Annotated in this window: 51 protein-coding genes and 2 tRNA genes (1 of these 53 running past the window's edge); 14 read left to right on the top strand and 39 right to left on the bottom strand. The window is 43.6% G+C overall.

Translation table 11 applies throughout. The features are described from left to right. Window position 1: 1 nt before the first annotated feature. The 14 genes from Q4561_RS08105 to aspS all read right to left on the bottom strand — a co-directional run bounded on the left by Q4561_RS08105 (window position 2) and on the right by aspS (window position 10,622). Window positions 2–77, bottom strand: a tRNA-Lys gene (locus tag Q4561_RS08105). A gap of 24 nt (window positions 78–101) precedes the next feature. Continuing rightward, window positions 102–177, bottom strand: a tRNA-Lys gene (locus Q4561_RS08110). 335 nt (window positions 178–512) lie between these two features. Then, a complete protein-coding gene (gene ybgF / locus Q4561_RS08115; protein WP_303459027.1) occupies window positions 513–1,301 on the bottom strand; it encodes a tol-pal system protein YbgF in 789 nt (262 codons plus the stop codon). Beyond that, a complete protein-coding gene (gene pal / locus Q4561_RS08120; protein WP_126871858.1) occupies window positions 1,301–1,867 on the bottom strand; it encodes a peptidoglycan-associated lipoprotein Pal in 567 nt (188 codons plus the stop codon). The genes ybgF and pal overlap by 1 nt, the downstream gene beginning before the upstream one ends. 40 nt (window positions 1,868–1,907) lie before the next feature. Further along, complete coding sequence (gene tolB / locus Q4561_RS08125) at window positions 1,908–3,227, bottom strand: Tol-Pal system beta propeller repeat protein TolB (protein WP_303459403.1); 1,320 nt, start codon at window positions 3,225–3,227, stop codon at window positions 1,908–1,910. A 40-nt stretch (window positions 3,228–3,267) separates the two neighbouring features. Further along, the gene (gene tolA / locus Q4561_RS08130; protein ID WP_303459029.1) at window positions 3,268–4,047 is read right to left on the bottom strand and encodes a cell envelope integrity protein TolA; all 780 of its coding nucleotides are present in this window, start codon (window positions 4,045–4,047) and stop codon (window positions 3,268–3,270) included. Window positions 4,048–4,055: 8 nt separating this feature from the next. Further along, window positions 4,056–4,481 carry a protein TolR gene (gene tolR / locus Q4561_RS08135; protein ID WP_303459031.1) on the bottom strand — a complete coding sequence of 142 codons (426 nt, stop codon included), beginning with the start codon at window positions 4,479–4,481 and terminating at the stop codon, window positions 4,056–4,058. A gap of 38 nt (window positions 4,482–4,519) precedes the next feature. Then, the gene (gene tolQ, locus Q4561_RS08140; protein ID WP_303459033.1) at window positions 4,520–5,212 is read right to left on the bottom strand and encodes a protein TolQ; all 693 of its coding nucleotides are present in this window, start codon (window positions 5,210–5,212) and stop codon (window positions 4,520–4,522) included. Next, entirely contained in the window at window positions 5,202–5,600 is a 399-nt protein-coding gene (ybgC, locus tag Q4561_RS08145) for a tol-pal system-associated acyl-CoA thioesterase (RefSeq protein WP_303459035.1), read from the bottom strand. The genes tolQ and ybgC overlap by 11 nt, the downstream gene beginning before the upstream one ends. 458 nt (window positions 5,601–6,058) lie before the next feature. After that, on the bottom strand, window positions 6,059–7,063 hold the full coding sequence (gene ruvB, locus Q4561_RS08150) for a Holliday junction branch migration DNA helicase RuvB (protein WP_303459036.1): 1,005 nt from the start codon (window positions 7,061–7,063) through the stop codon (window positions 6,059–6,061). Window positions 7,064–7,161: 98 nt separating this feature from the next. Further along, window positions 7,162–7,782, bottom strand: a complete 621-nt coding sequence (ruvA, locus tag Q4561_RS08155; protein WP_013784875.1) for a Holliday junction branch migration protein RuvA — start codon at window positions 7,780–7,782, stop codon at window positions 7,162–7,164. Window positions 7,783–7,899: 117 nt separating this feature from the next. Next, window positions 7,900–8,418, bottom strand: coding sequence for a crossover junction endodeoxyribonuclease RuvC (ruvC, locus tag Q4561_RS08160; protein ID WP_013784876.1), 519 nt, complete (start codon window positions 8,416–8,418; stop codon window positions 7,900–7,902). After that, window positions 8,418–8,858 carry a dihydroneopterin triphosphate diphosphatase gene (gene nudB / locus Q4561_RS08165; protein WP_303459041.1) on the bottom strand — a complete coding sequence of 147 codons (441 nt, stop codon included), beginning with the start codon at window positions 8,856–8,858 and terminating at the stop codon, window positions 8,418–8,420. The genes ruvC and nudB overlap by 1 nt, the downstream gene beginning before the upstream one ends. A gap of 3 nt (window positions 8,859–8,861) precedes the next feature. Further along, the gene (gene aspS, locus Q4561_RS08170; RefSeq protein ID WP_303459045.1) at window positions 8,862–10,622 is read right to left on the bottom strand and encodes an aspartate--tRNA ligase; all 1,761 of its coding nucleotides are present in this window, start codon (window positions 10,620–10,622) and stop codon (window positions 8,862–8,864) included. 162 nt (window positions 10,623–10,784) lie between these two features. On the opposite strand from aspS, the gene Q4561_RS08175 reads away from it, so the two are divergent. Both Q4561_RS08175 and Q4561_RS08180 read left to right on the top strand, forming a co-directional pair. Continuing rightward, window positions 10,785–11,708: a DUF72 domain-containing protein gene (locus Q4561_RS08175; protein ID WP_303459047.1), complete on the top strand. Its 924-nt coding sequence runs from the start codon at window positions 10,785–10,787 to the stop codon at window positions 11,706–11,708. A gap of 175 nt (window positions 11,709–11,883) precedes the next feature. Further along, on the top strand, window positions 11,884–12,372 hold the full coding sequence (locus Q4561_RS08180) for a GAF domain-containing protein (RefSeq protein ID WP_303459049.1): 489 nt from the start codon (window positions 11,884–11,886) through the stop codon (window positions 12,370–12,372). Window positions 12,373–12,586: 214 nt separating this feature from the next. Here the strand turns inward: Q4561_RS08180 and Q4561_RS08185 are convergent, their stop codons facing one another. From Q4561_RS08185 to Q4561_RS08220, 8 genes are all read right to left on the bottom strand, one after another. Further along, window positions 12,587–13,927, bottom strand: a complete 1,341-nt coding sequence (locus tag Q4561_RS08185; RefSeq protein ID WP_303459051.1) for a sigma 54-interacting transcriptional regulator — start codon at window positions 13,925–13,927, stop codon at window positions 12,587–12,589. Window positions 13,928–13,929: 2 nt separating this feature from the next. Next, window positions 13,930–14,514: a hypothetical protein gene (locus tag Q4561_RS08190; RefSeq protein WP_303459054.1), complete on the bottom strand. Its 585-nt coding sequence runs from the start codon at window positions 14,512–14,514 to the stop codon at window positions 13,930–13,932. Between the two features lie 2 nt (window positions 14,515–14,516). Further along, entirely contained in the window at window positions 14,517–15,896 is a 1,380-nt protein-coding gene (locus Q4561_RS08195; RefSeq protein ID WP_303459056.1) for a sensor histidine kinase KdpD, read from the bottom strand. Between the two features lie 232 nt (window positions 15,897–16,128). Further along, window positions 16,129–16,410, bottom strand: coding sequence for a calcium-binding protein (locus Q4561_RS08200; protein ID WP_303459059.1), 282 nt, complete (start codon window positions 16,408–16,410; stop codon window positions 16,129–16,131). 240 nt (window positions 16,411–16,650) lie between these two features. Then, window positions 16,651–18,747 (bottom strand): EAL domain-containing protein, encoded by a 2,097-nt coding sequence (locus Q4561_RS08205; RefSeq protein ID WP_303459060.1) that lies wholly within the window; start codon window positions 18,745–18,747, stop codon window positions 16,651–16,653. Between the two features lie 208 nt (window positions 18,748–18,955). Continuing rightward, window positions 18,956–19,396 (bottom strand): TerB family tellurite resistance protein, encoded by a 441-nt coding sequence (locus Q4561_RS08210; protein ID WP_303459063.1) that lies wholly within the window; start codon window positions 19,394–19,396, stop codon window positions 18,956–18,958. 100 nt (window positions 19,397–19,496) lie between these two features. Then, on the bottom strand, window positions 19,497–21,149 hold the full coding sequence (locus Q4561_RS08215) for a fused response regulator/phosphatase (RefSeq protein WP_303459065.1): 1,653 nt from the start codon (window positions 21,147–21,149) through the stop codon (window positions 19,497–19,499). A 36-nt stretch (window positions 21,150–21,185) separates the two neighbouring features. Continuing rightward, window positions 21,186–21,491 (bottom strand): STAS domain-containing protein, encoded by a 306-nt coding sequence (locus tag Q4561_RS08220; protein WP_303459068.1) that lies wholly within the window; start codon window positions 21,489–21,491, stop codon window positions 21,186–21,188. 187 nt (window positions 21,492–21,678) lie between these two features. Between Q4561_RS08220 and yciH the strand changes: the two genes are divergently transcribed. The 3 genes from yciH (at window position 21,679) to pheA (ending at window position 24,386) form a co-directional block, all read left to right on the top strand. Next, the gene (gene yciH / locus Q4561_RS08225) at window positions 21,679–22,011 is read left to right on the top strand and encodes a stress response translation initiation inhibitor YciH (RefSeq protein WP_303459071.1); all 333 of its coding nucleotides are present in this window, start codon (window positions 21,679–21,681) and stop codon (window positions 22,009–22,011) included. Between the two features lie 46 nt (window positions 22,012–22,057). Then, window positions 22,058–22,858 carry a response regulator gene (locus tag Q4561_RS08230; RefSeq protein ID WP_303459074.1) on the top strand — a complete coding sequence of 267 codons (801 nt, stop codon included), beginning with the start codon at window positions 22,058–22,060 and terminating at the stop codon, window positions 22,856–22,858. 346 nt (window positions 22,859–23,204) lie between these two features. Then, on the top strand, window positions 23,205–24,386 hold the full coding sequence (gene pheA / locus Q4561_RS08235; protein ID WP_303459076.1) for a prephenate dehydratase: 1,182 nt from the start codon (window positions 23,205–23,207) through the stop codon (window positions 24,384–24,386). A 168-nt stretch (window positions 24,387–24,554) separates the two neighbouring features. On the opposite strand, the gene Q4561_RS08240 is transcribed toward pheA, so the two are convergent. From Q4561_RS08240 to Q4561_RS08255, 4 genes are all read right to left on the bottom strand, one after another. Continuing rightward, entirely contained in the window at window positions 24,555–26,879 is a 2,325-nt protein-coding gene (locus tag Q4561_RS08240; protein WP_303459079.1) for a methyl-accepting chemotaxis protein, read from the bottom strand. A gap of 222 nt (window positions 26,880–27,101) precedes the next feature. Then, the gene (tyrA, locus tag Q4561_RS08245; protein ID WP_303459082.1) at window positions 27,102–28,247 is read right to left on the bottom strand and encodes a bifunctional chorismate mutase/prephenate dehydrogenase; all 1,146 of its coding nucleotides are present in this window, start codon (window positions 28,245–28,247) and stop codon (window positions 27,102–27,104) included. A 43-nt stretch (window positions 28,248–28,290) separates the two neighbouring features. Then, on the bottom strand, window positions 28,291–29,382 hold the full coding sequence (locus Q4561_RS08250) for a 3-deoxy-7-phosphoheptulonate synthase (RefSeq protein WP_303459085.1): 1,092 nt from the start codon (window positions 29,380–29,382) through the stop codon (window positions 28,291–28,293). A 242-nt stretch (window positions 29,383–29,624) separates the two neighbouring features. Beyond that, on the bottom strand, window positions 29,625–30,260 hold the full coding sequence (locus Q4561_RS08255) for a trimeric intracellular cation channel family protein (protein WP_303459088.1): 636 nt from the start codon (window positions 30,258–30,260) through the stop codon (window positions 29,625–29,627). A 118-nt stretch (window positions 30,261–30,378) separates the two neighbouring features. On the opposite strand from Q4561_RS08255, the gene Q4561_RS08260 reads away from it, so the two are divergent. Next, entirely contained in the window at window positions 30,379–31,059 is a 681-nt protein-coding gene (locus Q4561_RS08260) for an alpha/beta hydrolase (protein ID WP_303459090.1), read from the top strand. A gap of 22 nt (window positions 31,060–31,081) precedes the next feature. Here Q4561_RS08260 and Q4561_RS08265 read toward each other — a convergent pair whose 3' ends face one another. The 6 genes from Q4561_RS08265 to Q4561_RS08290 form a co-directional block, all read right to left on the bottom strand. Further along, entirely contained in the window at window positions 31,082–31,921 is an 840-nt protein-coding gene (locus Q4561_RS08265; protein WP_303459093.1) for an alpha/beta hydrolase, read from the bottom strand. A gap of 767 nt (window positions 31,922–32,688) precedes the next feature. Further along, the gene (rplS, locus tag Q4561_RS08270) at window positions 32,689–33,048 is read right to left on the bottom strand and encodes a 50S ribosomal protein L19 (protein ID WP_013784897.1); all 360 of its coding nucleotides are present in this window, start codon (window positions 33,046–33,048) and stop codon (window positions 32,689–32,691) included. Window positions 33,049–33,066: 18 nt separating this feature from the next. Next, a complete protein-coding gene (gene trmD, locus Q4561_RS08275) occupies window positions 33,067–33,828 on the bottom strand; it encodes a tRNA (guanosine(37)-N1)-methyltransferase TrmD (protein ID WP_303459095.1) in 762 nt (253 codons plus the stop codon). Then, the gene (rimM, locus tag Q4561_RS08280) at window positions 33,829–34,350 is read right to left on the bottom strand and encodes a ribosome maturation factor RimM (protein WP_303459097.1); all 522 of its coding nucleotides are present in this window, start codon (window positions 34,348–34,350) and stop codon (window positions 33,829–33,831) included. 24 nt (window positions 34,351–34,374) lie between these two features. Then, complete coding sequence (gene rpsP / locus Q4561_RS08285) at window positions 34,375–34,626, bottom strand: 30S ribosomal protein S16 (protein ID WP_013784900.1); 252 nt, start codon at window positions 34,624–34,626, stop codon at window positions 34,375–34,377. Window positions 34,627–34,827: 201 nt separating this feature from the next. Next, the gene (locus Q4561_RS08290; protein ID WP_368411527.1) at window positions 34,828–36,072 is read right to left on the bottom strand and encodes a M20/M25/M40 family metallo-hydrolase; all 1,245 of its coding nucleotides are present in this window, start codon (window positions 36,070–36,072) and stop codon (window positions 34,828–34,830) included. A 210-nt stretch (window positions 36,073–36,282) separates the two neighbouring features. On the opposite strand from Q4561_RS08290, the gene Q4561_RS08295 reads away from it, so the two are divergent. The 3 genes from Q4561_RS08295 (at window position 36,283) to Q4561_RS08305 (ending at window position 39,910) form a co-directional block, all read left to right on the top strand. Continuing rightward, window positions 36,283–37,158: an AraC family transcriptional regulator gene (locus tag Q4561_RS08295; protein WP_303459103.1), complete on the top strand. Its 876-nt coding sequence runs from the start codon at window positions 36,283–36,285 to the stop codon at window positions 37,156–37,158. 105 nt (window positions 37,159–37,263) lie between these two features. Then, complete coding sequence (locus Q4561_RS08300; protein ID WP_303459106.1) at window positions 37,264–38,382, top strand: hypothetical protein; 1,119 nt, start codon at window positions 37,264–37,266, stop codon at window positions 38,380–38,382. Window positions 38,383–38,584: 202 nt separating this feature from the next. Continuing rightward, entirely contained in the window at window positions 38,585–39,910 is a 1,326-nt protein-coding gene (locus tag Q4561_RS08305) for a S41 family peptidase (protein ID WP_303459108.1), read from the top strand. Window positions 39,911–39,998: 88 nt separating this feature from the next. Here Q4561_RS08305 and Q4561_RS08310 read toward each other — a convergent pair whose 3' ends face one another. Beyond that, window positions 39,999–40,658 (bottom strand): DsbA family protein, encoded by a 660-nt coding sequence (locus Q4561_RS08310; RefSeq protein WP_303459110.1) that lies wholly within the window; start codon window positions 40,656–40,658, stop codon window positions 39,999–40,001. A gap of 147 nt (window positions 40,659–40,805) precedes the next feature. Here Q4561_RS08310 and Q4561_RS08315 point away from each other — a divergent pair, with 147 nt between their 5' ends. From Q4561_RS08315 to nhaD, 5 genes are all read left to right on the top strand, one after another. Next, window positions 40,806–42,083, top strand: coding sequence for an O-acetylhomoserine aminocarboxypropyltransferase/cysteine synthase family protein (locus tag Q4561_RS08315; protein ID WP_303459112.1), 1,278 nt, complete (start codon window positions 40,806–40,808; stop codon window positions 42,081–42,083). Window positions 42,084–42,482: 399 nt separating this feature from the next. Next, the gene (locus Q4561_RS08320) at window positions 42,483–44,243 is read left to right on the top strand and encodes an ABC transporter transmembrane domain-containing protein (RefSeq protein WP_303459115.1); all 1,761 of its coding nucleotides are present in this window, start codon (window positions 42,483–42,485) and stop codon (window positions 44,241–44,243) included. Between the two features lie 121 nt (window positions 44,244–44,364). Further along, on the top strand, window positions 44,365–45,420 hold the full coding sequence (locus tag Q4561_RS08325) for an efflux RND transporter periplasmic adaptor subunit (protein ID WP_303459118.1): 1,056 nt from the start codon (window positions 44,365–44,367) through the stop codon (window positions 45,418–45,420). Then, entirely contained in the window at window positions 45,413–48,526 is a 3,114-nt protein-coding gene (locus Q4561_RS08330; protein ID WP_303459120.1) for an efflux RND transporter permease subunit, read from the top strand. Before Q4561_RS08325 ends, Q4561_RS08330 begins: the two co-directional genes overlap by 8 nt. A gap of 332 nt (window positions 48,527–48,858) precedes the next feature. After that, window positions 48,859–50,103, top strand: a complete 1,245-nt coding sequence (nhaD, locus tag Q4561_RS08335; protein ID WP_303459407.1) for a sodium:proton antiporter NhaD — start codon at window positions 48,859–48,861, stop codon at window positions 50,101–50,103. A gap of 28 nt (window positions 50,104–50,131) precedes the next feature. Here the strand turns inward: nhaD and Q4561_RS08340 are convergent, their stop codons facing one another. The 6 genes from Q4561_RS08340 to Q4561_RS08365 form a co-directional block, all read right to left on the bottom strand. Then, window positions 50,132–50,551, bottom strand: a complete 420-nt coding sequence (locus Q4561_RS08340; protein WP_303459122.1) for a TerB family tellurite resistance protein — start codon at window positions 50,549–50,551, stop codon at window positions 50,132–50,134. Between the two features lie 274 nt (window positions 50,552–50,825). Then, window positions 50,826–52,046, bottom strand: a complete 1,221-nt coding sequence (locus Q4561_RS08345; protein ID WP_303459124.1) for a phosphoenolpyruvate carboxylase — start codon at window positions 52,044–52,046, stop codon at window positions 50,826–50,828. Next, window positions 52,043–52,678: a hypothetical protein gene (locus Q4561_RS08350; protein WP_303459126.1), complete on the bottom strand. Its 636-nt coding sequence runs from the start codon at window positions 52,676–52,678 to the stop codon at window positions 52,043–52,045. The genes Q4561_RS08345 and Q4561_RS08350 overlap by 4 nt, the downstream gene beginning before the upstream one ends. Further along, entirely contained in the window at window positions 52,675–56,421 is a 3,747-nt protein-coding gene (locus Q4561_RS08355) for an ATP-binding protein (RefSeq protein WP_303459128.1), read from the bottom strand. The genes Q4561_RS08350 and Q4561_RS08355 overlap by 4 nt, the downstream gene beginning before the upstream one ends. 320 nt (window positions 56,422–56,741) lie before the next feature. Beyond that, entirely contained in the window at window positions 56,742–57,152 is a 411-nt protein-coding gene (locus Q4561_RS08360) for a hypothetical protein (protein WP_303459131.1), read from the bottom strand. A 285-nt stretch (window positions 57,153–57,437) separates the two neighbouring features. Further along, a protein-coding gene (locus Q4561_RS08365; protein WP_303459133.1) for a YncE family protein crosses the window boundary here: on the bottom strand, window positions 57,438–57,671 show its 3' end. The gene runs 1,827 nt beyond the window's last position; only the last 234 of its 2,061 coding nucleotides appear in the window; the start codon falls outside the window, past its right edge; it ends in the stop codon at window positions 57,438–57,440.

A 57,671-nucleotide genomic window follows, 5' to 3' on the forward strand; every position in this document is an offset into this window, starting at 1 on the left:
ATGGTGGGTCGTGCTGGATTCGAACCAGCGACCAATTGATTAAAAGTCAACTGCTCTACCAGCTGAGCTAACGACCCTTCATTTGGAGCCAGGAGAAGAATTGGTGGGTCGTGCTGGATTCGAACCAGCGACCAATTGATTAAAAGTCAACTGCTCTACCAGCTGAGCTAACGACCCAATCTTTCCTGTTGTTGCCTGTGTCTTGGCAACGGCGGCATATAATACTCAGATTTTTTTTTGACGCAACCCAAAAGGCGTTTTTATTTTGATTTTTGCAGTAAAAAGCGTTCAACCGCTCAAAATCAACACAAATCGAGCATTATTCCTACCACAAAACCTCTACAAAACTTTTTAAGTCCGACGATTTACTCGCAAATTGAGTCTAAAAAAAAGCGTAAATTTTGCGATTTCCATGAAAATATACTCATAAAAATAGCGTTTGGTTCAGCATAAAAAAAAGGAGTTATTTTTAACTGCGAAAAAAAAGCCTCTCGTTTAGAAAGGCCTTTTTGTTAAAGATTATTCAATCTGGATTCCGCTAACCGCTTTGCGGATGAACTCGGATACTCATTAATGACTTGCTGGAAGAAATTTCGAGCACCATTACTATCACCTGTACGTTCGGCAATAACACCTAATTTCAATAATGCATCTGGGCGCTTAACTGAATCAGGAAAACGGTTAGATACAATATCAAATTGCTCAATAGCTTCATCCCATTGCTGTTTATTAAACAACAATTGTCCTAGCCAATAATGTGCATTCGGGGCATATTCACTATTCGGAAATCTTTCGATAAACGATTGGAAAGCTGGAATAGCTTTATCGTATTCACGAGATTTTAGAATTAGGTTCACCGCACTATCATACGCTTCGTCCTCACCCTCTTGTGGGGATGATGAAGGTGTCGATGGGGTAACACCTACCGAAGTGCTTGGCGTGGGGCCAGCGCCACTAGCGTTAGCTAAACCGCCCTGTTTCAGTGATTCAACACGTTTGTCTATTTCAAGGTACAACTCACGCTGACGTTCCAGCACCTTTTCTAGCTCGTTAGTGTTAACTTCAACCGAACCACGCAATTGGTCAACTTCACTTTGCATGTTGTCCAATTGTGTTTGTAAGCGGTGTTGCATTTCAGTTCGGCTTTTCACAATACGTTCTAAAACAGCAATGCGCTGTTCTAAATTGCTGCCGCCATTGGCGTCGACCACAGGCGCTTGTGCAAAGGCCGAACCTGAAATAGCAAAGGCGGCACACAAGGTGACGCCTAGCTTAATAGAGTTAATTGCTGTAAAAGCCATTAGCGGTAAACAACCACTCCGCGACGATTCTGCGCGAATGCATATTCAGTTGAACCCATTACTGCAGACTTTTCTTCACCGTAAGACACAACCGTAATTTGGCTGCTGCTTACACCGGCATTCATAAGATAAGTTTCAACAGATTGCGCACGACGCTCACCAAGTGCAATGTTGTATTCTGGCGTACCGCGGCTATCAGTATGACCTTCAATAGTCACTTTAGTGCTAGGGTTTTTAACCAAGAACGCGGCATGTTTATCAAGTAAACGTTGGAATTCAGGTTTGATACTCGCGCGGTCAAAATCGAAATAAACGGTTTGTTCGTTTTTCAACGCTTCCATTTCTTGTTGAACCATTTCTTCTGAACGCTTCATACGTTGTGCAGCTTCTGCTTCAACGCGCTGTGCTTCAGCTTGACGAGCGTCTTGCTCTGCTTGTGCTTGTTCTTGTGCAAGACGGTTACGTTCAGCGGCTAGCTCTTCTTCGCTAGGGCCAGACGAACAGGCCATCATGGTCACCACTGGCAAGGCGATAATGAAGCTCTTCATTAATTTATTCATTTGCATCCTACTAATCCTTAAATGTTATTGTTTGATATTTCAATTGTTAGAACAAAAATGGTGACCAACTCGGCGATTTCACTTGCCCATCGGCTGCGGGTAATCTGGCTTTAAAGCGCCCATCAAGGGAAACAAGTGAAAGTACTTGAGTGCCTTCATGCAGCGTACTATAAATAATCATACTACCATTTGGCGCTACACTGGGAGATTCATCCAAAAAGGTTCTTGTTAGAACCTGAGGAGACCCACCGTCTAGCGCCTGCTTAGCAATATGGTAGTTTCCATTGGTTTGATTAACCACTACCATTTGCTTACCGTCGGGCGTTAGTGTTGCGCCCAAGTTCTGTTCGCCCACAAAGGTAACGCGCCTTACCTTTCTAGAATTTAAATTTACGCTATATATCTGGGGTTTACCACCCCGTTCAGAGCTAAAAATTAAACCACTACCGTCAGGCAGCCAAGAAGGCTCTGTATCAATAGCGCGGTTGCGCGTTACTCGGGTCAAATTTTTTGTCGCAAGATCCATAACATAGACCTCGGGATTACCATCTTTCGACAAAACCATAGCAAGTTGCTTGCCATCTGGCGAAAACGCAGGGCTTCCGTTTATTCCAGGGAAATCGGTAACCGTTGTACGTTTGCTAGTATAAATATCCTGTATGAATATTTGAGGTCTACGATTTTCAAAGCTTACATACGCTAACTTCTCACCATCTGGCGACCACACTGGCGACATTAGCGGCTCAGGCGAAGACAACAAACGGGTTTCGTTTTCGCCGTCGTAGTCTGCAATCACTAACTGGTAAGGTTTTTCATACGCATCTCTGTCTCGTACGATCACATAAGCAATGCGTGTTAAAAATGCGCCACGTACGCCTGTAAGCTTCTCGTACACAACATCGCTAATGCGGTGAGCGTACTGCCTGAAGTCGCGGGGGCTAATGATTGATTGACGGGCAGCAATAACATGCTCATTGCTAACCACTAACTCACCATTTTGTAGTACTTGAGACTGACCACCGTCTAGCTGGCCTTTTAGTACATCAACCAGTTGATAAGACACTAAATATTTATCGGTACCTTCGGGGGCTATACTGCCTACTAATACAGTATCTACACCAAGAGTCGCCCACGCAGAGTAGTTCACTTGGTCTGCGCTTTCGGGCATCTGTGGCATTTTATTTGGCGCTACCGGACTAAATTTACCGCTGCGCATAAGGTCGGCCATGATCACTTCAGAAATATCACCAGGCAATGTGCCGGTGCCTTTCCATTTGAAAGGGACAACACCTATAGGACGGGCGCTGTCGATACCCTCTGTAATAACTATTTCTAACGTCGCGAATACTTTGGCACTAAATACCATCGCGATGGCGGCTATCCATAAACCTGTTTTCTTCATTGCACTACAGTTCCACTTTTAAGTTAATATCTTTTAATTGCTCGTAAACGTCGGCTGCGTCCGATACGGGCAGCTCTTCAGCACGGCGTACGGCGCTTTCAGCTGCTCTACACAGAGCCTCATTCCCGCCTAAGATACGTACACTCGTCACATACCCAGTGGTAGCCAATTTAATATTCAGTCTACACACCTTGCCTTTAAAGCTGTCGTCGTAATAGAGATTACGTTTAATGGTCTGTTGAATTAACGCGGTATAACGCTCTACTTCAGTCAGTACCTGTGCACGTCTACGTTGTTGCTGAGCCGCTTGCTCCTGCGCAAGTTGCTCTTGCATAATTCTCTCCATCTCAGCATTTTCAGCCGCTTCTTTTTTCTTACGCTCAGCATCGGCTTTCGCTTTCGCTTCACGGTCTTTACGCGCTTGTTCCTTTTGCGCAGCCAACTGCTCTAGTTCTTTTTGACGTTTGAACTCAGCTTCTTCAGCTTGCTTTTTCTCTCTCGCGCGCTTAGCGGCTGCGGCCTTTTGACGTTTTGCTTCAGCAGCCTGCGCTTCTTTTTGCTTTCTCTGCGCATCGGCTTCTCTGGCCTGAGCTTCAGCTTGTGCCTGTTCTCGCTTTGTATCCGCTATGGCCTGAGCATCGATAAAGGTGGCTTCAATCACCGGCGCATTTACAGCTAACGTCGGCATAGGAGAAGGCGAAAAGCTGACGCTAATTAGCAACACTGCTGCCACAGCAAAATGCAGCGCGATAGATTTATAAATGCCAATAGAACTTGCAGTCATCGATAAATCTACTCTGGCTCAACCGGATCTGTCATTAAACCTACTGAAGGCACACCCGCGCCCTGTAATAACACCATAAGTTGAATGACCTCGTTATAAGCAACTTGCCCATCTCCTTTTACTACCACTGGCGTATTAGGATCCTTTTGTAACTGAGCTTGTACCAATGCCGCTAAGTCTTCTTGATCTAGTGGCGACTCTTGATCGCCACCCACATTAAGAAAATACCGGCCCTTCACGTCTACCGACGCAATAATGGGGGGATTATCTTCCTGCTCAATTGGATTAGCGCTGGCTTTAGGTAAATCGACTTTTACCCCTTGGGAAATAAGGGGAGCCGTTACCATAAAGATAATAAGTAGCACCAACATAACATCAATGTAAGGCACCACATTAATTTCAGAAACCGGCCTACGGCGCTTTCTCACATACATAATAATTCCTCTCTCACCTGTGAGTTATTCACTAAGCATTAAACTTCGGGTTGCTGAGCTTGCCCGGCAACTGCTTGGCGATGAAGAATGGCGGAGAACTCTTCCATAAAGTTGCCATAATTGTTTTCTAACTTTTCAACTTGGTGACTAAAGCGGTTATAGGCAATAACTGCAGGAATAGCCGCGAATAGACCTATTGCAGTTGCAATCAATGCTTCGGCAATACCTGGTGCAACCATGGCTAACGTAGCTTGTTGAACTTCACCTAGCGCGATAAAGGCGTTCATGATCCCCCAAACCGTACCGAATAAGCCAATATACGGGCTAATTGAACCTGCTGTTGCTAGAAACGGAAGGCGACTTTCTAACTCTTCAACCTGGCGAGACATAGTGACCCGCATAGCACGGTATGTACCATCTACTATCGCATTAGTACCGGTATTTGACTTTCGTATGCGTACGAATTCTTTAAAGCCGGCACAAAAGATGGTGCCAATACCTGATAAATTAGGGCGGGCAGAAAGTTCTTGATAAAGACGGTTTAAATCAGCACCTGACCAAAACTTGTCTTCAAACTGACGCATCTCTTCTCGTGCACTTGAAAGTGCTCTACTACGCTGAAAAATAAACGTCCAAGACGCCACTGAAACACCGAGTAAAAGCAACATAACAAGTTGAACAATAAAGCTGGCCTGCAAAAATAGGCCGATAAAAGTAAGATCAGATGACACGCGAAATTTCCTCTAACAATGTACGTGGTAGTCGTCTGGGCTTCATAGTGTCCAGACTGACACAAGCAACTCGAATATCGGCTGATACTAGAGTCACATCTTGTTTATTTTTGATGGTTTGTTGAAACGACATACTCGCCCCTTTCAATTCTACAACCTGTGTTTCAATACTCAACAGATCATTGAATCGCGCAGGCGCATAGTTATTCATTTCAACGCGTTTGACGACAAAAGCCACTGATTGTTCCATTAATATGTCTTGTTCGAAGCCTAAGCCTCTAAGCCACTCAGTTCTAGCTCTTTCCATAAACTTGAGGTAGTTGGCATAATAAACAATGCCACCTGCATCGGTATCTTCGTAATACACTCTTACTTGGTGTAAATGCATAAATATTCTTTCACCGTCAATAAAATTCATCAATTAACCAGTTCACCAGCTGCATATTAACACTTCACCCCACCAAACTCATTACTCTCAACCTCAGCTACACATAGTGATTAGCTATATTTAATGATTAAATGATAAACCATTAACACCTGCGCAACACATTAGTTTTTCTAAGGCAAAAAAACAATTTTACTCAATTGTAAGAAATCGAACTAAGCCTATAATACGCAGCATCAGTCCTACAGAGCGTAATGGTGTATCACACGGTTATGCAAGAGTTTTTCTCCTGTTAGACATGAGTTCCCTGGATTTATTTCCTTTAACACTTGTTGTTTTGGCCCGTTCATTGAGCGGGCTTTTTTTTGCCTGAAGAAAAGTGATGTGACATAGCAAGTATAGGTAGAACGAGTGCGAGCAAACGTAAGGTTTGCTCATACAAGCATTCAATCTGTAGGCTGCTAAGTAGAAGGTGAGAACCCAAAATGAAGATAGGCTCGTTGCGAGACGATACGTCCACGCGGCGTGCGCTGTAAGAAGCCTTGCTGAATAAGAAAAGGCTCAATCACATCTTCTATCGTTTCTTTCTCTTCACCAATTGCTGCTGCTAAGTTGTCTAGCCCTACTGGGCCACCATCAAATTTCTCTATAATGGCACAAAGCAATTTCCGATCCATGTAATCGAAACCTTCTTTATCTACATCTAGCATATCCAATGCCTTAGCCGCCGTATCAACGGTTACCGTGCCATCAGATTTAATTTCTGCGTAATCTCGAACTCGGCGCAACAGCCTATTAGCAATACGCGGTGTACCTCTAGAGCGACGAGCAATTTCATTGGCGCCCTCTTCACTCATATCTAAATTCAGATAACTAGCACTACGAGCAACAATGGTGGTGAGATCTTTGACCGAATAAAATTCTAGTCGTTGTACTATGCCAAAACGGTCTCGCAGCGGCGATGTAAGCGAACCTGCACGAGTGGTGGCACCTACTAAGGTGAAAGGTGGCAAATCTAGCTTAATAGAACGGGCTGCTGGCCCCTCGCCTATCATGATGTCTAATTGATAGTCTTCCATGGCCGGATACAGAATTTCTTCCACCACAGGGCTTAAGCGATGAATTTCATCAATAAAGAGTACATCGTTGCGTTCAAGGTTGGTAAGCAGTGCCGCTAGGTCACCGGCTTTTTCAAGTACCGGGCCTGAAGTGGTTTTTATACTTACATCCATCTCGTTCGCCACAATATTTGCTAGGGTGGTTTTGCCTAGCCCTGGCGGGCCAAATATGAGCAAGTGATCGAGGGCATCGTCACGCTTTCTAGCAGCCTGAATGAAGATTTCCATCTGCTCACACACATGAGGCTGACCTGTATAATCATCAAGCATTTTAGGGCGAATAGCACGGTCGATAACTTCATCTTCGGTGCTCGCATCGGGCGTAATTAGTCTATCAGCTTCTATCATTAGGGCTCTGCTTTAAGGTAAATCGGCAACGTAGGTCTATCGTTCTTGGCAAATTTTGGCTTTAGCTTTAGCTTATTTGAACCTTGGATTAACTAGCTTCAAATAGCGGCTTTTAAAGCTTCACGAATCAGCGACTCGCTTTCCATGCCTTCTTTATACACGCTATCGATAAGTTTGCTTGCCTGAGCTGGCTTATAACCAAGTGCCACCAGCGCACTCTGGGCGTCTTCACGTGTGTCGTTTACTTCCACCAAGGTATTGGTATTAAGTAAGTCGCCACTTGGCGGTGGAATAGCAATACTTTGTACTTTACCAAATTTCGCCAATCTGTCTTTTAACTCAACCACTAATCTTTCTGCGGTTTTCTTGCCAATGCCTGGCAAGCTCACTAATGCAGAAACATCGGCATTTTGAACCGCAGATAAAAACTGACCTGCGGACATGCCCGATAATATGGTTAAGCCTAATTTAGGGCCCACACCATTGGCTTTTATCAGTTCACGGAACAAGCCCCGTTCCATCTTATCAGCAAAACCAAACAGTAATTGCGCGTCTTCTCGCACTACGAAATGGGTATACACAACGACTTCTTCACCCACAGCTGGTAGTTGATAAAAACTGGTCATAGGCATATGAATTTCATAGCCTACCCCGTTTGCATCTACCAAAATTTCTGGGGGCTGCTTTTCGGCCAATGTACCGCGAATACGTCCAATCATGAATGCTCTCTTACTGGTATTTCCCCAATTCAGAGGAAATAAAACTTATAGGAAGGTTCTATTCGTTATAAAAAAGTGGTTACAAAAACGCATGCTTTTTATACATGAGCAAAGCAACTAGCGTAAACGGCCTCGCACGGTTTTACGCGCTTGCCCTGCCATATTAATCAGGCTTTGCTCGGTATGGGCATGACATAGCGCCACAGCAAGGGCATCAGCAGCATCAGCTTGCGGTGTACCGCTTAAACTCAACAAGTGCTTCACCATGTGCTGCACTTGCGTTTTATCTGCACTACCCTTGCCTACTACTGCCTGTTTAATTTGCCTAGCCGAGTATTCTGCTACTGGCAATTCGCCTTGCGTGGCTGCTACAATCGCGGCACCGCGGGCTTGCCCCAACTTTAATGCAGAGTCGGGATTTTTTGCCATAAACACTTGCTCGATAGCAAACTGCGCAGGGTTATACTGACGAATAATATCGCTAATACCGGTATAGATATTGGCAAGTCTCGACGGCAAATCTGCCGTTCCTACGCGAATACAACCACTCGCCACATACACAAGTTTACCCTGCTTACGCTCAATAACGCCGTAGCCTGTAACCCTAGAACCTGGATCTATACCCAGTATAACCATTAAGGTACGTTTGGTACAAACATTGATACCGCCTCTTTGTTAGAAGGCGACCAAAGTCGCGCTAATGCTTGTGCTTTATCTACCCACTCATACTGCAAATGTTCAGTAAGCACCAACGGCAAGGTACTGTCTACTTGAAGAGAAAAAACGTGCTCGGTGTTAAACCGTGTTCCGGGGGGATATCGATGCAGCCAGCGGCTGCGAATTTCGTATTGGTTTTGTCTATTGTGGTTAAACATTTCAATAGACAACTGTCTGGCGTCAATCCCTGTTTCTTCCGCCACTTCTCGGTATGCGGTTTCAATAGGTAGTTCACCGTCTTCCATTGCGCCGGTGACTGACTGCCAAAATTCAGGGTCGTCATTGCGTTGTAGCAAAAGTACCTTGTGGTGCTGATCATACAGCACCACAAGGACTGACTCGGGCTTTTTATAAGCCATCGTTTACGACGGCTTTTTTACCGTTGCAATCGCCAACTCTTCCAACTGCTTTGGATTCGCAGGGCTTGGCGCAGATGTTAATGGGCATGCCGCTGTCGTGGTTTTAGGGAATGCCATTACATCGCGGATTGAGGTCGCCCCAGTCATTAGCATCACTAAGCGGTCTAAACCAAAGGCTAAACCTGCGTGAGGCGGTGCACCAAAGCGTAAAGCTTCAAGTAAGAAGCCGAACTTGTTCTTCGCTTCTTCTTCATCTATACCCAAAATGCCAAATACGGCCGATTGCATTTCTTCGTTGTGAATACGTACTGAACCACCACCAAGCTCGCAACCGTTTAATACCATGTCGTAGGCATCAGACAATGCACCAACAGGATTAGCTTTAAGCTCTTCTGCAGTTAAGCCGCGAGGTGCAGTAAACGGATGGTGTATAGCATGCAGCTGCCCATCGAACTCTTCGAACATTGGGAAGTCGACAACCCACAACGGCTTCCACTCACCTTCTAATAACTCAAAGTCTTCACCTAGTTTAAGGCGAAGTGCGCCCATGGCTTCGGTAACTACCGTGTTAGTGTCAGCACCAAATAACAAGATGTCGCCAGCTTGCGCGCCAGTGCGCTGCAAAATACCGTCGGTAATATCTTCACTTAGGAACTTAAGAATGGGTGATTGTAAACCTTCTTGGCCTGGTGCCATTTCATTTACTTTCATCCACGCTAAGCCTTTCGCGCCGTAAATACCTACAAACTTGGTGTACTCGTCAATTTGCTTACGAGACATGCTCGCACCGCCTGGTACACGAATAGCAGCAACACGACCTTTAGGATCGTTAGCAGGGCCACTGAATACTTTAAACTCAACGGTTTCAAGTAAGTCAGCAATATCGGTAAGCTCTAACGGGTTACGTAAATCAGGCTTATCGCTACCAAAACGCTTCATTGCTTCGGCGTAGGTCATGCGTGGGAAGTCGCCTAAATCTACGTTCAACATGGTGTTGAATAAGTCGCGGATCATGCTTTCAGTAATAGCCATTACGCCATCGGCATCTAAAAACGTAGTTTCGATATCGATTTGGGTAAATTCTGGTTGGCGATCTGCACGTAAATCTTCATCACGGAAGCACTTTACGATTTGATAGTATCTGTCCATGCCAGACATCATCAGCAATTGCTTAAACAACTGCGGCGATTGCGGCAATGCAAAGAATTCGCCTTTATGGGTACGGCTAGGTACTAAGTAATCACGAGCACCTTCAGGTGTCGCTTTGGTCAAAATAGGAGTTTCAATATCTAGAAAGCCTTCGCCTTCTAAGAAACGACGTACTGCACCGGTTACTTTAGCGCGAAACTGTAAGCGCTGGCTCATAACAGGGCGACGTAAATCAAGGTAGCGGTAGCGTAAACGCTGCTCTTCGGAGTTCTCTTGGTTCCAATCAAGTGGCAGCGCATCAGAGCGATTGATGATTTCTAAGCCTGTGCCTAAAATCTCAATTTCGCCAGTACGCATATCTTTATTGATTTGGCCTTCAGGGCGAGCACGTACTTTACCGGTAAGCTTCACGCAAAATTCACCGCGAAGTTTATTCGCTACACTTAATACCTCTGGTAAATCAGGGTCGAATACCACTTGAACGATACCTTCGCGGTCTCGTAAGTCGATGAAGATTACGCCACCTAAGTCACGGCGTTTGTTTACCCAACCACACAGGGTGATTTCTTGCCCAATGTATGATGAATCGATGTTCCCACAGTAATCTGTGCGCATGGTCGTTGACCCCTGATATTCTTATCTTGCGTTACACGATGGTAGGCAAACCCTTGAACCTGCTTGCCATTACTCTACAATGTGGCGCTCGCGCCCCTTGCCATCATGCACTATGTGTTAAATTAAGGTCGCATAGTATAAACAAATGCGCAGTAAAGCCCAATGACAAATACAAACAATCCTACAGTAACTAAATTATCAACTTCTTCGCCGCTACCCAAGGTATTTATTGGGTTGCCGCAGTGGCAGCATAGTCATTGGCCAAAAACCTGGTTTGCTAATTACCCTAAAAGTGACAATCAATTGGTTCATTACGCCAAGGAGTGCAATACGGTTGAGGGAAATACGACCTTTTATTCTCTTCCCCATTCTGATGCCGTATCACGCTGGCAACAATCAGTAGGTAGCGATTTTTCATTTACCTTTAAATTCAACCAACAGATTACCCACGTTCATCAATTACTGCATTGCGAAGATGAAGTGAATGAACAATTACACATGCTAGCGCCACTTGAGCATAAATTAGGCGTGATGCTGCTTCAACTACCTGCAAGCTTTGGCCCTGAAAAACTAGAACGATTGGCTGCGTTTTTACACCTTTTACCACAACATATTACCGTTGCGGTTGAAGTAAGACATTTGGCTTTTTTTGGTAAAGGCGATGAAGAAAAGCAGTTAAATCAGTTATTAATTGAGTACAACGCTAACCGTATTATTATGGACACCCGCGCGTTATTTACCGGTGCTGATACAAACTCTAGCGACAGTGCGCTTTTACGTGAGGTGCGGAACAAAAAACCGAGAGTGCCAGTGAATGTGATTGCCACCGCAAATAACCCTGTTGTTCGTTTTGTAGGAAATGATAATGATGAAGATAATATTGCGTGCTTAACGCCTTGGGTGAATAAGATTCATCAATGGCGACTAGAAGGAAAAAGCCCGTACTTCTTTTGTCATCGACCTGATAACAAAGATGCTCCGTGGTTAGCGCAGCAGTTTATTGATTTGTACAATAATAAGCATGGTGATGCGGCAATTCCTAATCTGGCAATTAAAGCGCAGCCTAGCCAAAATGCCTTGTTTTAACGCGCATTCAGATGCGAGTAAATTTCGCAAAAAATGTTTCTGTTACACCTATTTAAGATAGCGAAAGCCTGACCATACGTTAAGAATATTAACTAGTGCTTATTCTTTCCTTCCTATAAACTGACGGCTATTGAGACAGTCTCAATAGTAACTCTTTATTTAAGTGAAATTATTAATGGAACCACCAAAGCTTGATCGCGAAGCCTTGCGATTAAAAGCCCTAGAAAATTTAAATATTCTAGACACTAAACCCGACGCTCAACTAGATGCAGTAACTAAAGCCGCTCAAGAATATTTCAAATGCAAAATATGCTTGGTAAGTTTAATTGCTGAAGACAGACAGTGGTTTAAATCTCGCCAGTGTTTAGATGTGTCCGAAACACCACGCAATATTTCGTTTTGCACTTACGCGATAGCAGAAGAAGAATATTTGATTGTGACCGACGCCACTAAAGACAGCCGTTTTGCTGGCGGACCATTGGTGAAAGGCGAACCGCATATCCGCGCTTATGCAGGCGCTATTCTTCGCTCAAACGATGGGTACGAGCTTGGCACCTTATGTGTCATCCATGATGAGCCTAGAGAGTTTCCACCTTCAGACATTAGTATGCTCAAAGATATGGCGAAAAAAGCCCAAGATATTATAAACGGGAATAGTTGGTAGGTTAGCCATTGCTAATCCACTTTCCCCCATTTTTGCTTTCTGTTTCTCTATACGAAAAAAGCTGCCACGTTTAGTGGCAGCTTTTTGTTTGCTTCAATGATTATCTTAGCCGTTTAATAGCTTAGATCTTCAATACCTAAGCCTGTTAATACTTTAGCCCTTCAATTCCTTTGATCTTTAATTGCTTTGATCTCTAATTGCTTAGGGGCTTGTGCTAACGAAAGTCTCCTGCATCTAAATCATGCTTTTTCATTAACTTGTGCATATCGGTACGATTGCGACCCGCTAATTCTGCCGCACGGGTTACGTTGCCGTCAGTCATTTTCAATAGCTTATTTAGATACTGTTGTTCAAAAGCATCTCTAGCTTCGGTAAGGGTTGGCCAACTCTGTTTGGTGGCTGACAGTGCTTGCTCTACAAGGTGCAGTGGCACAACAGGAGTTTGTGTTAAGGCAACACATTGTTCTACCACGTTCACTAATTGGCGCACGTTTCCAGGCCAAGATGACTTCACTAGCAGTTGCATGGCATCGTCTGAAAACTGGCTTACGTTCACACCGTGGCGCTGGGCACTTTGCTGTAGTAGCGAGCGAGCAAGTAGCGGTATGTCTTCACTACGAGATTTCAATGAAGGAAGCTTTAAGTTCACCACATTTAAGCGGTAGTACAAATCTTCCCTAAAAGTGCCCTCTTCCATCTCTTTCAGCAAGTCTTTGTGGGTAGCTGAGATTATACGAACATCAATATCCACATGCTTACTACTGCCTACAGGCCTAATTTGGCGCTCTTGTAATGCACGTAATAATTTAACTTGTAGTGTCATTGGCATATCGCCAATTTCATCTAAAAATAACGTACCGCCATCGGCTTCACGGAATAAGCCGGGGTGAGCAGCAACGGCACCAGTAAATGCGCCTTTAGCGTGACCAAATAATTCAGACTCAAGTAAGTTTTCTGGAAGTGCACCACAGTTAATGGCAACAAAAGGCTTATCCCGCCGGTCGCTCGCTTGATGCATTGCATTGGCAAGAAGCTCTTTACCTGTACCACTTGCGCCACTAATCAGAACGCTAACTTCACGTTGGGCAATCCGATAAGCTTGGTCGAGTACATTAAGCATTTCTTGTGAGCGGGTAACAATACTTTTCGCCCAATCGCCTGGTTGTGCCGCTTGAGATTGGCTCAACGCCTTTTGCATTAACGTACGTAGTTCGTCGTGATCTACTGGCTTTGGCAGAAAGCCAAATACGCCACGTTGAGTGGCAGCTACCGCGTCAGAAATCGTACCGTGAGCAGTCATCAATATCACTGGGATATCTTTACGAATGCCCATGATTTCTTCAAATAAACTTAACCCATCGAGGCCTGGCATGCGCAAATCACTAAGTACTACGTCAAACGCATCATTTTGTAACTTTCTTAACGCAGCATGGCCATCTTCGACAGCAGTAACCTGATAACCTTCACCTTCAAGGCGAATAGTTAACAGGCGAAGTAAACTTTTATCATCATCAACCAACAATAAATGGGGCTTGTTCTTACTACTTTCACTCATTGTTAGTTGTTCCTGTTTTTGTCCATAAGTGTCGTTTCAATTTGGAGTAATTCTTCTAGTTTTTTCTGCTGAGCTTTAAGCTCAGCATACAGCTTTTGTAATTCTTGGCCTCGGTGCGTACTCTCTTTACTTAATACACTTAACGCCGATTCTAGCTCCATTAGTTGCTTGTTGGGTTTACTTACCACAACTTGAACGAGCAGCGCTGCTGCGTCGGTAAACTCTGGGATTAAATCATCAATGGTAAGTTGGGCCCGTAGCCTATCTTGATATGGGGTATCACTGGACAAAGATAAAAGATAACCGCGAATTTTATCTTCTTGGCTTTGACCAAGCGCTGCCAGTTGGGCTTTACGTTCAATCCACGGCGTAGCATCGGCTTCAAGCCACACTTCCAGCCAATAAGACATGTCACAGTTATGATCGAAGTTTTCTGGTTCAGTAGTAAACAGACAGATATCGTCATCTACAACCACTTCAATAATCTGGGGGGGTGGAACTTCAACTTTTTGTTCAATTGGCTGCTTAGACAACACACTGCAACCCGACAACAGTGTCAGGGCCAGTATCATACAACTTATTCTCATTTTTATTTTTCCTGTTGAGGAATCGTCACCCTGAAGCAAACATCAGCATAATCCACATCGACAACCTGCACGTCACCATGCATGAGTCGCGCGCAATCCGCGACAATAGATAGACCTAATCCTGTGCCTATTACGTTGTCGTTTCTGGGGTCTGCGCCTCGGGTGAAAGGTTCAAACAGTGTTGCAACCGACTCTTTAGCAATCCGCTTGCCTCGATTTGCAACGTCCAATATAGCAAAGTTATTATTTAAATATATATGTACATTAATGGGGCGACCTACAGCGCCATGCGCTACCGCGTTAGACACTAAATTATCCAGTATTCGCCTGAATAATTCTTCATCAGCCCAAATATTTTTACTTTCAACTGAAACGGTAACCTCACGCTCTTGAAGCGCTAAGGCGTAATCACCTAAACACGCATCAACCAGTTTTTTCGCATCAGTACACACTATATCAGGCTGGGCTTGCTGCAATAATAAATTGTAATCGAGCAACTTCTCAATGAGCGTATTTAGCCGTTGTGTGCTGGCGCTTAATAACGATAACACTTCACGTTGAGGGTCGTTTAACTCACCCACAACGTTTTCAGATAATAAACTACACCCTTCTTTAATACTGGCCAAAGGCGTTTTTAACTCATGAGCAGCATGACGCAGTAATGCTGTCCGAATATGCTCTAGCTGACCAAGGCGATCGTACAGCCAATGCAGATCTTTCTCCACATCTATTAATTCTCGTGGCGCTTGACGAGACAAGGGGGGAAGCTCACCTTGTTGATGCGCGACAATTCGAATAATTTGTTTTAACTTATTAACCGGATTAACAATGAGTTGGCTTCCTAAAAGGATAAGCAGCAAGGAAACACTCACCAACATTGCAGTAGACCAAGCTTGCTTAGCTTGCATGGCATTTAAGTCGTCTTGCTGCACTTTGACACGTTCAGAAATGGCAAGTTCAACGTCGTCGCGAAGTTGTGACACACTTCGAGAAACATTGGCAAGATACGCGTTCAATAGAAGTTGGTCTTCAATAGACCGATATTCGGAAAGGCTGCCAATTTGTTCAGATAATTTATCACAAGTTCTTTGCACAGAAAGAGCTTGGCAAAGGTTATCTGCGGCAATTGCAAATTGATCGAGGGCGTTATCAGATAGTGTGGCCACTTTTTCGGTTCTAATAACGGCGTACTGGCGAATGCTTCGCTCTAAATCCACCACAGCACCATCTAAGCGCTGCATATCGCCCACAACGTCAACCACGTATCGGGTTTCCAACGTGGTCATTTGCCCCACTTTGGCCAAGTCACTTTGGCTTTGCCATAAAAGAGCGATAAGGGGAATGAGTGCTAGTAGAAAGCTACCTAGTGTAAGTTGTCTCAATGAGCCTAGCTGAACTAGCCGTTCACCAAATGAAAATTTCTCAATCAGAGGAGTATTCCTTCAAATACGCGCTGGCAGTCGCTTCTGCTAGGCTATCAAATATTATATTTATGAGGCGCCCGTTTTTGACTGTGGGCACCTTTAACTCGCTGTAAGCACTTTACCCGCTGTTGGCACTCTACCCGCTGTTGGCACCTTCAGTTAGCTGTATGCACCAAATCGATATTGACGCCTACTTGCTAACAGCGATTTTCGTATTTCCTGGGGTCAGTTTACTCTTCGCTAACTCGGCTTCCGTCAACTTGCCATCTTCGTTATCGTCAATTAAGCCAAAATTACGTAAAAGCTCAGTGTGACGAACCGCTTCTTTTAGCGATATTTGCCCATCTTTGTTGGTATCTAGCTGCTGCATCAAGGTTTTGGCCGGTGACGCGTGCGCTTCAACCACCGATAACGCTTGAATAGCGGCGATAGTAACTAAAATCAGAAAAACCTTCTCTAGCCGTTTCATCATGAATCCTCCGCATTACTGCTTGACTATAAATCCTTTACAACTAACTTCGATAAATCTGATTTACTATAAGCTAAAATTAAGCCAACAATATATTACAATTAATAATCATATACTTAAACGAAAGTAGACCGCTAATTTAAGTTTTATTGTATCTAGAAACAGACACACTTACACTATGGTGTGTAACTGTGACTAACTACTTGATAATAGTCCAGTAAACTAGCAAGCCTCCTCATGGCTTTAATTATTATATATATTGCCTGCGGTATCCATTTGTTCAATAACATACTGCTTCGGCGACTTGATTAATTCGTCCATGGGTATAGGTTTGCTAAACATGAACCCTTGAATATAGTCACACCCGTGTTCAGTCAAATAATGCCACTGGGGCTTATTCTCAATACCTTCAGCACAGACATTCAATGACAACCGTTTGGCCAAATCGATGATAGCCCCCATCACAAGCCTGCTCCTTTCAGAGGTTTCCAACTCATGCACAAATTGCTTATCAATTTTTAGTGTATCTATACTAATTTGGGTTAAGTAACTTAACGAAGAGTACCCCGTACCAAAATCGTCCAGAGCTATAGCACAGCCCATATTACTCATACGTTTAAAGAACTTGTTCGATGAGGCAAAGTTTTCTAAATAAGCCGACTCTGTTACCTCAAACTCGACAAACTCTGGGTTCACATTGTGGCGAGTGAAAATTTCATAGATATTGTCAAACAGGTTACTGTCTCGAAGGTCGTGACCCGACAAATTCATCGAAACGCGAAAGCGATGAGGCAGCCATGCTCTTAGCTCTGGCAAATCCTGACACACTTTATCAATTACCCATCGCGTAATGGCAGATATTTTGCCGCCCTGTTCTGCAATAGGAATAAACTCATTTGGCATAACCATGCCATATTCTGGATGTTGCCATCTTAACAGGGCCTCAAGACCAATGACTTTAGCGGCTTTATCTACTTTCACTTGGTAGTAAATCAAAAACTCATCATCTCTTAGCCCCTGCTCTATTGCATTGGCTATATGGAATTTACGCTTATGAGATTCAACCATATCAGGGGTAAATATGGTGTAGCTTCCCCGGCCATTCGCTTTTGAGCGGTACATTGCAAGGTCGGCATTACTCATTAGATCGCTTAAATCGTAGTCTGCGTCTATCGCACGGGCCACACCAACACTCACGCCCACAGATAACGATAGCCCTCGTAGTTCAAAGGGGTCTGAAAACGCATCAATTAAACGGCTTGCCATATGTTCAAGGCTAGAATCTCGCGTTTCCCTATCGGGTAAGACTAAGAACTCATCGCCTCCCAAACGAGCGACTAAATCGCCTTCTCGAAGCAGCGCACTGACTCTATCAGCTACTTCTATTAAGATTAAGTCACCGGTTTCGTGACCTAAAGAATCATTAATGCCTTTAAACCCATCTAAATCAAAGAACAACAGAGCAAGGTCGTATCCATTTCTTCGTGCTCGAGCGAGTTCTAACCTTAGGTTATCAAGCACCAACTGCCTATTGGGCAGTCCTGTCAGGCTGTCATAGTTGGCAAGACGTATCATAGTTTCTTGTTGATCAACTAAGGTTTGGTTTTGCTCATGATTAATAAGCAATTCAACTTCTATCATTTCTAATAGTCGGTTGATGTTCTCCCCTAATGTGCCAATTTCGTCTCTTGAAGTTAGGTTCTGGCGAAGGGCGTAGTCTTTGGTGTCGGTGACTTGCTTCGTAAATACACTTAACTCACCTAAGGGGCGAAACAAACGGTGTATAAAGAATAACGTGCCAACAATGCTTAATAACCACAATATGAAAATAAGGGGAGCAACATTAAATAACAATCCTTTGATACTGGCAGATAAAGGGGCTTTCGCGTCCACCAGCAACATTAAAAAACCATCGGGGTTTGCTGCTGAGCCAATAGTTCGGCGAGACACAATCACATTGTTGGATGCAAATTTATCTTCCGCGAGTACTGAAGCATCTAACGATTTTAAAAAAGGCTCATTCAATCTTATTGCTGCAGGCCCCTTCTCTTCTAATAAAAGCGAATAATCACCGCTGTAAACTCTTACCGAAATAACGTGTTCATGTTCTTTTAATAAAAATAGTAGCTCTGAAATGGAAGATGCATTCTCTGCATTAGATAGCATTGAAGGGGCAATATTTTTGATAACGCCATTGGCAAGAGAAACAGTATGAGAGTGAGCCAATTTAAGATATAGCGATTTGTATTCTAATACTGCAAACCACAATACCAGCGCAGCCATTACTGACATAGATAGGGTTACAGCAATACTGATTGGCGCCTTTATAGATTTAAACACACCACCTTCCTTTAACATCACCTGCGCGATAGATTTCATTCATATTTTTATATAAATCTTACGTCGTTATCACGACCTATAGCACGCTAAAGGCCGTGGATATACATCACTTATTTATAGCACTAATTGAGACTAATTGCCTGTGCAGAAAGCATTTTTTAGCCTTCATCTTAATTATGACCGTGCAGGTGTACGTATAGAATTTCAGCTAGCTATTCTGTGTAACCGCTAATTTAGTTTTAATAAATTCAGCGTGCGAAACATGCAGCAAATCTGATATGCGCCGTATAATATGTTCTTCAATAGGAGCCAATTGATTGTCAGCGTAGGCAATGGACCATAATCCCTCAAGAATTTCACGCTTTTCGTCTGCGTCACATTTTTGATTAATTATTTTGGTAAACTGTATTAAATCTACTGCATCTTCAGCCGATGAACGTCCTTCATCCATGAGTAACTTTAATTCATCATCAGAAAGTTCGAATTGCTGAAACAAATGGCTTTTGTAGGCACTTATTTCACTATCGGTGACATTGTCATCTGCCCTGATAATTTCACTTAATAATGCAGCGGTGGCGAGTTCAACCGTTAGTTTCTGTTGCTCTTCAGACTCTTTTGTCTCGAACAGCTGTAACAAAGATTTAAGCATAGAGGCGCTCCTAATAAACAACGAAGCCATTGCATACCATATCCACAGGTAATCGGTGGAAATATACGGCAAATCGTCAGCAATTTTAGTTTAGTGGTAGTTATTCAACGGTGGTACTCAGTAAACAGTTTATTTTTCTGCCCCCTTTTTCAAACCACACTTTATTGCTTAATGCGCGAATAAGCCCTAAACCTCTTCCGAATGAGTCTTCACGTTGTGGGCTAGCAATCTCGTCCCATTCAAATCCATCACCATTATCTTCAATTGAAAGGAAAACCGTTTCTTCAGCCGGATCCGTCTTAATATTAATCGTAATATTCCCTGACACCATTGAGCCTAAAAGCACCTCTCTTTTTTCGTAATAAAGTTGAAAGCCTTCTGCAGAATGTTTTAGGTTAGAGTCCATTTTCAAAATGCCATGCTCTAGTGCATTGCTGAACATTTCAGATACCACGGTAAAAAGCACAGAACGCACATGCTCAATGCCACTAAATTGTGAAACTTGATGTAGTACTCGGGTTTGAATATCAGGTTGCTTTAAATGCTTAGCACCAAGGGTAATGGTAATTTCGGATGGAATATCGTCGATAGATTGATGAGGAAGAATGCACTCGAGAGACTGGCTTTTAAAAATAACGACCGAAACATCATCGTCAAATGTGTGCTTTGCCGAAAACCCTTTAGCGTGTTCAAACAAGCCTAGAGCAGTTAAATCACTAGTATTAATACACCACTGTTTAACGCCATCTTCAGTTAACATATTCCCTTCACTGTCGACGGCTTCAGTCAATCCATCAGAGCAGATAACTAACTTATCGTCGGGCATCATTTCAAAAATTTCGCATTCGTTATCAAATTCATCTAACTCAAGAATGCCCAATGCCATATGCGGTGAGGAAATGGTTTTAATAAAACGCCGAGTGTTTGATACCACTAACATTTGTGGCATTCCCCCTTGCCAAAGGGTAATGCGGGCGCCATCAGATCCTACTTCACCAATAACCGCCGCCATAAACATATCACTAGGTAAAAACCGCAGTAATATTTTATTAAACTCAGTGGCCATTTCATTAACCGATAAGCCTTTAGCCGACATCTCTTGAAATGCTCGCGTTACCGGCAGAGCACCAATGGCAGAAGCTAGCCCATGCCCGGTAAAGTCTCCAACTAAAAAATACAAGCCGCCACTTGGGCTGGTTTCACAAACGAAAACATCACCATTGAAGGTTTCGGCAGGGATTAATGCATGGTCGAAATATTTTAGCGTATCTTTTTTATTAACGATGGCATGGCTAAAAATATGCTCAACAATAGCGTGTTCTCTCGCCACGCTTTGCTGATAAAACCTAAGCTCTTCATTTTGCGCTTCAATATGAGCACTTAAATTTCTAATTTTTTCGTGAGCGCGAATTTTTGCCGTTAATATATGTTTATCAAAAGGTTTTGTTGCGAAGTCATTTCCCCCCACTTCTAAACATTTAACTAGGCTTTCTTTATCGTCTAGGGAGGTGATGAACAAAATAGGTAAGTATCGCCCCCCTGCTAACGCCCTAATTTTGGGCGCTACCTCAAAGCCACTCATCCCCGGCATAACCACATCGAGTAAAACCAAGTCAGGGATTGCTTGTTCAACGATTGATAATGCCTCTTGGCCACTTGCAGCTTCGATACATTTTGTGAAACCCGCATTACTCAACATACTGACTAGCATGGCTCGGTTTATAGATTCATCATCGACGATAAGAATTTTCATTTACAATAGTGCCTTTACTGAAATTTTCGTTACCGCCTAGCAAATACTAAATTTTTTATCAAAGCGCGAAATTTTTAATATCCGCTCAACAGGCGGACGACTATTTTCAATGCTATAAGTCAGCGTTCTTTCAGAAAGTACCTTTTGCATATTCAGCAACATGCCGAGGGCCGAGCTGTCCATATACTCGGTTTTGCCTAAGTCGACGGCAATGTGTCTCACGCCTTCATCTAAATCTTGGTATGCTGAACGAAAAGATTCAACCTGACTAAAATCAAACTTCTCACCCATTGCTATCGTTAAAGTTAGCTTTCCATCAACATTGTCCGTTGTTACATTCATCTATTCATTCCTATTGCATTGACCACTCGGTAGCCTTCGCAGTCCAAACTGACCTACACAGGTAAGCGAAATAAGTTAAGGCAGTACTGGTGTTATTCTAGCGCAGATATTTCAGCCTGCCATGCTACAATTATAGTAATGCCAAATAAGGCTTATTTAACGCATAGGTAAAAAATCAGAGGGTACAATGCAAGATTGGCAAGATGCACTATTGGTATACAGTACCGACGGAGGCAAAGTTAAACCTTCGTCTAAAGAAGCAAAGCGCTCCACGTCTGACGATGGTATTGTTCGAATACACAGAGAAACAAAAGGCCGCAAAGGTAAAGGCGTGTCGATAATAAAAGGGCTCGATTTAGCCCCAGATGCGTTAAAGAAGCTAGGCACCGAGTTGAAAAAGAAATGTGGCTGCGGTGGCGCGGTTAAAGATGGTCAGATTGAAGTTCAAACCGATGACCGTGAGAAATTAAAAGCGTTACTGCAGGATAAAGGTTTTAGCGCTAAAATTGCTGGGGGGTAATTTACCACCCTTATTTTCCTTAAAAAAATTTTCAAAAGAGAGCGGAATGGAAAAGCTGTCAATTTCGGATTTACATATCATTTTAGTTGAGCCCTCGGATACCCAGAGGAAGATTATTACTACCCTATTGTTAAAAGAGAAGGTGAAGGAAATTGATCCTGTTAGTACCCTTTCTGAAGCAATGTCAGCGGTAAAAGCGCACGGTGCAGACCTGATTGTAAGCGCGATGTATTTCGAAGACGGCACAGCGTTAGATTTGCTCAAGTTCATAAAAGAAAGTGATGAATTTAAAACTATTCCATTCATGCTGGTTTCAAGTGAGAACAGATTAAGTAAGTTAGAAGAATTTAAGCAAGCGGGCGTTGCAGCTATTCTTCCTAAACCGTTCGAGCCCCTTCATCTGTCTCGTGCTCTTAACGCGAGCCTCGATTTAATCAATCATGACGAACTTGAATTAGAATTATTCGATATTCACGATGTTAGAGTGCTACTTGTCGACGACAGTAAGTTGGCACGCAACCACATTCGCCGTGTACTTGAAGGTATGGGGCTACAGCGCATAAGAGAAGCTGAAAACGGGGCGATGGCGCTTACGTTTATTAAAGACGAACCCTTTGATTTAGTAGTCACCGACTACAACATGCCAGAAATGGATGGGCGAGAGCTATCTGAATTCATTCGTTTCAACCCTGAAACTACTCATATTCCTATCATCATGGTGACGTCTGAAGCCGCTGACAGTGCTCATATGGCTAATATTCAGCAAACAGGGGTTAATGCCCTATGTGATAAACCTTTTGAACCTACTGAGGTTCGTCAGATGCTTGCGGCCCTATTAGGAAACTAAGGCTACGAGCTAGAGATAAACAGCTTTGTTGCTTTAAGCAGTAAGCCGACACTATGTTGGTGGTTTACTGCTTGAAGCTGAATTCGCTACTCACCATTTACAATTCGCTTACCCGTTCTGATAATATCTATCAAGCCCCTCCCCCTAATAAAATCAAAAACCAATGTAAAAACAGGTTGACACCGATACGCTGTACGCATAAAGTCAAGCGTATGAAACAGAATAATATACATGCAGTAGCTATCTTTTTTGCGTTTATGCTCTTTAAATAGGGAGGCGCAGCTACATGCATAAAAACCTCCCTCAAGGGAGGTTTTTTTTTAGCTAATACAATAAGTGGAAAACTATGTCTGACAACGCCTTAGATGCTGTAAGAGAGCGCATAACCTCATTAGATAGCGAACTTCTAACCTTATTGGCTGAACGCCGTAAGCTTACTAACGAAGTTGCTGAAACTAAAATTAAGCATCATATTCCAGTACGAGATCAAAAACGTGAAGAGCAACTGCTTGTTCGTCTGATTAAAGAAGGTAAAGATGCAGGTCTTGATCCTCACTATGTCACGCAAATTTTCCACGTTATCATCGAAGACTCAGTATTAAATCAGCAAGCCATGCTAGCTGAACGTGCGAACCCTGGTAGTACGTTACCGCTTAATCGAGTGGCTTTCTTAGGTGACAAAGGGTCTTACTCTTATTTAGCCACCCAAAAGTATTTCTCTAGACGCCCTGGCGAATTACTGGAAATAGGTTGCCAGAGCTTCAGTGAAATCATTCAAAAAGTAGAGAATGCAGAAGCAGACTATGCCGTTCTTCCTATCGAGAATACGACCTCTGGCAGTATTAACGAAGTATACGACCAACTTCAGCATACCCATCTAAGTATTATTGGTGAACTTACCCACCCTATTAGACACACCCTTTTAGTTGGCACGGACACCACAATAGATAAAATTAAAACGGTTTATGCTCACCCGCAAGTATTCACTCAATGTAGTCATTTCTTGGCTGAATTAGGCAACATTGAAGTAAAAACAATGGACAGCACCTCGTCGGCTATGTTGACCGTTAGCGAACTTCAACGCGACGATATTGCGGCTATCGGTAGTGAAGCGGGCGGCAACCTTTACGGATTAACGGCAATAAAAAGTAACTTGGCGAACCAGAAAGAAAACCACAGTCGCTTTATCGTGGTTGCACGCAAGTCAGTAGTAGTACCGCTTCAAGTCCCAGCTAAAACAACGCTTGTGATGTCTACCGTACAAAAACCTGGGGCGCTAGTTGAAGCCTTACTGGTATTAAGCGAAAACAGTATCAACATGACCAAACTAGAGTCACGCCCTATTCCAGGTAACCCTTGGGAAGAAATGTTTTATATTGACGTGAAAGGAAATGTGGAAGATGGACCCGTGCAAACTGCCATTGAAGCACTTCGAAATATAACCCGCTATATTAAAATATTAGGCTGCTACCCTAGTGAAGAAATAAGCCCGACGAAAGTGGCTGCTGCCAGTGCGCTAGCAGAATAATATCGTGCAGTAAAAGGGAGCTATCGAGTCAGTACGATAGCTTTCTTTTACTGCTGATTTTAACTAAAGGTTCTTGGTGGCTTTTGACTACAGGCTTTTGGCTACACTCTTATCTACAGACTTTTGACTACGCCGACCCTACTGCACTTTTTAGGCTACTCGCCTTTTTTAAACTTTGTATCTATCTACCTGCGACTTCATTGCCTGTGCAACTTCAGATAATGACTGCGTTCGTTTAGAGATAAAATCTACCTCTTGCTCGATTTTCTCGGACATAGTGGATATTTCTAAAACATTCCCGCTTACACTTTGTGTAACCGAAGCCTGTTGATTGGTGGCAGCGGCCACTCTATCCGCCATGCCTTGAACTTGCTCTATCACTGTCATCAACTCTTGCATTGCCGTAGCAAGTAAATCGAATAAATGTATACCTCCATCTGCGGTGGTTTTCGCTTTTTCCATCTCCAATACCGATAACTGAGAGGACTTAATCATGCTGTTCACAATGCTTCCAATTTGTTCGGTACTTGATTGTGAGCGATTAGCTAACGCTCTTACTTCATCAGCCACTACCGAAAAGCCCCGCCCCGCTTCGCCAGCCCTAGCCGCTTCTATGGCCGCATTAAGCGCCAGTAGATTTGTTTGGTCTGCTATTGAAGTAATATCACCGAGCAAATCGTTAATGCTCCCTACTTCCCTGTTCAACGCGTTAATAACTTCGCTAGAACGGGATAACAAATCGACCGTTAGCTTAACGTTGTTAGAGGCTAAAGCAGACCGTTCTATATTTTCTTTAAGCCCCTTCATGGCAACTTCACCCTGATCCCGAGTTTCAATAGTCGTTTGGGCTACATCTGAAACCGATACAGAAAGTTCCTCAACTGAAGAAGCAACACTGCCACTTTGCTCTCTTTGGGAATGAACCGCCATCAAGCTGGTATTTACGGTTTGCGCAAATTGTTCTGTAGTGTGCGATAACGTGTTGGCATCAGACTTAAACTGTTTCACCAAAACATGTATTTGGTCAATAAAAGTATTGAACGGAACAATAACGCCATTAATTTCTGGGATAGGAGATTCATCTAGTCGAGTGGTTAAATCGCCTGAGCCGTTAGCTAAATCGTCACATGCGGTTTTAAGTCTAGTAAGTGGTGATACAAGCGCGCCAGAAAGCCAAAGTGCTAAAGCAACCGATATAATTATTAACACAAACGCTATTACAAATACCGTTGACAGCAAGGTGTTTTGAAGCTTGGTGAGTGGCAGTAACGCTTCTTCCACATCAATTTCGGCCAGCAACGCATAGGTATAGCCGCCTATTTTTACGGGACTGTAATATGAATAAACGTCTACCCCTCGGTAATCTTCTACCGTGGTGAACCCACGTTCAGAATTAAACGCCCTTTTTACTGATTCAGACTCTACTTTCTGAATGCCTACACTTGTGCCGGCTTTCAATGCATTAGCGGCCACTAACGGATATGTTTTTTCAATTGCTTTACTATAAGCACTAGGGTCTTCAAGGAAGAAGCGACTCTCTGTGACTAGCATAGATGCAGGAGAAACTAGGTATGTCTCCCCTGAATCTCCAAAGCCTCTTGCCTTCCAATTACTATCGTGAGTGAGAATGTTACTCACTACATCAAGGGGAATTTGGAAAATGAGTATTCCTATTACGTTGCCACTCACATCGACTATTTTTGAGCTAAAAAAGCCCGCCATCGCATCGTATGAGGGTAAGTAGCTGATTAGCTCGCTAATTCCTACTTGGTGTGGAGCCGTGCTCTCCATTGCTAATCTAAACGCTTCACCAATGCCCGTTTGGGCATAAGGCCCCGATTTTAAGCTGGTTGCGAAGTCCAATTCTTTAAACACGCTATACACGATGTTTCCAGAATCTGGATCGACTATAAAAATATCATAGTAGTTAAATGTTTGGAGGAAACTACGAATTTCTTCATGATATTGTTCATGAATATCAGCGTAAGTCGTGCCATTGTTTAAGCTAACTAACGTGTCTTTTTCACCAATATCGTAACTGGAACCTGCAATAAAATCGTACTGCAGCTTTTTGGTTACTAAGGGTAAACTTTGATACAGTTTTTCTATGTTCAGCAACGGCTGATTATTACGCTGTTCATATAAGTCTGCAAAGGCAATAGTGTAGTAATCACTTAATTTGTTGCTTTGTACACTACTGTATTCGTTTGATTGAGTATTATATTGATTAAATGCCTGCTTAAATTTAGGCGTAGATTGGGTAATAATTGAAGATTCAGAAAAATTCTGTATTTGCTTACTAACAAAACCGACATACTCTTCAAACGCTTCTTTTGTTTGAATATTTTGTAATATCAACTTGTCTTGGGCGGTTTGCTCTAATGCATTCTTAGATAGATTATTAGCCGTCCAGTAAGTGGCAAGCGCAAGTATAACTATGACCCCTATGGTAAGTAGTGTGGTCGATAGCAGAAGGCGAAGCTTTAAAGACATTAATTAATCCGTTAATGCATAGGTAAGCAAGTGGTGTAATCTCTTAGATCAAATATAGGTGACGAATTGAGATTCTTCCTTCAACTATAGTCTAAATTACTGCTTATCAATCATGTACGGATTATAAAGTCTCTAATTATGCAGTCTTCGCCTTCTCTGATTAATGTATAATTTTTCAGTATTGGCTTTAAAAAAAGTTTCGATAGCGATTTTGAAACTATATTAGGATTTTCTTAATAACTTCCCATCATCAGCTTTTAACAACAGTTGCTTGCTATCTACAAGGCATGTTTTTGCATAGCTGCCAAACCAATTCCCTATTGTGAGAAACTGTTTAATAAACGCCTTTTTATCACCCTTTTCTAACAAGTTTAAGGCTAGACCGAAACGGTCATAGAAGCGTCGGAGCAAGGCAAAGTTATCAGGGTTGTTGAAAATAATATCGGCGTATAGCTCAGGTGCTTGGGCAAACAAACGCCCAACCATAGCAAGTTCTAAGCGATAAATTGGCGAACTAAACATAGTAAGAGATTCAAGGTCAGGGTCTTCCCCTCGCAAATGTTCGCCGTACACGAAGGTATTAAAGTGGCGCATTACCTGAATGTAAGCCATAGACTTATCATGTTCTTCGGCGGTACTGCTATGAATAGTTGCCCCCCAAATTTTCATTTGAGCGATAAGCCATTCATAAGCGCTTTCATTGCGCCCTTCACATACCACCACAACCTGTTTTATCATGCCAGGAGCATCAGGCCCGAACATAGGGTGTAAACCCACCACAGGGCCTCTATGCACTGCCAGCATGGCGTCGATAGGTTTAACCTTGATACTGGTGATATCAGCCAAAATACAGGTTTCAGGCAACATAGTCAGTTGACTAATAACCTGCTCGGTTAGGTTAATAGGCACCGCGACTACCACTAGCGCAGCCGTTGAAAGCACCTGCGCTGCATGACCACTTTCCCAGTCTTCTCGCTCTACCACAGAAACGTTGTAACCACTTCGCTGGAAAAGGCTGACGAATATTTTACCCAAAGCTCCCGCACCACCAATAATGACAATAGTGCCAACATCGGCATTTACGCCAAGGTAACGGTTGTTTTGCGTGTGATAAGACTCGCGCATAATTCGACGTAAGAGATCTTCAGTAAGATCAGGAGAGACACCTAGGCTTTCAGCCTCGGCACGTCGTGATGCAATGAGTTCTTTTTCTCTGGAAGGTACATAAACAGGCATGCCTGCTTCAGCTTTTACCTGCCCTACTTTTGTAGTCAGTGCGTTGCGCTTTGCGAGAAGTTCAACGAGCTGGGTATCCAGCTCGTCTATTCCTTCACGCAGCGTATTTAATTGCTGCGAAAAATCGGCCATTTAGTATGTTCCTCAAATCAAATGGCACTGGCTACCTTACCCGTTAGGCAACATCGGTGCGCTTATTTTGACGTAAGGGTAGCACAGTTATTAATTTATCTCTGGTTTGAGCGATAAGCGTTTCTGTCGTATCCCAGTCAATACAGCCGTCGGTTATAGACACACCGTATTCCATTTCGCTTAATTTCTTACCATCAGATTTTTGGTTACCGGCTTTTAAATGGCTTTCTAGCATTACGCCAATAATAGACTGGTTGCCTTCTAGTATTTGATTAACTACGTTTTGTGCAACCAGCGGCTGACGGCGGTAGTCTTTTGATGAGTTTGCATGGCTACAATCTACTACTAAGCCAGCTGTTAGCCCAGCTTCTTGCATTTCAACTTCACACTCAGACACGCACACTGAGTCGTAGTTTGGCTGCTTGCCACCGCGCAAAATAATGTGACCATCTGGGTTACCACTAGTAGCAATAACACTCACTTGGCCTTGCTTATTAATACCCATGAAGCGATGACCTGATGCAGCAGATTTAAGGGCATTAAGGGCAATATCTAAACTGCCATCAGTGCCATTTTTAAAGCCTACAGGCATAGAAAGACCACTGGCCATTTCACGGTGAGTTTGTGATTCAGAGGTGCGCGCACCAATAGCAGACCAGCTGAATAGCTCAGCTAAATATTGAGGGCTAATTGGATCTAGCGCTTCAGTCGCCACCGGCAGTTCAAGCTCGGCTAACCAAATTAATAGTTCACGGGCTTTACGCAGGCCAGCTTCAATATCGAATGTATCGTTGATATGAGGGTCGTTAATTAAGCCCTTCCAACCAGTCGTGGTACGCGGCTTTTCGAAATAAACTCGCATAACAATGAATAAAGTATCTTTGCATGACTCATGCAGCTCTTTAAGCTTAAGCGCATATTCTTTTGCTGCATCTACATCGTGAATAGAACAAGGTCCACAAACCACCAATAAACGGTGATCGCGACGATGAATGATGTCAGAAACAATCTTGCGAGAATCGGAAATGGCAGCAAGTGCTTTTTCAGAGGCAGGCAACTCTGCACTTAACGCATCAGGGGTTATAAGTACATCTTCAGCACTTACGTGGATATTATTTACAGTGTCCTTAATCATGGGGCTCTCTCAACTACTAAAAAACGGAAAAAATGAAACGTCAAAAGAGTAAATACTGGCATGTAAACTTTTATGTACAACAAGCTTTTTCTAATTTTCTTTAACGTCGTTGACTTTTTAACAACAAACGAATAGGCAAGCAAGCTTTAACGTACAATACTTTGTATTAAGTCAAAGAAAGACACTATATTGTCACAATTAGCGCTGGCGAGGGTTGCCAGTGTTCATTTTTACACCAGACGTTAGCTTTTCTGTTTCGGCGTAAACCCCTTCTTGAATATGTTGGGTTTCCATCCCCAGCGTAACGAGCCCAGGCGAATAAATACGGTTGTGAATAACGATCCTAAAATACACCATAAATAAGGGGCGTCTAAGGTAAACAGCGCGGCGTAGGCCAGGCCACCGGAAAGGCAGGCAGTAGCATAAAGGTCGCCACGCATCACTAAAGGAACCTCTCGGCAAATGACATCTCTGATCAAACCGCCAAATATCCCTGTGGTCATCCCCATGGTTAATGCCACTATCATCCCAGAGCCCTCTATTAGCGCTTTTTCTATACCCACAATATTAAAAATGGCTAAACCTGCAGCATCTACTAATAAAAAATAATAATTAGAAAGGGGTGGTAAATAGCGAATTGATAAAACGGTAAGCACAACTGCGCCGTAAGTGGCGTATAAATAGGAAGGGGTTTCTACCCAAAATATGGGTAGAGTAAGCAATAAATCTCTAATAGTACCGCCGCCTAGTGCAGTGACCGCCGCTACGACTACCACACCAAAACCATTGATACTTTTTTCATGCCCCATTAATGCACCTGATACAGCAAAAAAAGCCACACCAAATAAACTTAAAAAGAGGAAATAATCCGCCGTCATCCCTGTCTCACTTGCGCAATTGATATGGGTTTTATTCTGAAAATAGTCGAGGACAGATCGTTAATTTACGAATTTCGTGTCAGTATTATTGTTTTAAACATACAAACCTATCTTTTACATGAAATTTATACTCATTTTATTATTTTTTGTTACAAGTGTTACCGCCTGCGCCGCACAACGCGATTATGCATTTCCCAGTAACATAAAGACTGCCAAACACTACGTTTTCTATTCTCATGGTTTTATCGTAGAAGGTGATGACCCGACGCCCATACACCCTCGGTGGGGTGTATATGATTTCCCGAGTATTCAAAATGCACTTGATAGCGAAAGCTATACTTTAATAGCGCACCACAGACCAAAGGGCGTAAGCCCTAACGACTACGCTAAACGCCTTGCTGCAGAAGTTAACCAACTTATCACTCTTGGTGTACCCCCAGAAAATATTACCCTTACCGGTTTTTCCCGCGGCGGCGCAATTACCATATTGGCATCAAACGAGTTAGAAAATGCTAAGGTCAATGTTGTGATTTTAGCGGGCTGTGCAGGGTTAATTAATCGTAAGCGCGATATACAGTTGTACGGTCGCGTGCTTTCAATTTATGAAACCTCTGATGATGTTGGCTCGTGCAATCTGTTAGAAGCACGCAGCCCTATGCTTAAAGAATTTAAAGAGATAGCCATTTCAACCGGTAAAGAGCACGGCGCGTTTTATCGCCCCATAGACGAATGGCTTGTACCGCTGAAACAGTGGATTAATGATTCAATTAGCGAGCCTGAAATTAATAGGCAAGAATAACGGCTAGGCGACACTGGTTGCCTTACTTTTCCTGACGACTACCATAGAGCCAATCTAACCCCTGAATGGCGGTAGTGGGAAATGCAGTTGCGTGGGTGGCCTCATCAATCAGTTTGAACTTGAGATTTATCTGCTGCTCACTCTGCTGTGTTATTTTTTGAGCCAGCTTTTGTGCACCTTCAACCATATCTTGCCTTTCACCATATTCAGGACGCTCTAACGCCCCCACGGAAAGATAAACGTTTACAGCTGTTTTGGCGGGAACAATAGCTTCAGACAAAATAGCATTATCGTGAAACCACACCGATGGGCTACCAATAATGTAGTTATTAAACATACTCGGGCGAGAAAAAAGCACATAAGCACTAAATAGCCCGCCTAAGGAATTTCCAACTATCGTTCTAGGCATTCCCTCCACGCGATAGTTATTCGAAATATAGGTAAATACTGTGTTATTGATAAAGTCAGCATGAAGCGCTGCTTTGCCAGTTTCAAGCTTCCAGTCTTCAGCAAGGTAAGGGGTATAGTCGCGAACACGACTTGCGGCGCCCTTAGACCCTTTCGAGTAGGATATGGCTACTATAATGGCTTGCTCCATTGCACCGCTATTCATAGGAAACCGTGTTGCCCCAGACACGACCTGAAAGGCATAAGAACCATCCAACAAATAAATCACTGGGTAAGATGCTGTCGTGTTAGCTCGGTAGCTTTTCGGCAACTTGATAAAAATAGGGTAAGTTAGGTCAGTGTTTTTATCTTGAAGTTCTACAACTGTACTTCTAGGTATTGTGAATTCAACGTTAGCATTAGCCATGGCACTGAAAGCTAACATCATTAATACCCAGCAAAAACGCGACAACATATTCCGCTCATTGTTTTAATTAACTATTTTCAACATATTATCTCGCAAACATTCATTGAGCAATTGTGCCAACGTCAAGATATGGGGTGTGGGATGCGGTGTAGGTGCCGATGACCTTCCTGCGCAGGATGCGCTGGCAGAGAACACGGATGGGTTTATGCCGCACTATTTCATGGTACGGGTAAGCGTTTATAGCAGAGGGAGTCGCCCCCATCGGAAGCCTTCCACAGCATGGAGCTATTGCGAAAACTTCATAGATTGATTCACGCCGCGTTTCACGTGGGCTTCTACTGTTGACTAATATTAATATTCAGCAGTGAGCCTTAATCGGATGTTCAGAAGGAAGGGCTTTGTGCGCCTCGGAAACTCTCTACAGAATGGATGCTGTAACGAAAGCCCCATGGTGGGGTTTACGGCTTGTCATCGGCATCATCCTTCAACTCACCTAACATGGCTATAAAGTGCGACCGGAGGGATACGGTGTAGGTGCTGATGACCTTCCAGCGCATGGATGCGCTGGCAGAGCCCCCATGGATGGGTTCACGGCGAGTCAGAGAGACCAACATCACATCCCTCCCCACACTCAATGCCGTGGGAAGAATATGTCTTTGGGGTTTATGACCTTCCAGCGCAGGACGCGCTGGCAGAGCCCCCATGGACGGGTTTACGGCGTGTCATAAACCCCAAGGACATGTTCTTCGTCCACAAAAAAGCCCGCTAATAAGCGGGCTCTTTCGAAGTTAACAATAACGCAAGGATTAGTAATCTTAGTTAAGCTTTTCTTTGATACGTGCAGATTTACCTGAACGTTCACGAAGATAGTAAAGCTTAGCACGACGAACCGCACCGCGGCGTTTAACTTCAATTGAAGAGATAGCCGGGCTGTGTGTTTGGAACACACGCTCAACGCCTTCGCCGCTAGAAATCTTACGTACGGTAAAAGACGAGTGCAGACCACGGTTACGCTTAGCGATAACAACACCTTCATAAGCCTGAAGACGCTCTTTGTCACCTTCGGTAACGCGAACTTTAACAACTACTGTGTCACCCGGGCCGAACCCTGGAACATCAGATTTAAGCTGTGCTTGCTCAATTTTCTTGATGATATCTTGACTGACTTTGCTCATCATATCCTCTCGTCCTAGTTAACTGTCATCTCGCTGCAACTGCGTTTGGAATATTTCCAATAACCGCTGCTGCTCCTCAGTCAGAGCTAGGTGATTTAACAAATCAGGGCGACGCAGTAAGGTTCTACCCAAAGACTGCATTAATCGCCACTGCCTAATTTTTTCATGATCACCACTTAACAACACGTCAGGTACCGATTGACCATCTAGTACTTCTGGCCGCGTATAATGCGGACAATCCAGAAGACCATCGGTAAAGGAATCTTCAACTGCTGAAGCTTTATGCCCCAACACGCCGGGAACTAATCTAGCAACTGCGTCCATTAAGACCATTGCCGGCAGTTCACCGCCACTTAGAACGTAATCACCAATGGAGACTTCTTCATCTACATGGCTTTTGATTACGCGCTCATCAATTCCTTCATATCGACCACAGATTAAAATCGTACGGTCAATGCCAGCAAGACGTTGAACGCCTGCTTGGTCAAGGGGCTTCCCTTGGGGTGATAAGTAGATCACGCTACTGTTTTCGCCACCAACTTTCTTGGCAGCTTGTATTGCGTCGGTAAGCGGTTTAACCATCATCAGCATGCCGGGTCCGCCACCATAGGGGCGATCGTCAACTGTGCGATGGCGGTCATGGGTAAAGTCGCGGGGGTTAAAGGTATCAACCGATAATTTTCCAGACTTAACAGCCCTGCCGATTACACCCTGTTGGGTAAATGGCGCGAACATATCTGGAAACAGGCTAACCACCCCGAACCATTTTTCCGGTGTCACTTAAAACCCCGGATCCCAGTCAACTTTAATGACCTTCGCTTCCCGATCAACCTCTTGTACAACGTCGTCGAACACAAAAGGTATTAATCTTTCTTTTTGACCAAAAGCATCGCCTACATTAGCTTTAACGTGAACCACGTCATTGGCACCTGTATTAAATACTTCTTTCACCACACCTAAGTCGTAACCTTGCGTAGTTACCACTTTCATGCCAGTGAGCTCGCGCCAATAAATGCCATCGTCCCCTAAATCGGGAAGTTGCGAAGCGCTAATGTTTATATCCAAGTTTTTGATGCGTTCTGCATCATCTCGGTTATCTACACCAACAATCTTTGCTACCAGGCCTTTACCATGCGTTCGCCATTGGTCAATTTGGTATTTGTTTTCTTCGCCAAGGAACCAAGGCAAGTACTCAAAAATACCTTCTGGTGTTTGTGTATAGCTGTTGATTTTGACCCAACCTTTAACACCGTAAGGTGCACCGATTTTGCCAACAACCACAATGTCAGACGCTAAACTCATCTATACTCACCAGTTAATTGCAACTTACGCTGCAGATTTTTTAGCTTCTTTTACCAAGCTAGTTACGCGCTCAGATAAGCTCGCGCCAACACCAACCCAGTAATCAACACGTTCTAGGTCAACGCGTAAACGCTCTGCTTGACCTTGTGCTGTTGGGTTGAAGAAACCAACGTTTTCAATAAAACGACCGTTTCTTGCACGACGGCTATCAGCCACCACTAGTTGATAAAATGGACGCTTTTTCGCGCCACCACGCTGTAAACGAATAGTAACCATAAATGCCTCAAACTCGTTGTAGCGTTACCGTTAACTTAATCCTTCTTTAGACGCCTATAAATTGAGCGCCTAAGAGAAGGCCGCCGAATTATACGGATATGGGCTGTGAATGCAAGTATAAATGCGGGTTAAATAGGGATTATGCATCCCTATTTATTATTTATTGGCTATTAGTGTGGAAGGAGTAAAATTTTCGCTTGCTTATAAGGCCTTAGCTTCTCCTAAACGATAGAGTAAAATAGCCGCTTTATGCATGTTTTGTGAAAAGGTAGACATGTCGGCCACTTCATCTTTTGTATGTCCGCCATCGCCCATTAAGCCTAGGCCATCAATTGCCATGTCTACATGATCTGCAGCGAATGAAATATCAGCCGCACCCGCATTCCGCGGATTTACCGGTTCAACAGGCCCGTAACCTAAAGATTCACTCACATCGCTATACATCTTTAACAGTACATAGTTTTCATCGGTAGGTGCCATTGGCGGATAACCATCGGCAAAGGTTAATGTAGCAGAGGTATGCGCTAGGTTGTTCGAAGCCACTTCCTGCATCACTTTTTTGGCTTTTGCCAGTTCATCGGCGGTTAATGTGCGAATGCCGCCTTTCACGGTCACTTCTTTCGCTACCACATTGGTTTTACCAAAGCCTTGTACGATAGAATTTTCGGGTTGTACTTCAACTTCAGTTCCCCCTGCTATTAATCCAGGGTTAAAGGTAATATTACCAACGCCGGCTAATTGCTCTCGGAAATCATTTAAAATACGGGCTGTTTCAAAAATAGCGCCATAGCCCACATTGTCGGTGAATATTTGTGATGAATGCGCAGGCTTGCCTGCAACATCTAACTGCCATCCTATTGAGCCACGACGTGCAACCACCGCCGTTTTAATATCGCCATCGGCATCTTCAAACCCCAGCGCGATATCTGCCCATATTGCCGCATCAACCAAGGCCTTTTTTGATAGTGAAAGTGGGCGGCCACTACTTTCTTCATCGCCTGTCATCACTACTTTAATACTGATATTATCGAGCAAATCTAAGGCTTTTAGCGCTTGCAGTGCCGCAATAATAATTACATCACCGCCTTTCATATCGGTGATGCCAGGCCCTGCTATATGGGTGTCATCAACTACGCTGTAGCTTTGGAATGCATCGTCTTTGGCAAACACCGTATCTAAGTGGCCGATCATCAAGATTTTCGGACCCGAATTTCCATAACTTGCCACTAAGTGCCCAGCTCGATTAAATTCACTTCCATCAACCCACTGTGTATCAAACCCCATTGCATCGAACTCGGCTTGATATATTGCCCCTACCTTTTTGACTCCATCGAAATTCATGGTGCCACTGTTAATGTTTACGGTTTTTTCTAACAGCGCTTGGGAGTGGGTAAGGTTATCATCGATGTGTTTTGTAATTTTTTTCTCGGTGGCAGTATTAGCCATACTAGTTTGGCTAAACACGAATACCATGCCAACGAGCAAGGTGTTGAGCTTGATTCTTTTCATCATATCTTTCATCACTTGTATTATCTTTTAAGGATTTATTGGAAAAAGGACGAATAACGAGAGTAAAACGGGTGTATCTTAAAGTCTAGTAAGAAGAAAATACGTTATGAATGCGTAAACAACAATCTACCTTAAGGATGAAGGAGAGTGATTAATCAGGTTGATAGCAGTCATCTAAAGATTATTAATCAGGTGGCGCAATACATTTATGACCATAGCGATAAGCCAATAAGTCTTGATGAACTGGCAAGTTATACGGGGTTTTCTAAATACCATTTTAATCGTATGTTTTTTGCCGTCACTGGTTTCCAGTTAGGTGAATATATACAAAGAAAGAAATTAGAGAAGGCGCTGTATTCGATTCAAAATGGTAACCATAACATTACTGATATTGCACTTAGCGTGGGTTACGACTCCCCTTCTGCTTTTTCTAGGGCATTTAAAAAGAACTTCTCTTGCACACCGTCGGATATTATTACCGGTAATGCCCTAGCAAATGTTCGAGCAAGTGGCTTACCCCCCAAAAAATCACCACCTGAAACAGAGCTATCACCTACCTGGTTAACCCTTCCAGAACGTAAGGTTTACGGCTTGTATGATTCCGGCTTTAGCACACAATCTTATTCTGCTGTTGCAGGTAAATTGTTTAAACGATTAGCGACACTTGCCGAGCCCTTTAGTTTTAATGAATTACAGCCTATCGGTGTTTCTGTAGATAACCCCTGGTTAGTAGAGCAAGCAGAAAGTCGTTTTTTTGCGGGTTTTCTATATGGGTTAAATTCACAACAACAGGATGTAGATATTTTCCATTGGGAAGCGGGTCGTTGGGCCAGCTTTACTCACTATGGTTCTCACGACACTATGTGGCAGACGATTTCACAGATTTATGCCCTGTGGGTATTGCCGAACAATATTCAGCTAAAAGACCAACAAATTGTTCAGCAATATATAAATAGCCCGCAAGAAACCGCGGCAGATTTACTGCAAACCACACTGTTCTTTGCAGTGGAAGATAAGACGTAATCCACGCAAATTTAAATCAATGAAATTGCAAAACGCACTTTCTGCACAGCGCCTGTTATTCAATATCGCTATTATCGTTTTAAATGAACCGAACAGAGAAAACTGATGAAAATGAAAATACTGTATTTAGCTCCCCTTCCCCATTCCCTTGCTTTTTCATTTTTGATGCTTATTAATGCAGTCACTGTGTTTGCTTCAACCGGTGCTGATGATAGTGCTGGTGTAGGCGCTAATGCGAGCTTTGAGCTAAAAACACAAGACGTTGACTTCTTTGACCAAAAAGCTAATAGGCCTGCGAAGGTTAAATTTTGGTATCAAGCTGACACACGTGCGTGCGATGCTAAAATCTGTTTGCGTTCAGCACAAAACAAGCACAAAGTTGCGGTTATATCTCACGGTGCATTTGGCTCGCCTAACTCAATGAATTGGTTAGGCTATGCACTAGCGTCTCAAGGGTGGATTGTTGCCGGCGTGGCGCATTATGGTGAGTCTTGGGTCTATGGACAAGACACTATAGACCCCAGCGTATTGCAGCGCTTTTGGCAGCGCCCTCAAGAAATAAGCTTTGTTATAGATAGCCTTACTAAAAGTGGGCTGTTTAATCATTCATTAGAAACCGATGACATAGTCATGTTTGGGCATTCTTCGGGAGGGTTTACTGCATTAGCGATGGCTGGCGCAAAATTAGCTGCAGGTAAATCAGAAGCCTATTGTATGTCTGAAAAGGCAAAAGATGATAAAGGCTGTGACTATAGCGCAAAGAAAGCTAGCTCGGTTGAAAGCAGCTCTGTTAATAGTAGCTCTGTTAAAAATAGCACCAAGCCTTTAAGTAAAGAAATGTTAGAGAAAATTGGGATATTACAAGCACAAATGAAAGATGAGAGAATAACCTCAGTTATTGCTTTTGATCCCGCGCTAGGACATGCCGCAAACGAAGCCAGTTTAAAAGCTATCAAAGTACCCACGTTAATACTAGGCTCTGTTGACAATGATTTCCTGCCATATGAAACCCATGCAAAATACTATGCTGATAATATCCCCAACGCAAAACTGGTAGGTGTTGAACAAGGTGCGGGCCATTTTATTTATATTGATGATTGCAATAATGATCGCGAAGTAAAAGGCGTTCCTTTATGTAAAGACAGAGACGGCGTTGATCGCAAAGCGTTACAAAAGCAGTTGCTTAATCATGTATTTCAATTCATCAGCAGTGGGAAAAATTAACGAGCTCCCCGCGTTAGCCGAGGCAAATAACAAAGAAGCACATAGCGAGGTTACTGGGATGGTAATTGAGATAATTAACGGGAGAAATAGCCGGTAAAGTAAAAGCTGAAGTAATCGGAAACAGATTAAGGTTTCAGAAAAAAGGTGTGATTCATTGGATCGATTAACAACGAATATACTTATTGCCGCTCTGGCACTTACAATGAGTTCCCGAACTATCGCAAGCGAGATATGGCAAACCATTGGATATGGCTATATCTTCGACCTAAGTGAGCTCAATAGCCCTATCATTTATGACATAGGCAATAACTTTTGTTTACCCAATCACTTTTTAACAGAAGAAGCTCTTCAAAATGGCGTTGCTATAAATGAAGCTACCCGCCAATTAGACTTTGATAAATTATTCACGTTGTCAGTTACCAAGCTAGATAATTTGCCTAAAGCCTGTTCTGACTATGCCTTAACTACATTTAGTGCTCCGGGATATGTTTTCAGTGCTACGCAGATACTAAACGTATTTTTTGACAATTTTGCAGAGCATTATGCGTTCTCTGACTACAAAAATATTGACTGGAAACAGGTGAAATTAGACTGGCTGAAACAGGTAAATGAGTACACAACCCCTCAACAGCTTCAGGTCGTTATTGATAGGTTTCTAGCGTCACTGCGAGATGGTCACGCCTTACTGTTTGACCAATCCCTCAATAGATTATCTTATTATTCTTCCAGAGCAATTGAAGCCAAAACAAGGCTGAGTACTTTTCATCTTAATCACCCTGAATACCTTACCCTCACTGACGTATACCGTCACATCTATAACAACTGGACTCAAATAATTGAATCCTATTTTAATGCAGACTTTCCACATTATGAGCTTCAAAATAACTTTTTGTATGGAAGGCTTGAGGGAAATATTTCTTACCTCAGAATAGCGAGCTTTGATGAATACGACACCGAGCAAGTTCTGCAAGCGTTAATACCGCAGATCAATGAAACTAATGGCTTGGTAATAGATCTTAGAGATACCGATGGTGGCAGCGACAAAGTGGCATTAGCAATAAGTGCTTTTTTAATAAATGAACCACTGAAAGTGAGCTCAAAACATTTTAAATTGAATAGTGGCGAAAACAGTCAAGATATAATGAGCGAAACAAGAGATATTGTCGTTTATCCATTTAGTACTTCGACATCTGCGCCTTCAAAGCCTTATTTAGGAAAAATTGTTGCTATTACGAGTCAGCATACACCTAGCGCTGCCGAAGTGTTTTTACTCGCGCTTCAAGCGCGAGATAATGTTTCGATAATTGGTGAAAATAGCTCTGGTGCTTTCAGTGATGCCTTAACTAAGGCATTGCCGAATGGATGGGGAATGACACTATCTAACGAAAGCTATATCGCTCCCGAGGGCAAAAGTTTTGAGTTTGTCGGAATACCTGTCGATGAAGCCTTTGAGTTTCCGAATATCTCAGACATTAAAAATCGAAAAGATTCAGCACTAGAGCATGCAATAAGTTTGCTAAAAGATTAGCTTGTTTAGCTGGCCGTTTCTAAACCTGCGAACCAGCCTCTACTAACCACCGCTAGCCTTTAGCTATATCTTCTAATCTTTATATCAACTATCTCCCAAATTGCGCCAATGTCACGTTAGCATCGTTATAATCAAGGGCAATAAATCGATAACCTGATTCATTTTTTAAAATTAAGCTGGGAAAACCCTGGGCGCCAATAGCTTGCCCCATATTGATTTCTTCCATTAATGCTTGTTGAGTTTCTGCGCTGTTTAAATCTTTTTCGAATTGCACAGTGTTTAGCCCCAACTCACCCGCCATGGTTATTAACGTAGTGTCATTAGACGGATTCATAGCGCGAAGATAGTACCCTTCTTGAATGGCACGGATCATTGGCTCTTCTTTGCTGGCATCTTGTTTTCTTGCAGCAATCACGGCGCGGCATGAGGGATAGGTTGAACGTCGCGGCTCGCATTTTTCCCAAAACTCAAAGTTGAATGTGGTACCCGGCACCCGCTGTATAATGGTTTTCCAATATCCGCTGATAGCAGCTTGCATAGCACTTGGCATGGGTTCGCTAGAATCAGGCGCTAACCCGCCTAATACATATTGCACCTTTATATCGTCAGGTAGGCTTTGTTTTATGGTGTTCCATACTGGTACGAACGCCCAGCACCAACTGCACATGGGGTCGTGCACGTAGTAGAGGATAGATTTACTACTCTGCTGTGTTACTTGTTGTCTGGGCTGTCGCACTGACTTTTCCAAAACACTCTCCTACATTTATTTAACAAATAATTATTTAATACTTCACAAGTGAAGGTTTTTGGATTACTTTAAAAAAAACCTCATAGACGTCTAAACGTCTAAACGTCCAAACACACAAAATATAAATTAACTTTTAAGGTATGTTCAATGAAACCAGAAACCATTGCATTACACGCAGGCTATACTAGCGAAGAAACCACAAAAGCAGCAACTACTCCTATTTATCAAACCACATCATTTACGTTTGATAATACGCAACATGGTGCTGATTTGTTCGACCTTAAAGTGCCAGGTTATATCTACAGCCGCATAATGAACCCAACCAACGCAGTGCTTGAACAGCGTTTAACTGAATTAGAAGGTGGTGTGGGCGCTTTAGCGGTAGCCTCTGGCATGGCCGCTATTCGCTACGCCATTGAAGCTATTGCAGAAGTGGGAAGTAATATTGTGAGCGTTGGGCAGTTATACGGCGGCACCTACAACCTTTTTGCGCATACTTTTCCTCGCCAAGGTATTCAAACTACCTTCGTGCAAGCGAATGACTTCGACGGCCTTGCTGCCGCTATTGATGAAAATACCAAAGCCGTATTTTGTGAATCTATTGGCAACCCGGCTGGTAACGTGGTTGATATTAAACGTTGGGCCGACATTGCGCATGCCGCAGGCATACCCTTAATTGTTGATAACACCGTTGCCACCCCTATTCTTTGTAAAGTGTTCGAGCACGGGGCTGATATCGCCATTCACTCGTTAACTAAATATATTGGCGGCCACGGTACTACTGTGGGCGGCATTATTGTTGATTCAGGTAACTTTAATTGGGCAGCACAATCAGAACGATTCAGTATGCTGACAACTCCCGATCCAAGTTACCATGGAGTCACTTACACCGAAGCCCTTGGCCCAGCCGCGTATATTGGCCGTTGCCGCGTAGTGCCTCTGCGTAATACGGGGGCTGCACTTTCAGCACAAAGTGCATTCAACATTATGCAAGGTTTAGAAACTTTGTCGTTACGAATGGAACGCCACTGCGAAAATGCAGAGAAAGTGGCTGTGTTTCTTAAGAAACACCCTTCTGTAAATTGGGTTAACTATGCAGCCCTACCTGATAGTGAGCACTTCGAGACCTGCCAACGCATTTGTGGTGGTAAAGCGGCCGGTATTATCAGCTTTGGTATTCAAGGTGGATTGCCAGCAGGCGCTAAGTTTATTGATGCCCTGCAACTAATTTTACGCTTGGTTAATATTGGTGATGCAAAGTCTTTAGCCTGTCACCCTGCCAGCACTACACACCGCCAATTAAATACTGATGAGCTTGCATCGGCGGGTGTGAGTGAAGATATGGTGCGTATTTCGGTAGGTATTGAACATATTGATGATATTATCGCTGACATCGAACAAGCGCTTGTTGCCAGCCAAGGGTAGCCCTTCTTCGGCAACATAGTTTTTTCTACCTAAATAGCTCTCTACCTACAGAGCTTTCTCTACCTAAATAAAACAGAGTAAAACACTAGGCCATATGCTTAGTGTTTTGCTTATTTAGCATTTAATGTAATCAACGACATTATCTATGTCGTTGCGCTTTTGTTCTACTGACGCTTTATTCTATTGGCACTTTATTCTATCGCCAGAAAATACTCATCAGCTAAAATTACAAATCGTCTTAACACTAGTCACCTCATATACTGCCGCTGTAATCGCATCACTAGATCAAAATGCCATAGTATGCCGTATAGTGATTGCATCTTGAGCGATGAATGATTTTACATGAATACTTCTTGCTCAGTTTTTCAGCTATGTCGAAATTTATGAAAAGAGGTTATTTTGGCAACACCGCTAAATGAAGTGTCTACAAAACAAGTATTGCTTTGGATTGGTTCACACTTAAGCCAATATAAAAAACGGGTTGCGGGGGCAATTGCTGCCTTATTTACTGCAGCCATAGCATGGTTAATGCTGGGGCAAGGCATTAAATACGCTATTGATAGCGGTTTTGTAGAAAGTGCTTCTGAAACCTTAAATCAGGCCACTGTTATTGTATTAGGGATCACCCTAATTGCGTGCATCGCTACCTATGCGCGATTTTACTTAATGACTTGGTTAGGCGAGCGAGTCAGTGCCGACATTCGAAACCAAGTTTATTCGCATCTGCTGTCACTTCCCCCTTCGTTTTTTGCAGAGCTTAGAACCGGTGAAGTCATTTCACGGTTCACCAGCGACACCACAGTAATTCAAACCGTGGTAGGTATGAGCCTATCAATGACCCTTCGCTCGGTAGTCACATTTGCAGGCGCGCTCGTGCTAATGGGGATATCTAGCCCCCTACTTACGTTTTGCGTGATTATCGCGGTACCTGCGGTACTTGTACCCATTAAAGTACTAGCGCCTCAGGTACGTAAGTTCGCTAAAATAAGCCAAGATAAAGTGGCAGATTTAGGCTCCCACATTGATGAAAGCTTGCATGAAATTATGACGGTTCAAGCTTATACCGCAGAAGACAAAGAACGAGCGCAGTTTTCTTCACGAGTAGAGTCAGCCATGGATGCGGCTAAACATCGCATTCATTATCGTTCTTTGTTAATTGGCTGCATTATGTGCCTAAGTATGACTGCCATTATATTTATTGCATGGGTAGGTGCCCGCCAAGTATTAGAAGGGAAAATGACAGTAGGCGAACTTTCTGCCTTTCTGTTTTATGCCGTAATGGCAGGAGGCAGTATTGCCACCGTAAGTGAAGTTATTGGTGAAGTACAACGAGGCGTAGGCGCAAGCGAGCGCCTTTACCAACTACTGAACGCTACATCGGATGTGACCTCACTGTCTGAACACTCATCTTCCAAGCAAGTACCACAAACCGCACCCGCTATTGCGTTTAAAAATATGAGCTTTGGTTACCCTGGCACTAAACCATTATTCAACAATTTGAACTTAGACATTAAAGCCGGTGAAAATCTGGCATTGGTGGGCGCTAGCGGCGCAGGAAAGTCATCTTTATTTCAACTACTGATGCGCTTTTACGACCCCACTACCGGCGAAATCACCTTTGATGGCGCTCCAATTATTAGCAAGCCGCTAACGTGTTTGCGCCAACATATTGCTATAGTAACCCAAGAGCCTGTGGTATTTGCCAGTAGTGTGATGGAAAACATACGCTATGGAAGCCCAAATGCCAGCGATGATGATGTGATAAGCGCAGCCAAAAAAGCCTTCGCACATGAATTTATCGACAATCTCGAAAACCGCTACCATACCCAATTAGGCGAACGAGGCATTAAGCTTTCTGGCGGGCAGAAACAACGTATCGCCATCGCCCGTGCAATATTAGCGAATCGCCCTATCTTACTTTTAGATGAAGCGACCAGTGCGCTAGATGCCATGAGCGAACGTATGGTTCAACAGGCAATGAATCGTTTAATGGAAGGCAAAACCAGTATTGTTATCGCACACAGACTGGCGACTGTTCAACATGCCGATAGAATCATTGTTATGGATAAAGGCAGCATAGTAAGTATAGGCACCCACGCAGAATTAATGAAAAGCGATACCTTGTACAGGGAATACGCTGAACTGCAATTGCTTAGCTAGGCTGCCTGTGGTGCTATAACACTTGAATTTTGCTTGGGTAAAGTGGCAAAAAAAGAACGCAAAAATAGCCACTACTTTTCATCATTATAACAATAAAAAACTAAAAACTTTCGGATAAAAAATGACAAATATGATCTCCCGATACGCGAGGGTATCGGCGTGCTGTGTAGTCTTGGCACTAACAAGTGTACCTGCCTACAGCCAATTTATGGGTGACAAACAAGCTAAATTGGTTGTCACTGAGCCTGTTTCTTTCATGTATGAAACCCGCAAAGTCGAAGCGGTAGGTAGCGCTGAAGCACTACGCTCTATTGCACTTTACCCTGCCGTCGCCGATGAAGTCATCGAGGTAAACTTTGTTCCAGGCCAACTTGTTGAAGCTGGTAAAGTATTAATAAAGCTAGACAACCGTCGTCAGAAAAATGCCGTAAAACGCGCTGAATTAACCTTAAAAGATGCCCAGCGTACGCTAGACCGCCTTATTACCAGTCATGCTCAAGGCGCAATTCCTATTAGCGAGCTAGACCTTGCACGCACTCAACGCGACTTGGCTGAAGTTGCGCTGGAAGAAGCCATCGTTGATTTGGATGACCGTTTTATTAAAGCGCCTTTCGATGGGGTTGTGGGTATAACCGATATTGAAGTCGGCGACAGAATAAACGAACAAACGTTAATCACAACCCTTGATCATAGAAGCAAACTTTACATTAACTTTAAAGCCCCTGAAGCAGCGCTGCCTGTACTGATGAATGCGCCAGAAGTGATTTTAGAGCCTTGGAGTGATCGCGAAGTAGCCATAAAAGCTGAAATAGCGCAAATAGACTCGCGTATTAACGAAGCGGATCGTACCCTTCGCGCTCGCGCACTGCTCGATAACTCTGCTGATAAATTTCGCCCAGGAATGAGCTTTCGAGTAAATTTAAGTATTAAAGGCGACCGTTATGCTGCGATCCCAGAAGCGGCCTTGCTATGGGGTGCCACTGGCGCTTACATATGGCTTGCCGAATCTGGCAAAGCAAAGCGGGTAGATGTAAATGTTCATCAACGTCTTCGCGGTGCAATATTAGTATCTGGCCCAATTAGTGAAGGCGATACTCTAATTGCCGAGGGCGTTCAACGCTTACGTAGTGGACAAGCGGTCACCACAGAGTTGGTTGGGGGCCCTGCCAATGAGTAACGCGCCTGTCACTAACGACCTCCCCTCTTTATCTATTCGACGACCGGTACTGATTGTTGTTTTAAATTTGCTTATCGCGATAGCGGGTTTGTCGGCGTTAAGTGCACTTGAAGTGCGTGAACTTCCTGATGTTGATACCCCAAGAGTAACCGTTACTGCTACGTACCCTGGTGCTTCTCCTGAAACCGTAGATGCAGAAGTTACTAGCCGCCTAGAAGGCGCGGTGGCCCGTGTTAGCGGGGTTAAAAATATTTCTGCACAAAGTGAAGAAAACTCGGCCCGTGTAAGAGTAGAGTTTCGTGCTGGCGTTAACTTAGAAGACGCCGCAAACGAAACCCGAGAATCAGTGAGCCGCGTTCAGCGGCAACTTCCCGATGATGTGGAAGAACTTGCTATTATTCGTGCCGACAGCGACGCACAAGCAGTCGTAAGCTTAGCCATTTCAAGTGACACCCTAGATATGGAAACCTTAACTGAGCGCGTAGATACCGATATCGCTCCGCTCTTTTTAAGTATTCCTGGGGTGGCTGATGTTAGCCTAAGTGGTGATAGAGAACGTGTGCTTAGGGTTTCAGTGGACCCGCTTCGTTTAACCAGTTTTGGCCTTTCAATGGCAGATATTGCCAGCGCACTAGAGCTTGCCCCTTTTGATGTACCCGCAGGGAGTATTCAGTCTGCCGATCAAGCGTTAATTGTTCGCGCTGATGCGACTTCCGTTAATGCCGAAGATGTAGGCAATATTGTTGTTTCTGGCGACATTCGTGTAAACGATGTTGCTAGTGTGTATTTTGGCCCTGCCGACTCCACCAGCATGGTGCGACTCGATGGCCGCCCTGTAATAGGCCTCGGGGTTATTCGCCAAGCGAGCTCAAACACTATTGAAATCTCTGATGAAGTGCTTTCAATGGTTAAAGATTTAGACAAGCGCTTTACCGACATGAAGATTGTGGTGACTTCTGATGACGCTGAGTTTATTCGTGACTCGGTAAAAGAAGTGGTGGTGTCGTTAAGCCTAACCGTAGCATTGGTTGTGCTTACTCTATTAGTATTTATTGGTTCATGGCGCGCCACTATTGTGCCAGCACTTAGTATTCCGGTTTCACTAGCAGGTGCACTAGGTATCATCTGGGCCATGGGCTTTTCAGTGAATATTCTAACCTTGCTGGCACTAGTACTTGCCACCGGAATGATTGTTGATGACGCCATTGTAGTATCTGAAAATATTCAACGCAGAAGAGCCATGGGCTTAGGTCCACGTGCTGCGGCGGTTATTGGTACTCGTGAAGTGTTCTTTGCGGTTATCGCCACTACCGCTGTATTAGCATCTGTGTTCATCCCTATCGCCTTTTTACCTTCTACCGCGGGTCGGTTATTTAGAGAGTTCGGCGGCGTGCTGGCGGGCGCTGTGATCATATCGTCATTTGTAGCCTTATCCTTAGTACCTGCCCTGACTGCGCGGTTATCAAAAAAGCAATCTACGAAGTCGGGCTTTTTCGATGCGACCTTTGGTCGTTTCGGCCATGCCTGTTTGCGGGTATATCAAAAGTCTCTAGTGCTAGCATTAAAATATGCGTGGGCAGTAGGCATTCTAAGCTTATTAGCGGGCGGCGGTGCGTACTTGCTGGCTAAGAATATCGATAACGAATTGATGCCAAGTGAAGATAGAGGCACCATTCGTATTTTTGCTCGCGGCCCTGATGGCGCAGGCTTGAACTTCATGGACCGACAAGCCGAGAAGATGGAAGAAATGCTGTTTCCTTATGTGGAAAACGGCACAATAGATTCCATTTATACGGTAGTGGGCCAGTGGGATCCTAACATTGTATTTATCACGGTTCCCCTTAAGCATTGGGACGACCGCGATAAATCATTGCAAGATATAGTAAGCGAAATTCGCCCTGGTCTACAGTCTATTCCTGGCGCTTCGGCTAACGCTTTTGGTGGAAACAGCCTTAACTTGCGTGGCCAAGGTGGAGGGTTAGAATTAGCACTTACTGGCGACACCTACGAAAACATTCACCAAGCAGCTTTGGCGTTTGCTAACGACATCGAGCGCGTGTTACCTGAAGTGGGCAGACCGCAAATTAGCTATGACCCTACACAGCCTCAGATGCGGGTTAACATTGATAGACGCCGAGCTGAAGAATTAGGTGTGCCATTAACCGATATTGCCAGTGCACTTCGTGCTGCAGTAAATGGTGATGACATTGCTGATTTAAATGTGGGTGACCAAGCAATTCCTATTATGTTGCAAACCAATAATAGAAGCTCTATTAATCCTTCCGATCTGACAAACTTGTATGTGAAAAGTACTACCGGCAACCTAGTGCCCTTATCTAGCGTTGCTTTTATCACTGAAGAAGGTGTAGCGGCTGAACTTGAACGCCAGGCACAGCGCCGGGCCATTAATATTGAAATGGATTTGCCGGAAGGATTGGCCTTAAGTGATGTGGTAAACAGAATTCGTGAACTCGGGAACGAAACGCTACCAGATGGCATGGGATTAGTGTTCTTAGGTGAAGCACAAACCTATGAAGAAACCTCTGAGCAAGTCGCCCTCACCTACGTATTGGCCTTTGTTATCGTACTGCTAGTACTAGCAGCACAGTTTGAAAGTGTGAATTCAGCGGTAGTGGTTATGCTCACAGTACCTTTCGGTATTGCTGCAGCTATTTACGCCTTGTATCTAACCAGTACGAGTATCAACATTTACTCGCAAATTGGGTTAGTGATGCTTATTGGTCTTCTAGCAAAGAACGCCATATTGCTAATTGAGTTTGCCGATCAATTACGTGATAAAGGTTACAGTGTTTACGATGCCATATTAGAGGCAGGTCGGGTTCGACTTCGCCCTATTATGATGACGTTGGTATCCACCATATTGGGCGGTCTACCGCTTATATTGTCAACCGGTGCTGGCGCTGAAGCGCGCAATGCGATTGGTTGGGTAGTATTTGGTGGCCTAGGTATTGCGGTAGTTTTCACCTTATACCTAACCCCAGTGCTTTATCTTGCATTAGCCCGATTTACTAAGCCTCGCGCCGATGAAAGCCAGCGTTTAGAAGGCGAGATGAGAGATGCGGAACTAAGCGAGTCTCGTTTGTAAAAACACAGTCTAACGCGCAGAAAAACCTCGTTTAATACGAGGTTTTTTTATGCCCGCAAATCAACATATACGCCACTCTTCAACGCGAGTGGCTCTTGTATTTACATTAGGGTTTAGGGATGTAATGGTCTTTGTACATGGGTTTATGCTTAAATTTATACGGGGTTGAATTTGTCTAAATTTTGAAAAATGCCGCCCTGATAGCTAAAAATTATCAGCGTGATAGTTAAAGCGTCGCGTAAACTGGTTTGTTCATGCCCTTCCCACTATTTATTTCACTGTCTAGCCCTTACAATCCGCGCGAATCAAAACTGCTGTTAGGAACTGACTCCATGTTAGATGTGGCACTTATTGTCATCGCCATTCTTGCACTACTGTGCGTTATTTTTGAAGACCTCATACATATAGACAAGGCAAAGACCACCTTATTGCTAGGTACCATTTCATGGTTGCTGCTGTTTATGTTTTCAACGTCCACGGCTCAAACCGAACATATTAATGCGTCTTTGATGAGTAATCTCACCGAGATTTCCACACTGTGGCTATTTTTGGTGGCCGCGATGACCTTTGTCGCTTACTTAAATCGCAAAGGGCTCATTGAAAATGTCATGAATATTGTTATGCCTAAGAAAATCAGTTTGAAGGCACTACTTTTCTTCACCGCAATTTTCAGCTTTTGCTTTTCATCGTTAGCCGACAACATCACCGCAACTCTAGTGTCTATCGCGTTGGTCCTATCGTTAGGTTTACCCCTTAAACAGACCATACGCTTTTCAGTTTTAGTGGTATTTGCAGTTAACTCAGGCGGTGTTTCGCTGATTACAGGTGATGTAACAACACTGATGATCTTCTTGCAACACAAGGTGTCTATTACTGAACTGCTAATGTTGATAGTGCCGTCATTCTTAACCGTCATGTTGCTAGCGGCATTGCTTAGTATTGGCATTACAGGTGAAGTCAGAATTAAGAAACAGAGAAACGAAATCGCTACCGTAGATTACATTGTTGCGGCCATATTTCTTGCGACCATCTTCTTTACGTTAGCCGCAAACATTATGTTTGCTATTCCTCCTGTATTAAGCTTTTTAACTGGAATGGCGGTCATGTTTATGGTGGCTACAGTGTACGGTAAACATAACGATAACGACCCTATTCTTGATTACATTCGCTATATAGAATTCGACACGTTGCTGTTTTTCTTAGGCGTACTATTACTTGTGGGTATGCTAGAACATATTCATGCGTTGAACGGCTTTATGTACCTGTATGACTCCCTGCCGGTGAGTGTGGCGAATTATCTAATGGGAATAGTATCTTCTATGATAGATAACGTGCCGTTAACCGCTGCGCTATTAAAAGCTGAGATAGTCATGACTACACCTGAGTGGTTGTCATTTACTTATGCGGTAGGTGTGGGTGGTTCGTTATTGGTGATAGGTTCTGCCGCTGGCATCGTAGCCATGAGTAAAGTGGAAGGGTTAACCTTTGCCACCTTCCTACGTTACTCTGGCCTATTATTGCTAACATACAGTGTTGGCTATGCCATGGTATTGCTACTGGCAAATGCACTTTACTAGCAGAGCTTTTAGCCTTGCTAGCTTGGGATTAAACCTCGGCAGAGGCGTTAGCTGAATTAGCGCGGGCACTACCGCCTGCCACTAACGCTTTTGCCAACAATTTGTGCGTTAATACAGATAACAGTTCAGTTTCTGCATCACTACGTTCACCGTCTACACCCGTGATAGCCATTGCTACTTCTAACGTTTTATAGGCGTCGAAAGCCAAATCGTCCTTGAGTGCACGCATGAATTCAAGTTCATCGCCGGTATCAATAGCCTGTCGAGTTTGATAAATCGTATCGTTCAAGAATGCTTCTCGGCAAATAGGACTTTGCCAATCTAATTCTTCAACCATTGAATTAAGATAATCTTGTTCAGATAACGTCACCACACCATCTATTTGGTATAGCAATACAGATAATTTGATTAGTGCTTGATTAAAGCTTTGTTGCTGTGAAAATTGCATAGTTACATCCTCTTCGTGCCATACGCATTGGCACCACTACTTGCCCGCATCCTGCTGAGCAATTCATTATTTTTCACGAGAGTATTTATATTGCTCCTGCTCGTTGACAGCTATATTACGGCACTATGAATATTTAAGTTCATTATGTGAAATAAATGTAAAGCCGCTGTAACTATTATAGTACTTTTGGAGGAGGATCCAAGTAAAGTTGCGTATAAGAGGTCCCAAATAAGTGTAAAGACAACTGTAAAAACCAATATAATAAATAGAGCCGCTAGCGCAGCCCTAGAGTGATATCGTTAATATAGAAGTTGCCTGTAAAGGTTTTGTCATTCTTACCGTGATGGTCAAGGGCAAAAAATTGCTTTTCTTGGTCGGCAAGCGCTTGGTAGCCGCCAATCACTTGATACATCCACACCTCGCGATCGAACCCTAACGATTTTTCTTCGTAATAAGTTAGCGCGGTTTTAGGTTGGCCCGAATCAATGACATCACAGAAGAAATCTTCTATGGCTAACTGTAATTCATCCTTTTCAAGGGAAACGGTGGATTGCGCGGTAACATCAATATCTTGTGGCTCGTCAGCCTCGTCATGCTTTCCTTTACGCTGATGAATATGCGTAAGCGAAGACACAATCTCTTGATAATCACTTTCGTGCTCCACGTTATTCACGTCTGGCGCAGCGGCACTAATTACGCTGTTAGATTGGTTGAACAATATAGGCACTTGGGTCAAGTTAGTATAATTGCCCGGCGCAAAGTCTGGGTGTTGCTCCATATGCAGCAAGTAGCCCTTAAGCAAACGCGTACGCCCTTGAAACTCACGAAACCGGCCAAGTAAATCTATTAAGCGAGCTTGTACTACCGAGAGCTCTTGCGCCGCTTTAGAGAAGCGCTGCTGCAAAGACACTACCAGCAAATGTCGAAGCTCACGGTTTGAACCTGCTATTTCACTTAATTCGTCAAAACGGAAACATTCTAGTTGAGAAAGTAAGTCTGTTACCTGCCCTTGCGCTAATTCATTTTCACGAATTTTCGCGTCTACCGATGACACATAACCAAACTCATTAGTTATACGCCCGAACAACACACGTACGCTGTTAGACAAGGATTCAGACAGTTGATACACATGCTCGGTTAAATCGCTCATGTGAGCAGCAGATTCGTTGTATTTGTTGTAATGCAGGGCTTCTTTGTAATGCTCGGCCAACGTTTTTAAGCTGGCTAGCGATGCACCGATATTGGCATTAATAGTACGATTTCGTTCATCTTGTAAGCTACCTTCTAACAACGTGCGCACTGCGCTTTTAAGACGCAATTCACTTTGCGATTCAGGTCGCCAGAGTACACCAAGTTGAATAAGCTGCTCTAACACTTTAGGACTGTGGTTTTGCTCATCAACGGTGCCGTTAATGTAGGCCTGCATGATAAGGTCGCTGTGCTTACCCAATGCATTTAGTAAGCGCGCGCCTGTTTGAATAAGCGCTTGGCTCATAACAAACTACCCTGGGTAATAGCAGCATCAGCTTGCTCAGATAAACTCAATGCTTCAGTTTCATCAATAAAACGCAGCATTTCATACAAGTGCTCAACTTTACCTGTGGCTAGATAAATCTGCTTTTCTGGGTTCGGTTTGGTTAAGTAGCCCATTTCAGTCAGGCGTTTAAATACCTGCTTTAACTGCCCATCTAAGTTCACACTCGTAGAGCCAAACATGCGGTAGCGAGAAATTTTCTCTAGTTGCTCGGCATACGCAGGAGTATCTTCAATGGTGGTTTGCAGTTCGTTTAACCGAATAGCATTGCCCATGGTTACCGGCATATCAGACTCATTGGCCTGTTGTACCAACAACAACCATTCCACCAGCGGCACTAAGTTAGACGCAGTATCTTGAAACTGTTGGGTTAGAATTTTGCGCTCTGCCTCACCAATGGTTAAGTAACTGGCAAAAAATACATCGCCTTCAGCCGTGCTTGAAAGCGTGCGGTTTAGCATGGCTAAATGAGGCTCTAATTGCTGTACTTTTTCGCGATTTTTTAAAAAACGCCATGCTTCTTCGTCGGTGACCTGACAAATAAAAGTACCTTGTAATAGTGCGGCTAGTACACGGCCTTGTTCAGTCATCATGATAATGTCTCCTGGCTGGCATTCCCTTTATCTTGTGCTTTCTTAGCTTGTAGGCGAGCAGCGATGCCGCTAGTTCTAGGTTGAACCACTTGCAGTTGTCGCGATACTTTATCAATTAGGTAGCGGTTTTCAAACAAAGTAAGTACTTCCGACTCAGGGTTAGGGAACGCCCCTACTACACTAATATTATTGTTCTGACAGGCATCAAATATTTTCTTCACGTTGCTTTGGTGTAGCGTGCCTAGCTCATCAATGGGCCAGTGTACGGTTGCTTCTGCATCGCCTCGCAATAAGCGGGTAAAGGCCAGCAGGAACTTACATAAAATAAGATAAGCCATACCATGACTAGACGATTCATTTAACTGACGGTCGGTGCGAATAACTAAGTCGCTCTTGCCTTCACGTAAATGAAGTTCGATATCAAGCAACTTGCTGATGCCGCCGGTAAGTGCGGCGCGGCCTAAAATATCTAGCACACGGCGCATACTTAGCCCGTATTCTTCTTCAGGTAAGGTATTGGCACCCTCTTCCATCCAATGTTCGTACAGCTTTCTAAATTGCTCTAGCTCGGGCCAGAATTCGAGTTCGCTAATACGAGAGCGAATCTTCACCGCTGAATCAGAAACACCATCTAGGAATAATTCACCGTCGACCTCTTGGGTTATACGACGGCTTTGCGACACAATACGCTTGTCTATATCTGCAAGTACAAAATAGTACTGTGATAAGTCGGCACCGAATATTCGGCCTTGCTCACGCAAGCCTTGTAGCTTCTGAGGCACTATCACGTTAAGAAGCTGAGACAAATGCGATACCATGCGGCGATGGTCGAAGCTCTTTACGCCGTGGGCGTTAATAGTGGCGCATTCTTCACGGGCTCGTTCCCAAGTATCAGACAGTCCCGTTCCCGCTTGTGCGGCAATTAGCTGATCGAACCTTTCTACGTAAGCGCGAATATCACTATAAAGGGTATCCCGCTCGTGCAAGTGCCCCTGAACTTCAGAAATACGTTGGTTAATACTGACGTCGTCGTGTTTTATTTCAGTATATTCTTCAGCGGCTTGCAGAGTAAGCTTACTTAACGACTTACTTAAGGTTTGCACTTGCTCCAGCTGTTCGCTGGCAGTTTTATGTTTTGCTTCTAACAGTGCTTGCTGGTCTTGAAGCTGTTCGCGCTTCGCTTTATATTCTGTTTGCTTTTGAGCCAAACCACGCTCGGATTCCCCTAACGATTTACGGGCTTTCGCCAGTTCGTCTTGCCATACCACTTTCTGTTTAGTGAAAATGGTAGCGTACCAACGTTCGTAGTCGGCCACTTTATGGCGATGGGTTTCTGTACGGTTTATATCTTCTTTCAGCTTGTTAATTTGCTTTTTAAGCTGGCCTATTTCGTCTATATCTACACCGCGATTATTCAGCTCATTTTCAAGCCATTTTTGCATGTCTTCGCGGTCGCGGGCGGCATTCGCTTTGGCCTGCTGCATGTCTTTATCTAGTTGCGAAATACGCCCTGTGCTATCCGCGATAAGTTGCTGCCAATGGAAACTGTGCTCAGTTTCTGACTCTCGCTGCTGATCTTTTATTTCATCGCGGCTAAGTTCATATTGAGCCTTAGCTTGCTTTTGCGCTTGAAGGTTAGCTTCTAATTTCGTTTTCGCCTTTTGCTTACGCGCCGACAGCGCTTGTTGGTATTCGCTTAATAAGCTATCGCGGTCTTGTTGTGCACGCTTACGGCTAGCCTCGGCACTTTTCACCGCGTTGTCTTTTTGGGTCATCAACAATTCAGCATTACGCACATCTTCATTGGCTTTAGCCAAGCGCGTTTCACATTCATTTTGCGCAGCAAGGGATGCCGCTTGGCGTGTTTCTGCTAATTGAAGCTGTTGCTTTAAGGCTTGTTCGGTTTGTGCGTATTCTGGGGTTTCAAGCTCTGACAGGGCTAGATTAACGCCCATTAGTGAAGTATTCACTGCCTCGTCTTGTTTACCGTCCGATTCAGCGTCTTCGGCAGCTTTAGTCACGCTTGGGTTTAAGTCGTTTCGATCTAACAATTCAGGGCGAAGTACTTTACCAATCGATAATTCCCAATCATCAACGTTAGCGCGTAAGAACTCTAATAGCGAGCCTTCACCTGGGTACAATAAACCATTGATTTTTGAAACCGCACTCTCTTCTTTTTGAAAGGCAACGCGTGCTTTATCTAGAGCGTTTGAAGCATTTTGTCTAAATTGTACGGCTTTACTGTGAGCTTGCTGAGTTTGCCTATAAGCGGCTCGAGCAGCATCTTCATTTACCGATGCTTCTTTAATAGTGGCGTCAAGTAAATCAAGTTGGGACTGTTCAAATTCGTTGTAACCCGCATTAGACAGCGATGCTTTTAATTCTGCTTCGGTAACTTTTAGTTCTCCCGATGCAGTTTGAAAATTTGCCTGTAAGGTACTTAATTGACCTGCGTAGTCATCACGAATGCGCTGAATTGCTTCGTGTTCTTGTTGGGTTTGTTCTGCTTTGTTTTCCGCCGCCTCTTGCCTTGCTGCAGAAAGGGATTCTAATGAGAGTGATAACTTATCGCCTAATTCAGCCAAACGTTTGTTATAGGCTGACTCAATATCTTGGTGCTTTTCAGTAAGTAACAAATAACGGCTATCGGCCAGTTCACGGGCGTTTTGCCATTGCGCTAAATTGGCAACGTCTTCTTTCAACTGTTCGATGTTTTGATCTTGCCATTTATCGAACTCACGCTCTACGGTATCGAGTTCACTGGTGTATTTTTCTACATCGGCACGGGCAGATGAAATAACTTGGTTTAAATGATCACGGGTATCGTGCCATTGACTGTCGCTTTGTTTACGCTGAAAAATGTTTTCATCAAGTTCATTTTTGGTGGTATCAACCCGAGTAGATAAATGCACCTTATCAAGCTCAAAGCTATGTTTTAGGTTGGCTAACAATTGTTCGGTGCTACTTAACGCCATTTCGGCCTGTTCAAGCTTGCTGAACTCAGGGCGAATATTGTCGAACTGTTTAATTAACTGGCATTCTTTTATCCAGCCATCAACACGGTTGCGGCTTAAGCCCGATGTAGGCGGCGTTACCCCATCCTCTTCCAATATAGCGGCAATCATGGCTTTGATGGTTTCCATCTTGCCTTCTTTCGAATGCACTGCTTTTGCGAGTTTTTCGATATGACGCATGTGCTTGCTTGGCTCGCACAGGCTGAAAATTTTGGCATAGCCTAATAGTTCTCGGCCGTTACCGCTTTGGTTCAATACACCATGATCGTTTTGTACAATAGCGCGGAAGTCTTTGGTGTTCAGTAAGCTGGTTACCATCACGTTATTGCGTTTCATGGCGCGGGCAAGTTCTGCACTGCTCACGCTAACGTGTTTACCACTTTTTTGTTTAATTAGGTAATCGTCAATATCAAACGGCTTGCCGACTAAGCGATAATTAACACCCGTACCATTAGAACTTAAAACCGCTTGGCATAAATCGCCATCGGCGCGGGCATACTCATAAATAATGAAACTAGATAAACGAGGTAAGTACCAACGTTCAAAACTGTCACGGGTGGCAGGTACTACACGACTAGGATATTCGCCGTAAAAAACTGGGATGAGCCGCTGCAAAGTGGTTTTACCCGATGCATTGGTACCACATATGTTGGTATGCCCATCAAGCTTCAATTCAACTACACCCGGTAAATGGGTATCGATGAGAACAATACGTTTTAAGCCTGCCATTAACTATCCTATTTTTTTGAGTCTTTGCATGTAGCCTAAGTAAGCTACCACCACGTTAATTAACCGTCGTTTTCTTTCCATGCTTAACAAAGTAATTTGCTTTTGGGCACACTTGTTAAATGGTTAATTAGCCGGTCAGTGTATTATGAATTGGATGATTTGCACAGATGGGAAAAGGGTTTGTGGTGGGACAAAGTTAATGATTGCTGTTTTTTTATTCAATGGTTGCCACAATATCGACATCACCTTTATTTAATAGGCTATCGCTGACAGAAAGTGAGGTTTAAACACCTAGAATTCTCTGTTGCCTCATTGCTCTATTATCCTAGAACTTTAGCACTTTCAGCGATAAATCCATGTTCAGCCAACCAGCTAAACCCTTCAGATGCCGATTCAAAGTGGCGGGTTAAACCTTTCTGCTCTTCTAAATCAATCATGCGATCAAGTTGGTAGGTTTTTAGCGCGTTATCTTTATATACTCTCGCGGTGTGAGTCATATTATGAGCCTCCGCCCACACCAACATTGCATTGACCACGGGTTCAGCATCTGGTGTTGATAACGCCCACTCATCAAAATAGACTAAATGCGCCCAAGGAGCATGACTTAGCATTCTGCCTATATTTTTAAAATCATTACTGAAACTTTCAGTAATGATTGCGTCCCATGCACCTTTTACATGGATGATGACAATATTATTGTCTCGCCTAATAACGTAATTTTTGTTCTTCATCTTAACTAAGCACTCGCTCGTTTTATCAGAAGCTTTATTTAAGTATAGAAGATGGTTAACAAAATGCTTGAGCTTTCACTCAACTTACCCGTAGCGGACTCGTTTTCCCACAATATGAAGGCACAAAAAAAGGAGCTATTAACTAGCCCCTTTTCGCTTCAGATTAGCACTTCAACAGAGCACTTCAATTTAGTGCGTCAATTTAGCACCTTTGATGCTTCAAAACAGGAATCACTCAGTTGCCGCTTTCCCTACCTTCGCATTATTATTGACTGCGTAGCGCCATTAATTTAGTAAAACAGATACCGATTCAGGTGCAGTAAATGAAACACTGTAGCTAGGCGCCATATCACCCGATGCCTGATTTAGAATATTATCGAAACGCAATACAGCACTATTCGATTTTTCAGCCACATACACATGACCGTTACTTAACATCAAATCGACAGGGTTGCCTAACATGCTCAACGGGCCAGAGATAGAAACCGACATATCCGTTAAGCCACTTGCGTTTTTAGC

This window comes from Alteromonas sp. 1_MG-2023 (assembly GCF_030547075.1).
Classification (GTDB): Bacteria; Pseudomonadota; Gammaproteobacteria; order Enterobacterales; family Alteromonadaceae; genus Alteromonas.

Excerpts from the sequence above, each read along its gene's own strand:
- Q4561_RS08240 (WP_303459079.1), bottom strand. The coding sequence starts at position 26,879 with ATGTCTTTAAAGCTTCGCCTTCTGCTATCGACCACACTACTTACCATA.
- nudB (WP_303459041.1), bottom strand. The coding sequence starts at position 8,858 with ATGGCTTATAAAAAGCCCGAGTCAGTCCTTGTGGTGCTGTATGATCAG.
- rplS (WP_013784897.1), bottom strand. The coding sequence starts at position 33,048 with ATGAGCAAAGTCAGTCAAGATATCATCAAGAAAATTGAGCAAGCACAG.
- pheA (WP_303459076.1), top strand. The coding sequence starts at position 23,205 with ATGTCTGACAACGCCTTAGATGCTGTAAGAGAGCGCATAACCTCATTA.
- Q4561_RS08355 (WP_303459128.1), bottom strand. The coding sequence starts at position 56,421 with ATGGCAGGCTTAAAACGTATTGTTCTCATCGATACCCATTTACCGGGT.
- nhaD (WP_303459407.1), top strand. The coding sequence starts at position 48,859 with ATGTTAGATGTGGCACTTATTGTCATCGCCATTCTTGCACTACTGTGC.
- Q4561_RS08230 (WP_303459074.1), top strand. The coding sequence starts at position 22,058 with ATGGAAAAGCTGTCAATTTCGGATTTACATATCATTTTAGTTGAGCCC.
- Q4561_RS08250 (WP_303459085.1), bottom strand. The coding sequence starts at position 29,382 with ATGATTAAGGACACTGTAAATAATATCCACGTAAGTGCTGAAGATGTA.
- aspS (WP_303459045.1), bottom strand. The coding sequence starts at position 10,622 with ATGCGCACAGATTACTGTGGGAACATCGATTCATCATACATTGGGCAA.
- Q4561_RS08200 (WP_303459059.1), bottom strand. The coding sequence starts at position 16,410 with ATGATGAAACGGCTAGAGAAGGTTTTTCTGATTTTAGTTACTATCGCC.
- Q4561_RS08315 (WP_303459112.1), top strand. The coding sequence starts at position 40,806 with ATGAAACCAGAAACCATTGCATTACACGCAGGCTATACTAGCGAAGAA.
- Q4561_RS08265 (WP_303459093.1), bottom strand. The coding sequence starts at position 31,921 with ATGTTGTCGCGTTTTTGCTGGGTATTAATGATGTTAGCTTTCAGTGCC.
- Q4561_RS08210 (WP_303459063.1), bottom strand. The coding sequence starts at position 19,396 with ATGCTTAAATCTTTGTTACAGCTGTTCGAGACAAAAGAGTCTGAAGAG.
- ybgC (WP_303459035.1), bottom strand. The coding sequence starts at position 5,600 with ATGCATTTACACCAAGTAAGAGTGTATTACGAAGATACCGATGCAGGT.
- Q4561_RS08300 (WP_303459106.1), top strand. The coding sequence starts at position 37,264 with ATGAAAATGAAAATACTGTATTTAGCTCCCCTTCCCCATTCCCTTGCT.
- ybgF (WP_303459027.1), bottom strand. The coding sequence starts at position 1,301 with ATGGCTTTTACAGCAATTAACTCTATTAAGCTAGGCGTCACCTTGTGT.
- Q4561_RS08305 (WP_303459108.1), top strand. The coding sequence starts at position 38,585 with ATGAGTTCCCGAACTATCGCAAGCGAGATATGGCAAACCATTGGATAT.
- ruvC (WP_013784876.1), bottom strand. The coding sequence starts at position 8,418 with ATGGTTATACTGGGTATAGATCCAGGTTCTAGGGTTACAGGCTACGGC.
- Q4561_RS08190 (WP_303459054.1), bottom strand. The coding sequence starts at position 14,514 with ATGAGAATAAGTTGTATGATACTGGCCCTGACACTGTTGTCGGGTTGC.
- Q4561_RS08215 (WP_303459065.1), bottom strand. The coding sequence starts at position 21,149 with ATGAAAATTCTTATCGTCGATGATGAATCTATAAACCGAGCCATGCTA.
- pal (WP_126871858.1), bottom strand. The coding sequence starts at position 1,867 with ATGCAAATGAATAAATTAATGAAGAGCTTCATTATCGCCTTGCCAGTG.
- tolR (WP_303459031.1), bottom strand. The coding sequence starts at position 4,481 with ATGTATGTGAGAAAGCGCCGTAGGCCGGTTTCTGAAATTAATGTGGTG.
- Q4561_RS08220 (WP_303459068.1), bottom strand. The coding sequence starts at position 21,491 with ATGAATGTAACAACGGACAATGTTGATGGAAAGCTAACTTTAACGATA.
- ruvB (WP_303459036.1), bottom strand. The coding sequence starts at position 7,063 with ATGATAGAAGCTGATAGACTAATTACGCCCGATGCGAGCACCGAAGAT.
- Q4561_RS08350 (WP_303459126.1), bottom strand. The coding sequence starts at position 52,678 with ATGATGACTGAACAAGGCCGTGTACTAGCCGCACTATTACAAGGTACT.
- Q4561_RS08260 (WP_303459090.1), top strand. The coding sequence starts at position 30,379 with ATGAAATTTATACTCATTTTATTATTTTTTGTTACAAGTGTTACCGCC.
- Q4561_RS08345 (WP_303459124.1), bottom strand. The coding sequence starts at position 52,046 with ATGAGCCAAGCGCTTATTCAAACAGGCGCGCGCTTACTAAATGCATTG.
- tyrA (WP_303459082.1), bottom strand. The coding sequence starts at position 28,247 with ATGGCCGATTTTTCGCAGCAATTAAATACGCTGCGTGAAGGAATAGAC.
- tolB (WP_303459403.1), bottom strand. The coding sequence starts at position 3,227 with ATGGTATTTAGTGCCAAAGTATTCGCGACGTTAGAAATAGTTATTACA.
- Q4561_RS08340 (WP_303459122.1), bottom strand. The coding sequence starts at position 50,551 with ATGCAATTTTCACAGCAACAAAGCTTTAATCAAGCACTAATCAAATTA.
- Q4561_RS08330 (WP_303459120.1), top strand. The coding sequence starts at position 45,413 with ATGAGTAACGCGCCTGTCACTAACGACCTCCCCTCTTTATCTATTCGA.
- Q4561_RS08175 (WP_303459047.1), top strand. The coding sequence starts at position 10,785 with ATGACAAATACAAACAATCCTACAGTAACTAAATTATCAACTTCTTCG.
- tolA (WP_303459029.1), bottom strand. The coding sequence starts at position 4,047 with ATGACTGCAAGTTCTATTGGCATTTATAAATCTATCGCGCTGCATTTT.
- Q4561_RS08180 (WP_303459049.1), top strand. The coding sequence starts at position 11,884 with ATGGAACCACCAAAGCTTGATCGCGAAGCCTTGCGATTAAAAGCCCTA.
- rimM (WP_303459097.1), bottom strand. The coding sequence starts at position 34,350 with ATGAGTTTAGCGTCTGACATTGTGGTTGTTGGCAAAATCGGTGCACCT.
- Q4561_RS08255 (WP_303459088.1), bottom strand. The coding sequence starts at position 30,260 with ATGACGGCGGATTATTTCCTCTTTTTAAGTTTATTTGGTGTGGCTTTT.
- Q4561_RS08360 (WP_303459131.1), bottom strand. The coding sequence starts at position 57,152 with ATGAAGAACAAAAATTACGTTATTAGGCGAGACAATAATATTGTCATC.
- yciH (WP_303459071.1), top strand. The coding sequence starts at position 21,679 with ATGCAAGATTGGCAAGATGCACTATTGGTATACAGTACCGACGGAGGC.
- Q4561_RS08290 (WP_368411527.1), bottom strand. The coding sequence starts at position 36,072 with ATGGCTAATACTGCCACCGAGAAAAAAATTACAAAACACATCGATGAT.
- Q4561_RS08185 (WP_303459051.1), bottom strand. The coding sequence starts at position 13,927 with ATGAGTGAAAGTAGTAAGAACAAGCCCCATTTATTGTTGGTTGATGAT.
- ruvA (WP_013784875.1), bottom strand. The coding sequence starts at position 7,782 with ATGATTGGACGTATTCGCGGTACATTGGCCGAAAAGCAGCCCCCAGAA.
- Q4561_RS08325 (WP_303459118.1), top strand. The coding sequence starts at position 44,365 with ATGACAAATATGATCTCCCGATACGCGAGGGTATCGGCGTGCTGTGTA.
- rpsP (WP_013784900.1), bottom strand. The coding sequence starts at position 34,626 with ATGGTTACTATTCGTTTACAGCGTGGTGGCGCGAAAAAGCGTCCATTT.